Origin of the sequence: Rhodanobacter caeni, from assembly GCF_039523575.1 — a bacterium.
Classification (GTDB): Bacteria; Pseudomonadota; Gammaproteobacteria; order Xanthomonadales; family Rhodanobacteraceae; genus Rhodanobacter; species Rhodanobacter caeni.
The window spans coordinates 1-57,671 of the sequence record NZ_BAAAFO010000003.1 but is presented as its reverse complement, the minus strand read 5'-3'; the positions used below and the strand labels follow the sequence as shown (position 1 = coordinate 57,671).

The window sequence follows — 57,671 nt, the reverse complement described above, 5'->3', positions numbered from 1 at the left end:
GGCGGCGGCTGCCCTATCACCACGCCTTGTGGCACGTTTTCGTGCTGGCCGGCAGCGTGCTGCATTTTCTGGCCGTGGTGCTGTACGTGATCCCGGACCCGGCCGCCTGACCCGAATCAGCCGAACAGCAGGGCCAGCCCGAACAGGCCCACCATCACGAACGAAATCACCAGCTTGACGAGCGTGCCGAACAGCAGCCCGAGCCAGGTGCCGACACCCACGTGCGTGGCGCGCAATACGCTGTTGCCCGAGGCCAGTTCGCCGATCAGGGCGCCGGCGAACGGGCCGATCAGCAACCCCGGTATACCGAAAAACATGCCGACGACCGTGCCCAGCGCCGCGCCCCACAACGCCCGCCGACTGGCGCCGACGCGCTTGGCGCCCAGCGTGCCGGCGACGAAGTCGACCGCGATGCCGGCCACGCCGAGCGCGCCGATGCCCAGCAGCCACCACACGCCAAGGTGCCGATAACCGTCGACCGCCGCCGCCAGCCAGATGCCGCCGAACACCATCGGAATACCCGGCAGCACCGGGAGGATCGAGCCGAGCAATCCACCGATGATCAGTGCGGCGGCCAGAACGTACAACGCCATTTCCATCGAAGATCCCCTTGCCAGGTGATGCCCTGCGGCTGCCGCGTTCACCGTCGATGAGCGATCATGGTTCGATGCGCGTGCCGCCGAGGTCAGCTTGAACATTCCCGAGCCCACTGTACTGAAGGCCGATGAACTGGGTCGTATCGAGATCGCGATGCACGACGGCGTGCCGGTGATCCGCCGCGACGTTCGCTCCGCCCGCTGGTGGGCGCGACCGCTGGCGCGTCGCGCGGCGGCGCGGGAAGCGCGGGCGCTGCGGCGGCTTGCCGGCATGGCGGGCGTGCCGCGATTGCTGGGCTGGGACGGAGCAGAGCTGCTGCGCAGTTACCTTGCCGGCGCGCCGATGCAGCAGGCGCGCCCCGCAGGTCGTGACTATTACCGCCAGGCGCTGCGGTTGCTGGCGCGAATGCACCGCCTTGGCGTGGTGCACAACGACCTGGCAAAGGAGCCGAACTGGCTGGTGTGCGAGGACGGCAGCCCCGCGCTGATGGATTTCCAGATCGCATGGACGCGCGGCCGCCGCGGCGCGCTTTATCGCATCCTGGCGCGGGAGGACCTGCGTCACCTGCTCAAGCACAAGCGCACGTATTGCCCGCAGGCACTGAGCGCGCGCCAACGCGCGATCCTGGACACGCCCGCGCCGCATTCGCGGCTGTGGCGCGCCACCGGCAAGCGCCTGTACAAACTGATTGCGCGGCGTCTTTTCGGCTATTGGGACAACGAGGGAAAAGGCCGCGTGCGCGATTGATCGGCCCCGCCGTCACCGTGCGCCACGGTCGCCTGGCGGCTCATTTTTCGACGAAGGCACGCTCGATCACGTAGTCGCCCGGTTCGCGCGTGCGCGGCGACGCCTGGAAGCCGCGGCCGTCCAGCAAGGTGGCCAGATCCTCCAGCATCGCCGGGCTGCCGCAGAGCATCACGCGGTCGGTGTCTGGGTTCAGCGGGGGCAGGCCGGTGACGCGGCTCATCACGCCGTCGACAATCGCATCGGTGATGCGGCCGCGGTTGGTGAAGGCTTCGCGGGTGACGGTGGGGTAGTAGATCAGCTTCTCGCGGATGAGTTCGCCCAGGTACTCGTGCTGCGGCAGCTCCCGCTCGAGGTATTCGGCGTAGGCGAGATCGCTGACCCGGCGCACGCCGTGTGCCAGCACCACGCGGTCGAAGCGCTCGTAGGTTTCGGGGTCGCGGATCAGGCTGAGGAACGGCGCCAGGCCGGTGCCCGTCCCCAACAGATAGAGATGCTTGCCCGGCTTGAGGTCGTTCAGCACCAGCGTGCCGGTGGGCTTGCGGCTGACGATCACCGGGTCGCCCGGCTGCAGATGCTGCAGGCGCGAGGTGAGCGGGCCGTTGGGCACCTTGATGCTGAAGAATTCCAGGTGCTCTTCATAGTTGGCGCTGGCGATCGAATACGCGCGCAGCAGCGGGCGGCCTTCCACTTCCAGCCCCATCATCACGAAGTGGCCGCTGTCGAAGCGAAAACCGGGGTCGCGCGTGGTGCGGAAACTGAAAAGCGTGTCGTTCCAGTGGTGCACGTCGATCACGTGCTCGGTCGCCATTGCCACCATGATCTTTACCGTCAGTCGATGAACAGGAATGCCATACGGCCGGCGTCCGGTGCATGCCGGATGACAAACTCGCGTGGGGAGGGCGGGCATGGCCGCGGTGCCTGACGAGTGCTGCGCAGCCGCGCAACCGTGACGGCGCATTATGCCACGCCGCTGGCCGCCACCACGATCCGGCCGCCGCGGCAGGATGCGGCGAAAGGCCGCCGCGGCCGCCTTGCGACGCACGCCGACCACGACCGTGCGTTCATGCCAGGTAAACAAGGGAAATCGGGAAAGTGAGACTCGGTGTGCCGCGCGGTATCATGTCGCGTTGGCCCGCAATGCTCGCGTCATTGGCGAGCGTGGCGTCTTTTTCCGATGGACATCAGAACGGGAAGTTATGCATGCGGAAACTTGAAGAAGCCAGGATCGCCATTGTCGGGCTCGGCTACGTGGGCCTGCCGTTGGCGGTGGAGTTCGGCAAGCACTACGAGACGACGGGTTTCGATATCAATGCGGCGCGGGTGGACGCGCTGCGCGCGGGGCACGACGCCACCCTGGAGGTCGAGCCGGAGCTGCTGGCGGCGGCAACGCACCTGCGGTTCAGCGCACAACTGGACGATCTGCGCGACTGCAACGTCTACATCGTCACCGTGCCCACGCCGATCGATTCGGCCAAGCGCCCCGACCTCACGCCGCTGGTCAAGGCCAGCGAAACGCTGGGCAAGGTGCTCAAGCGCGGCGATATCGTGGTGTACGAATCCACCGTGTATCCGGGCTGCACCGAGGAAGTGTGCGTACCGATCCTGGCCAGGGTTTCCGGCCTGGTCTTCAACCAGGATTTTTTCGCCGGCTACAGCCCCGAGCGCATCAATCCGGGCGACAAGGAACATCGCGTGACCAGCATCCTCAAGGTCACCTCGGGGTCGACGCCGGAAGTGGCCGATTTCGTCGACCGGCTGTACGGCTCGATCATCACCGCCGGCACGCACAAGGCCAGCTGCATCAAGGTGGCCGAAGCGGCCAAGGTAATCGAGAACACCCAGCGCGATCTCAATATCGCGCTGGTGAACGACCTGGCGATCCTGTTCAACAAGCTGGGCATCGACACGCTTGAGGTGCTGCAGGCGGCCGGTACCAAGTGGAACTTCCTGCCGTTCCGGCCGGGCCTGGTCGGCGGACACTGCATCAGCGTGGACCCGTACTACCTCACCCACAAGGCGCAGGAAGTGGGGCATCACCCCGACGTCATCCTGGCCGGCCGCCGCACCAACGACAGCATGGGTCCGTACATCGCCAACGAAGTGATGCGGCTAATGGTGTGCAAGGGGATCAACCCGGTGGGCGCGCGCGTCCTGCTGCTGGGATTGGCATTCAAGGAGAACTGCCCGGATCTGCGCAATACGCGCGTGGTGGACATCGTGCATGCCCTGCGCGGCTACAACGCCGAGGTCGATGTGTACGATCCCTGGGTCAGCGCCGACGAGGCGGAGCACGAATACGGCATCCGGCCGGTATCCGGGCCCACGCACGGCACCTACGATGCGGTCGTGGTGGCGGTGGGCCACCAGCAGTTTGTCGCGCTGGGTGAAGCGGGCATCCGAGCGTTCGGCAAGGCCGACATGGTGCTTTACGACGTCAAATACGTACTGCCACGCGAAGCCGTGGACGGGAGACTGTGATGACCACGATCGACGCCGGGCTGCCGGCCACATTGCAGGCACGGGTACGCGCCGAAACCGCTCCCTGGCTGGTGACCGGCGCGGCCGGCTTCATCGGTTCGAACCTGGTCGAGACACTGCTGCGGCTGGGCCAGCGCGTGGTTGGCCTGGACAACTTCGCCACCGGCCACCAGCGCAATCTGGATGAGGTGCAGCGGCTCGTGGGTGCGGAGGCGTGGTCGCGTTTCCGCTTCATCAAGGGCGATATCCGCCGCCCCGAGGATTGCCAGGCGGCCTGCGCGGGCGTGCGCCACGTGCTGCACCAGGCGGCGCTGGGTTCGGTGCCCCGCTCGATCGAGGACCCGGTGGACACCCACTCGGCCAACGTCACCGGCTTCCTCAACATGCTGGTGGCGGCGCGCGACGCGGGCGTGGCCAGTTTCACCTACGCGGCCTCCAGCTCGACCTACGGTGACGAGCCGACGATGCCCAAGGTCGAGGACCGGATCGGCCGACCGCTGTCGCCCTACGCGGCGACCAAGCTGTTCAACGAGCTCTATGCCGAGGTCTTCGCGCGCTGCTATGGCTTCAAGGCGATCGGGCTGCGCTATTTCAACGTTTTCGGCCGCCGCCAGGACCCCGAGGGCGCGTATGCGGCGGTGATCCCGCAGTGGCTGGCGGCGATGATCCGCGGCGACGACGTGTTCATCAATGGCGATGGCGAGACCACGCGCGATTTCTGCTACGTCGGCAACGCGGTGCAGGCCAACCTGCTGGCGGCGCTGGTGGCCGATCCCGATTGCGAGCCGGTGTTCAACGTGGCCGTCGGCCAGCGCGCCACCCTCAACGAGCTTTACGAGAGCCTGGCGACGCAGCTGGCCGGGCAGGGTGTCAACTACGACAAGCGGCCCGTCTATCGCGACTTCCGCGCCGGCGACGTGCGCCACTCGCTGGCCGATATCGGCCGCGCGCACACCCACCTGGGCTACACGCCCACCCATACGCTGCAGCAGGGGCTGGGCGAAGCCATGCCGTGGTACGTGGAGTTCATTACCCGCCAGACCGTGACCGCCTGAGCTCCCCGCGCAGCCCGAACCTGCGCCACTGTCGTGGTGCGCTGCGAAACCATCCCCTCGTGCCGGCGCCGCGGGGATGGCCGATCGCGCCCCAGACGTCGCGCCGCGACCGCCTCCGCGGCGCCGCTGTGGCGCGACAGCCGTGCGGTTTTCAGGAACCCTATGCCCATGTCCGCCGCTAGCCCACATCCCCGTCCGCGCCCGCCCGATGCCGCCGACTGGCGCGTCAGCGTGGCGCCGATGATGGACTGGACCGACCGCCACTGCCGCTATTTCCACCGCCTGCTGTCGCCGCGGGCGCGTTTGTATACGGAGATGGTGACCAGTGCGGCGTTGGTGCGTGGCGGGCAGTTGCGCCTGCTCGAGCACAGCCAGCAGGAGCATCCGCTGGCATTGCAGCTGGGCGGCAGCGATCCGCGCGAGCTGGCCCAGGCGGCGCGGCTGGGCGCCGATGCCGGTTATGACGAGATCAACCTCAATGTCGGCTGCCCGTCGGATCGCGTGCAGTCGGGGCGTTTCGGCGCCTGCCTGATGCGCGAGCCGGCGCTGGTGGGCGATTGCGTGCGGGCGATGCAGCAGGAGGTCGACATCCCGGTCACGGTGAAATGCCGCATCGGCGTGGACGACCAGGATGACTACGCCGACCTGCAGCACTTCACCGAAACCATGCTGGAGGCGGGCGTCGGCGTGCTGGCGGTGCATGCGCGCAAGGCCTGGTTGCAGGGGCTGTCGCCGAAGGAGAACCGCGATATCCCGCCGCTGGACTATGAGCGGGTCTACCGGTTGAAGCGTGAATTTCCCCAGCTGATCGTCGTCATCAACGGCGGCATCGTCACGCTGGAGCAGGTGCAGGCGCATCTGCGCCAGGTGGATGGCGTGATGCTGGGCCGGGCCGCGTACCACGACCCCTACCTGCTGGCGCAGATCGAGGCGGCGCTTTACGGCCAGCCGCTGCCGCGGCGCCGCGACGTGCTGGAGCACATGCGGCCCTACATAGAGGCGGAGCTGGCGCGCGGAACCGCGTTGAAGCATGTCAGCCGGCACCTGCTGGGGCTTTACCAGGGCGAACCGGGCGCGCGGGGTTTTCGGCGGGTCATCAGCGAGAACGCGCACCGGCCCGGAGCCGGCTGGAACGTGCTGGAACAGGCCGCATCGCAGGTCAGCTGATGGCTGGCGTCCGCGCGCCCGGCCGGGTGCTATTCAGCCCCTGTTACCTAGGCTGCACAATTGGGCAGGTAACGTTTGGGCGATTGCAGATGAAGATGGGCAGGAACGTGGCGCTGGTGGCGCTGCTGGTTTGGGCTTACGCGGCCGTGGCCGAGCCTCCGGCGACCCCGGCGGTGACGCTGGACCAGGCGGTGAGGCAGGTGCAGAGCGATACCGGCGGCAAGGTGCTCTCGGCCGAGCCGCATCGCCTCGGCCGTCGCCTGGAGTACCGCATCAAGGTGCTCACGCCGGAAGGACATGTGCGCGTGGTCGCGGTATCGTCGGAAACGGGAAAAACACCGGGCTCGACCCGGTCAACCAGAAGTTCCTCCGGCAAGCCCGGAGGCAGCAAGGAGAAACACTGATGCGCATCCTGTTGGTGGAGGACGAGGCGCCATTGCGCGAGACGCTGGCGGCGCGCCTGAAGCGGGACGGTTTTGCGGTTGACGCGGCGCAGGACGGCGAGGAAGGCATCTACCTGGGGCGGGAGGTGCCGTTCGACCTGGCGATCATCGACCTGGGCCTGCCCAAGATGTCGGGCATGGATCTGGTCAAGGCGCTGCGCGAGCACGGCCAGCGTTATCCCATCCTGATCCTCACCGCGCGGGGCAGCTGGCAGGACAAGGTCGAGGGGCTGAAACACGGCGCCGACGACTACCTGGTCAAGCCGTTCCACGTCGAGGAACTGCTGGCGCGCATCAATGCGCTGGTGCGTCGCGCCAGCGGCTGGTCCAAGCCGGTGCTGGCCTGCGGCGTGATCAAGCTGGACACCACCGCGCAGACGGTGTCGGTCGAGGGCAAGCTGGTCGACCTGACCAGCTACGAGTACAAGGTGCTGGAGTACCTGATGCTGCACGCGGGCGAGCTGGTGTCCAAGGCCGACCTAACCGAGCACATCTACCAGCAGGATTTCGATCGCGACTCGAACGTGCTGGAAGTGTTCATCGGCCGCCTGCGCCGCAAGCTGGACCCGGAAGGCACCCTCAAACCCATCGAGACGGTACGTGGACGCGGATATCGCTTTGCCATCCCGCGCACCGACGGCGACGACGAATAACCCGGTGCCGCCGCGCCGCCCGCTGTCGCTGGCGGCGCGCGCGGCGATCGCCACCGGCTTTGCGCTGGCGGCGTTCCTGGGCATCGTCGGGCTGACCCTGTCGCAGGCCCAGTACCGGGCCGCGCGCAGCAGCCTGCAGGATCGGCTGCAGAATTTCGTGATCGCCTACCTGGCCGGCACCGAGGTGACCCGGTACGGCAAGGTGTTGCCGCCCGATTCGCCGCCCGATCCCAACTTCATGCGACCGGGCTCCGGGCTGTACGCGATGGCGCTGGGGGAGCGCGGCTACCACTGGGAGTCCTCGTCGGCGATCGGCCGCGATTTCCATTTCCTGAAGCCGCTGGAGCCGGGCGAAAGCCAGTTCGTGGGGCCGGTGGATACGCGCATGGGGCGGCTCTACTACTACGCCTACGGCGTGGCGTTCGACAGTTCGGACAACCGCTCGGTCAAGCTCACCTTCATGGTGGCGCAGACCGAGGATCAGTTCGAAGGCGAAAACGCGGTGTACCGGCGCACCCTGGTGATGTGGCTGGCGATCCTGGGCGTGATGCTGATCGTGCTGCAGATGCTGCTGCTGCGCTGGAGCCTCACCCCGCTGCGCAAGGTGGCCAACGACATGAGCCGCGTCGAGCGCGGCGACAGCGAGCACCTGGACAGCCAGTACCCGCTGGAGCTCATCGGCCTCACCGATCGCATCAATGCCTTCATCGACAACGAGCGCGAGCAGCGCACGCGCTACCGCCACACGCTCGCCGACCTGGCGCACAGCCTGAAGACGCCGCTGGCGGTGATCCGTTCGCAGCTGGAGACCGCCGGCGAGGAGGCGCAGCGCCGCAGTGCCGTGCTCGACCAGGTGCGAAGGATGGACGAACTGGTGGCCTACCAGCTGTCCCGTGCGGCCACCTCCGGCCGGCAGACGTTCGCCAGTGCGGTGCCCATCGCCGGCCATGCGGAGGATCTGGTGCAGAGCCTGGAAAAGGTCTATGCCGCCAAGAATGTCCTGTGCGAATTCGATATCGACGAGGGCGCCGTCTTCTACGGCGAGCAGGGCGACCTGCTGGAGTTGCTCGGCAACCTGCTGGAAAACGCATTCAAGTGGGCGAACCACCACGTCCTGCTGGTGGTGAAATCGCAGTCGCAGCCCGGTCGCCTGCGTCCGAACCTGTGGCTGAGCGTGGAAGACGACGGCCCCGGGATCGACGAGGACAAGATCGACAAGGTCCTACAGCGCGGCGTCCGCGGCGACGAGAGAGTGCAGGGCCACGGCATCGGGCTGTCCATCGTGCAGGACATCGTGCGGGCGTATCGCGGCGAGCTGGGGGTGGACCGTTCGCCCGAATTCGGCGGCGCCCGGTTCTGCGTGAAATTGACCCACGCCTGAGCGCGGGCGCGGCTATCGACCTACTGGATCGAGCCCGGCAGCAGCGATTGCCAACCCAGGTGCGAACGGCGGTTGGATGTCGGCGGCGTGGCCGAGCCCCCGCCCGAGCGGTTGCTGCGCGTATCCGTGCGATTTGCGTCGCCGGCGGCTTCGTCCGTCGTCGGGCATTCGCGCGCAGGGCAGGCGCCATCCGTGTCCGCGACGATGCGGCTCGCGCGGTCCGGCGACATGTGGGCGCTGGCGGCCGGATCGGCCTGATCGGCGTGCACGGTCAGCGTGGCGCTGACGCCCGCCAAGCCGACCACACAGCCAATGAACCAATGTTTTACATTCATGGCGACTCAAATCCTTGATCCGCATGCGAAGGTCCGGGATCGTGTCAGAAATGTCCGGACAGTGCCAGTGCCTTGAATAACATGGTTTTAACAATAGGATCTGCCGCTTCCCGGGCTGTCCCGCTACTATTCGCGGAATGTCCTTTTTCCTCTCCGTTCCGCGCCGACTCCACCGCCGCCGCGCCGCCACCGGCGGCGGTCGCTGATGGCGGTCGAGGCATTGCTGCCGCTGCTGGCCAGCGGGGAAACGGTGTCGGGCGTGGAACTGGCGGCACGCCTGGGCCTGACCCGTGCGGCCATCTGGAAGCAGATCGAGACGCTGCGCGCGCTCGGCCTGCCGGTGGCGTCGGGCGGCGCCGGCTACAGGCTGCCCTGGCCGCTGCAGTTGCTGGAGCCGGCGCGGATTCGCGCCGCCCTGGATGCCGCTCACGTCACTGCCCTGGGCGGGCTCGAGGTGCACTGGCAGCTCGATTCCACCTCCAGCGAGTTGCAGCGCCGCGGCGCCAGCGCCGCCGACCTCAGCATGGTGCTGGCCGAGACCCAGAGCGCGGGGCGCGGCCGTCGCGGGCGCCCGTGGCTGTCGCCGCCAGGGCTCAACATCCATCTGTCCTGCCTGAAGCGTTTCGATGCCGGTTTCGCCGCCCTGACCGGTCTTTCCCTGGCCATCGGCGTGATGGTGCTGCGTGCGCTGGAGCACCTGGGCATCGCGGGCGCCGGCCTGAAATGGCCCAACGACGTGCTTGCCGCCGAGGGCAAGCTGGCCGGCGTGCTGGTGGAACTGAGCGGTGAATACCAGGGGCCGTGCGCGGCGGTGATCGGGGTGGGCCTCAACGTGCGTCTGACGCCGCAACTGCGCGAGCAGGCGGGGCAGCCGGTGGGCGATCTGGCGACCCTGGCCGGTGGCGTGGCCCCGGATCGCAATCGCGTGGCCGCCGCGCTGGTCGGCGCCCTGATCGACGGCCTGCGGACATTCGAGCGCGACGGCTTCGCCGCCTTCGCCGCGGATTACGCCCGCTACGACCTTTTGCGCGGACAGCCGCTCACCGTCAGCGGTGCGCAGGGGGAATTCGACGGCATCGGCGACGGCGTGGACAGCCGCGGCGCCCTGCGGGTGCGCCTGCCGGACGGCGGGCGGCGCACGGTCGACAGCGCCGACGTCTCGGTGCGTCGCGCATGAAACTGCTGCTGGATCTGGGCAATACCCGCCTGAAGTGGGCGTTGACCTCGGATCGCTGGCTGGCGCACGGCGCGGTGGGCTGGAACGAGAACCTCGACGCGGCGTTGGCCGAGGCACTGGCGCCGTGGCCGCGTCCCGAGCTCGTGCTGGCGGCCTCGGTGGTGGACACCGACCGCGAAGCCCTGGTCGCCGCGATCGTCACGCAGTTGTGCGCGCGGTCGGTCGACTGGCGACGCTCGCCGGTCGCCGCCTGCGGCGTGCGCAACGCGTATGCCGAGCCGCAGCGCCTGGGCGTGGACCGGTTCCTGGCGATGGTCGCGGCGCTTGCGCATGGTGGCGGGCCACACGTGCTGGTCGGCGTGGGGACGGCCTTGACCCTCGATGCGCTGGCGACCGACGGTCGTCATTTGGGCGGCCTGATCGCACCCGGACCGATGCTGATGCAGCAATCCCTGCTCAACGCGACCGCGCAGGTGCGGATGGACGGTGCGGGGAGCATCCAGGAGCGCGCCGACAACACCACCGATGCGGTCGTGTCCGGTTGCTGGCTGGCGGCGGTGGCGCTGATCGAGCGCTTCGTGGCACAGGCGGCCGATGAACTCGGCGCGCATCCCACGCTGTGTCTCAGCGGCGGCGACGCCGCGCAATTGGCCCCCCTGCTGTCGCTGCCGGCGCACGTCACCCACAATGCGGTATTGCGTGGTCTGGCGTTGTGGGCCGAGTCAGGCGAGTAGCATCCGGTGGATGCGTTCGGCACGGGTACGGGGGCTCGATGTTTCTGCGGTTGATGTTTGTCCTGCTGATCGCGCTCAACATTGCGGTGGGCGCGTGGCTGTTGCTGGGGCAGCCCTATTCGCGCGCCGGCATGGCGACCGATCCGGGCGTGCCCGCATTGCGCCTGCTGTCCGAACTGCCCGAGCCGGCCGCGTCGGCCGCGCCCGGTCCATTGCCGGCGCCGCCGCCCGCTTCCGTCGCCAAGCCGGTGGCCGCGGCGAAAGTCGAAACCCCGGCACCGGCGCCATCCTGCGTGGCGCTGGGCCCGTTCACCACGCCGGAAGACCTGCGCCGGGCACGCGAGGCCCTGTCGGGCCAGGCCCGGCGCATGCGCTCGCGGCAGGAGCAGGTCAACCAGTCGCATGGCTGGTGGGTCTACCTGCCCGCCATGGCCACCCGCGCCCAGGCGCTGGCGCGGGCGCGCGAGCTGGCCGAGCATCACATCGACGACTATTTCGTGGTCAGCTCCGGCGAGCAGCCCAATACCATCTCGCTGGGCCTGTTCAAGGATCAGGGCAATGCGCGCAAGCGCCGTGCCGAAGTGATCGCCGCCGGTTTCCCGGCCCAGGTGACCGAGCGCGTCGAAACCGTGCCCGAGTACTGGCTCGACCTGGTCGTGCCCGGCGACGCGGGCACCCGCTGGCGCAGCCGCGTGCCCCGCGGCGTGGAGCCCCGCCGCATTTCCTGCTTCTGAACCCCTGCATGGCCCGGAATACCCCTGCCTGCTAGAATCCGCCGCCAGTGCGCCGGCATAGCTCAGTTGGTAGAGCAACTGATTTGTAATCAGTAGGTCGCGGGTTCGACTCCTGCTGCCGGCACCATGTTCACAGCGCGTCTTGCCGATCGCGGCAGGCGCTCCGTCACCAAACCATGCAGGCCGAGCCGCTAGACTGGCTCCTTGATCCCGTCATCAAGAGACCGCTGGCATGAGCTGCAAGAACCTCTCCCTGATCGGTGTGCCGACCGACATCGGCGCCGGGCATCGTGGTGCGTCGATGGGTCCGGAGGCGCTGCGGGTGGCACAGATCGCGGAGAAGTTGGCGAAGCTGGGATTGCAGGTGGCCGATCGCGGCAACCTGCAGGGGCCGTTCAATCCGTGGCTGCCGCCGGTGGATGGCTACCGCCACCTGGCCGAAGTGGTCGCGTGGAATATGGTCGTCCATACGGCTATTCACGATGAGCTGGCGCAGGGTCGGTTGCCGATCATGCTGGGCGGCGATCATTGCCTGGGCATCGGCTCGATCAGCGCCGTGGCGCGCCATTGCCGCGAGCAGGGCAAGTCGTTGCGGGTGCTGTGGCTCGATGCGCACACCGACTTCAACACCGCCCAGGCGACGCCGTCGGGCAATATCCACGGCATGCCGGTCGCCTGTTTGTGCGGCTACGGTCCGGACGTGCTTACCGGCATTGGCGGCACCACGCCCGCGGTGACGCCCGACGTGTTTCGCCAGATCGGCATCCGCTCGGTCGACGAGGGCGAGAAGAAGCTGGTGCGCGAGGCACGCGTGGCTATCCACGACATGCGCCAGATCGACGAGATCGGCATGCGCCGGGTGATGGAGCAGGCGCTGGAGGGCATCAATGCAGACACCCACCTGCACGTGAGCTTCGACGTCGATTTCCTCGACCCCAGCATCGCTCCCGGCGTGGGCACCACTGTGCGCGGCGGCCCCAATTACCGCGAGGCGCAGTTGTGCATGGAAATGATTGCCGACACCGGCGCGCTGGCGTCGCTGGACATCGTCGAGTTGAATCCCGCCTACGACAAGCGCAACCAGACGGCGAAAGTGGCGGTGGATCTGGTGGAGTCGATGTTCGGCAAATCCACCCTGCTGCGCGATTGAGGGTATGTCGTAAACTGGCGTTTTAGCTGCGCAGCACGGCATGAACACACGAGTCCTCACCGGCATCACCACCACCGGCACCCCGCACCTGGGCAACTATGTGGGGGCGATCCGCCCGGCCATCGCGGCCAGCCGCGAGCCGGGCGTGGATGCGTTTTTCTTCATGGCCGACTACCACGCGCTGATCAAGAGCGGCGACGCGGCGCGCATCGAGCGCTCGCGGCTGGAGATCGCCGCGACCTGGCTGGCGGCGGGGCTGGACCCGGAAAAGGCCACGTTTTACCGCCAGTCGGACATCCCCGAGATCCCCGAGCTCACCTGGTTTCTGACCTGCATCACCAGCAAGGGCATGCTCAACCGCGCGCATGCGTACAAGGCGGCGGTGGATCGCAATGCGGAAAGCGGCGAGGACGCCGACGCGGGCATCACCGCCGGGCTGTACATGTACCCGGTATTGATGGCGGCCGACATCCTGGCGTTCGACGCCAACCAGGTGCCGGTGGGGCGCGACCAGATCCAGCACATCGAGATGGCGCGCGACATCGCGCAGCGTTTCAATCATCTGCACGGCGGCGAGTTCTTCGTATTGCCGCAGGTGCAGATCGATGAGCAGGTGGCCACGTTGCCCGGCCTGGACGGCCGCAAGATGTCCAAGAGCTACGACAACACCATTCCGCTGTTCGCCGGCGGCAGGAAGGCGCTGCGCGACACGATCATGCGCATCGTCACCGACTCGCGCGCACCGGGCGAGCCGAAGGATGCGGACGGCAGCGCCTTGTTCACCCTGTTCCGCGCGTTCGCCAGCGAGACCGAAACGGCCGCTTACCGCCAGGCGCTGGAACAAGGCCTGGGCTGGGGCGAGGCCAAGCAGATCCTGTACGAGCGCATCGAGGCCGACGTGGCGCCGATGCGCGAGCGCTACGAGGCGCTGATGGCCGACCCGGCCGGGATCGAGGCGATCCTGCTGCGCGGCGCGGCCAAGGCGCGCGCCATCGCCACACCCAAGCTTGCCGCATTGCGCCAGGCCCTGGGCTTGCGCTCGGGTGCGGTATCGGCCCCATCGGGTGCGGTGAAGAAAGTGGCCGGGGCAGGCAAGGCGCCGCGCTTCGCCAGCTTCCGCGATGCCGATGGCAAGTTCCGCTTTCGCCTGTTCTCGGCCGAGGGCGAGCAGTTGCTGCTGTCGATCGCGTTCGACGATCCGAAGGCGGCTGGCGCCATGCAGAAACGTATCGGCAGCCTGGGTGCCACCGGCGCCGTGCTGCGGATGAAGGAGCGGGGCATGACGCTGGACGTGGATGGCGAGGCGGTGGCCGAAACCCCCGATTACGCCGACGAACCGGCCCGCGACGACGCGCTGCGGCGCTTGCGCGAGGCGCTTGGAGAACTTGCCGCCAAGGCATGACATGCCGCGTTGCGCGGTGGAGTATCTGATCGATGCGTTATCTGGCTTTGATGCTGCTTGCACCTCCCTTGCTGATCCTGTGCTGGGGTTATTGGGCATATCCGAAAAGCCTGCCGCGATCGGTCGGCCGGCGCACGTTCGATGTGGCGGCCTTGCTGCTGGCGCTGCTCACCGCAGTGCAGTGCGCCCTGCTCGGGTTCGATCGCGTGGCGTTGCCTGAAGTCGACCAATTCGGCCGCGCCAGCGGCGCCATCTGGCAACAGGTGCTGCCCGCGTTGTACGGCTACGGCGCCTTCGCCGCCGTGCTGGCGCTGGCGATGGTGTGCCGCCACCTGTGCTGGGGCCGCCGTCGCTGATCCCTCCGCCGTGGCTGCTGGCGATGTCACGGCCGTCGTCGTTGCGCATGACTTGTGGCCGTCGAGACAGTCAAACGCTTTGGGCATGCTGGGCATCTACCGGTGGCTCTCCCGGTACCTCGCCGCCCAGCGCACACCCAACGTTTTTTCCGGAATCGCGACATGCGTCTTGCATGCCTGTTCACCCTTGTCCTTTGCGCCATGGCCGCTCCCGCCCTGGCCGTCGATATCGATGGGCGCATCGATGCGGCCGAATGGCAGGGCGCGAGGCACATCACCGATTTCCGCAAGGTGCAGCCGCTGACCGGTGAACCCGCCTCGTTGCGCACCGAAGCGTGGCTGCTGGCCACGCCCGAAGGCCTGGCGGTGGCGTTCCGCTGCGACCAGCCGCCGGGCGTGCCGCGCACGCCGCAGCGCGTGCAGCGCGACTTCGAGGACCAGGTGGACCGGGTCAACCTGATGGTCGACTTCGACGGCACCGGCCGCACCGGCTACAACTTCGTGGTCAGCTCCACCGGCGGCATCAACGACGCCGTCATCACCAACGAGAGCAACTTCAGCAAGGACTGGGACAGCACCTGGCAGCACGCCGTCAGCGAGGACGCCGCGGGCTGGACGGTGGAGATGCTGATTCCGTGGTACATCGCGCCGATGCATGCCAGTCGCGACGGCAAGCGCACGCTGGGCATCTATCTCGATCGCGTCACCGGCTCCAGCGGCGAGCGCGACGCCTGGCCGGCGGCCAGCTTCAAGCGGCCGCGCTTCCTGTCCGAGTTCGAGCGCGTGGAGGTGCCGGCGTACAGCCAGTCGCTGCTGGCGGTGACGCCGTACGTGTCCGGCCTGTACGACAACGTGCGCGGTCGCCGCCACTTCCAGGAAGGCGCCGACATCCTGTGGAAGCCCAGCGGGCAGTTCCAGCTCACCGCGGCGTTGAACCCGGATTTCGGCCAGGTGGAAAGCGACGACCTGGTGGTGAATTTTGGCGCCACCGAAACCTACGTCAGCGACAAGCGGCCGTTCTTCACCGAGAACCAGGGCATCTTCGATTTCAGCCTGCTGGACGACAATAGCCAGCTGATCTACACCCGCCGCGTGGGCGCACTGGCCGACGATGGCCACGGCGCGGCCGACATCAACGCGGCCATCAAGCTCAACGGCAGCGTGGGCGGCACCAGCTACGGCGTGATCGCGGCGGACGAGGATGGCGAGGCCGGCCGCTTCTTCGGCGCCGCGCGCGTCACCCACGATTTCGGCGTGCAGAGCCTGGGCGCCATGCTGACCCGCGTCGATCGTCCCTGGCTGGACCGGCATGCCACCGTGGTCGGTGTCGACCATCACTGGCAACCCACGGCAAAGCTCACCGTGGCCACCAACGCGGTGGCCAGCGACATCCTGCAGCACGGCACGCATACCCGCGGCAGCGGCGGCACCGTGCTGGCCGACTACGAGATGGCCGACGGCTGGCGCCAGCAATGGCTGGGCATGCATTTCGGCGACCGGCTTGAGGTCAACGACTTCGGCTACCTGGAGCGCAACAACTTCAATTACGCCCACTGGGAACTGCGCAAGCGCAACACCAGCCTGTCGCCGGATTCGGCGTACAGCTCACACGACTGGCATTTTCGGATCGACGCGCTGGACAACGACCATGGCTTGCGCCTGCGCCGCCAGCTGCGCGTCAGCCGCTCCAGCAACCTGCGCAACGGCGCCAACGAAGATGTGCAGCTGAACCTCAACAGCGCCGCCTGGGACGACTTGCTGACGCGCGGGCATGGCGCGGTGTTCCTGCCGCCGTCGCTGGCGCTGGCCTACGACCGCAGCAGCCCGCGCCACGGCGACTGGGCGTTCGAGCTGGATGCGGAAATGTACAGCGGCGGGCTCAGCGGCAACCGCCGCCTCGGCTACGACGTCAAGTTCATCCCCACCTATTTCATCAGCGACGCGTTCAGCATCTATGCCGGGCCGTATTACGAGCACACGCCGGACTGGCTGGTGTGGCAGCGCGACAACCTGATCGGCAGCTTCGACCAGCACACGCTGCAGCTCAACGCGGGTTTCGACTGGAGCATCGACGATCGCCAGGAGCTGCGCCTGAAACTGCAGGCGATCGGCCTGGATGCGCGGCTGCGCGATGCGTATCGGGTGGGTGGCGACGGTCGCGCCGTGGCCAGCGCGGACGACGTCGACGATTTCAGCGTGCGCAACCTGGGCTTGCAGATCCGCTATCGCTACGAACTGGCGCCGCTGTCCTACCTGTACGCGGTCTACGGTCGCGGCGGTTACGCGCTGGACGAGGATTACCCGTACCGCACCGGCGGCGTGTTCGGCAACACGTTCTCGCTGCGCGACGACGAGCAACTGCTGGTGAAGCTGAGTTATCGCTTCGATATCTGATGCCCTCGCGGCCGGCGCGGCCACGCATGATGGCGCGTCGGCACGGCTGCGCTACGCTCGGGACGAACGGCTGGGGCAAGGCCCAGCCTCCTTGGGGAAGCTCTGATTTTGCTCGTCATCCCAGCGAAAGCTGGGATCCAGCGACTCCAAGTTATTATGTGTAAAGACACTGGATTCCTGCTTTTGCAGGAATGACGAGCAAAAAGCGGGTTGATCAGACCTTCCTTAGGAAGCGACGATGGAAAGTGTGGCGCTGCAAAAATACCTGTTGCGGTTGTTCGGGCAGCACGGCGTGGAGCTGGAGCCGGACGAGGACGGCTGGCTGGTCACCGACGGCGATTTCCCGGCCATCCGAGCCGAGTGGCATGAAGGCGCGGCGGGCGAACCCGGTCGGCTGGACGTGGACGTGGTGCCAGGCGAGGAGCGTCGCATCGAGGCGAGTTTTGCCGGGTTCGGCAGCGGCGACAGCGGCTGCCGCGACGCGCTGCACGCGTTCGAGAACGAGGCGCTGCACGTGCTGCTGGCCGCCTGCTGGTACGTCACCGACGACCGCCGCCTGCAGATCGCCGCCTGGGAGATCGGCGTGCGCACGTGGGACGTGTTCATCGGCCCGTTCGGCTTGCGCGGCGTGGACATCACCGACCTGGACGCGCTGGACCAGGTGCCGGCCGCGCTGGAAACGGCGCTGCGCAACGAGGCGCTGAAACCCGAGCTGCACTGGATGCGGCTGGTGTATCGCCATGCGGCTGATGGCGAAGTGCGCTGCGAGGCATCGCTCGACAACGAGCCATGGCCCGCGGGCACGCGGGCGCTTGCCGGCATCGCCTGGCCGCCGCATGGCGATTACCGTGTGCGCGGTCTTGTCGTGCTGGACGTGCGCGATTACTGATTACGGGATTCGGGAGAGCAATCCAGCAATCCGGCGGAGGCCAGCGCTTGCGCCGACATCGGCTTTGCGAAATAAAAGCCCTGCAGTTCGTCGCAGCCCATGTCGACCAGGATGGCGCGTTGCTCGGGCGTCTCCACGCCTTCGGCCACCACGCGCAATCCCAGCGCATGCGCCAGTTGCACCACGGCCGACACCACGGCGCGCGCGTCGGCGCTGTCGGCCAGGTCGCGCACAAAACCGTGATCGATCTTCAGCTGCTGTACGCGCAGCTTGCGCAGATAGGCCAGGCTGGAATAGCCGGTGCCGAAATCGTCGATGGACAGCTCCACACCCAGTTCGCCCAGCTGCTGCAGCGTGCGCTCGGTCGCTTCGGTGTCTTCCATCGCCACCGTCTCGGTGATCTCGCAGATCAGCTGCCGCGCCGCCACGCCATGCCGCTGCAGCGCCTGGCGCAGGCGCTCGATCAGATCGGGCAGGCGCAGCTGGTGCGCGGAGAGGTTGATGGCCACGCACAAGGTGATGCCCTCGCGCGCCCAGGCGGCGAGCTGGCGGCAGGCCTGCTCGATCACCCAGTCGCCGATGGCGATGATCAGCCCGAAACGCTCCGCGATCGGTATGAATACGCCAGGGCTCACCGCGCCCAGCTGCGGGTGCGTCCAGCGCAGCAGCGCCTCCAGCCCCAGCGTGCGGCCGCTCTGGCTGTCGATTTTCGGCTGATAGTGCAGCGCCAGCTCGCCGCGCTCGGCGGCGCCGCGCAGGGCCTGCTGCAACTCCATCTGCCGGCGTGCATCGACATGCATCTGCGGTTCGAACACCGTATAGGTGGAACCGCCCGCGCGCTTGGCCGCATACATGGCCGCGTCGGCGCTGGTCATCAGCACGTCGCGATGGCCGTGGTCGGGGTACACCACCACGCCGATCGAGCACGACAGCGTGACCTGTCGCGAGCTCAGCTGGTAGGGCTGCGCCAACGCCTGCAGCACTCGGGCGGCCGTGGCCCTGGCGTCGGGGACACCGCCGATGTCTTCGGCCAGCAGCACGAATTCGTCGCCGCCCACGCGCGCCGGCATGTCGTTGTTGCGCGAAATGGCACGCAGGCGCGCGGCAACCTGGCACAAAACCGCATCGCCTTCGCCATGGCCGTAGCTGTCGTTGATCGGCTTGAAACCGTCCAGGTCGATGAACAGCACCGCCAACCGCGCAGGGTCCGGCGATTTCCGGTCGGCGCGGTCCAGTGCGCGGGCCAGTCGCTCTTCGAACAGCGCGCGATTGGCCAGGTCGGTCAGCGGATCCATGAAGGCCAGTCGCTGCAGCTCGGCGTTGGCGTCCTGCAATTGCGCGTTCACCGACTGCAGCGAGCTGGCCAGGCGCGAGGCCTTGGCGTGCAGGCGCGCGTCGAGCAGGGAGGTGAACAAGGTCAGCGAAAGCAGGATCACCGAGGCCAGCACCACCATGGTGTCCAGGCTGCGCCCGGCCAGGCCGTCCACGCTGAGGCAGATCGCATCGGCGGGAAAATGCGCCGCTGCCATCCCGGTGTAGTGCATGCCGCCGATCGCCAGTCCCATCACCAGCGCGGCCACCACCTGCGCGCCACGGGCGCGCAGGCCATGCAGCTTTCGCATGCCGAAAAAGATCAGCAGCGCGCTGGCCGAGGCGACGCAGGCGATCGCGATCGACAGCGCCACCAGCCAGGGTTGCCAGATCACCGGCAGCGACAGCTGCAACGCCGCCATGCCGATGTAGTGCATCGCGCAGATGCCACCGCCCATCGCCAGCGACCCGGCGGTCAGCGAGGCCGGGCGCAGGGTATCGCGCGCGGCCAGGCGCAGCGCCACGATCGACACGACCACCGCCGCAATCCACGACAGCAAGGTCGTCAGCGGGTCGTAGCCGACTTCGATCGGCAAATGCATCGCCAGCATGCCCACGAAGTGCATCGACCAGATGCCCGAGCCCAGCACCAGCGCGCCACCTACCGTCCACAGGATGCTGGAACGGGAATCCGTGTTGCGCACGCGCCGCGCCAGGTCGAGCGCGACGTATGACGCATAGGCCGCCACCAGCATCGACAACGCCACCACGCCCAGGTCGTAGTGCTGATTCATGAAAGCGGTGGGCATGCTGGGCTGGGTGCTCGTCGGGACAGCGGGGATGCGTGGCTGTCCGTGCGGCACGCGGGGCGGGAAAAACCCCTATCGGCCGGCGCTGGTTTGACTTGAGCATCGTCGCCCGCGGTGGCCCACGGTGGCGCGGGTGAAAACGGAACGCCCCGGCATGGCCGGGGCGTTCTCAAGGGGTGGACCGGTCGGCCTCAGTTCGGCAAGGCCAGGTCGTCCAGCAAGGCCTTGAGGAACCGCGCGGCTTCGCCGCCGGTGGCGGCGCGGTGGTCGAAGGTGAGGCTGATCGGCAGGCGGCGGTGCACCTCGATGCCGCCGATCACCGCCACTACGTCATGGCTGAGCTTGCCGGCGCCCACGATGGCGACAGTGGGCGGCACCACCACGGGGGTGGCGTAGCGGCCGGCAAACATGCCGAAGTTGCTGAGGCTGATGGTGTAGCCCGAGAGCTCCGACGGCGGGATCGAGCGATCCTCCACCTGCGCGCGCAGGCGCTTGATCGCGGCGCGCACGCCGGCCGCGTCCAGCACGTCCGCATTGCGCAGCGCGGGCACGAACAGGCCGTCGTCGGTATCCACCGCGATGCCGATGTCCACCTGCGGGTGCAGGGTGCGGCTGAGGTTCTTGCCGTCGAACCAGGCATTGAGCGCCGGAACCTCCTTGCAGGCGGCCACGATGGCGCGGATCAGCCGCGCGGTGATGTCCTGCTTGCCGATCCAGGCATGCAGGTCGGCGTCGTCCACCAGGGTGGTGGGCACGACCTGGGCGTGGGCCTCGGCCATTACGCGGGCCATGTTGCGGCGTACGCCCTTCAGTTGCTCGGGCTGGCCGCTGGCCTGCTGCGAGGGCGACGCGGTGCGCACGGGCTTGCCGGCGAGCGAGACGGCGGTTCTCCCCTCTCCCGCTTGCGGGAGAGAGCGGCGCGCAGCGCCGGGAGAGGGTTCGGGCGAAGCGGCCTGCCTTGTTGCGGCCGTACCGTCTCCCCCGGCCCCTCTCCCGCTCGCGGGAGAGGGGAGCGGAGCCGAGCCGTTGGCGGCCGCTTCCTTCACATCCTTCAGCGTGACCACGCCATCGGCGCCACTGGGCTGCACGCGGCCGAGGTCGACCTTCAGCTTTTTCGCCAGCGCCCGCACGGCCGGCACGGCCTTCACGCCGCCCACCGAGGCGGCCTGCTCCACGTGCACGCTGTTGCCGCTGACCATGGCGCCGACCACGGTGCCCTCATCCTCGCGGTCCACGCCTTTCACCGCAACTTCGCCGCCTTCGTCGGAGGCCACCACTTTGCGGCGGTCATCCGGCGCGGGACTGCCCACGCTCTTGCGCGGGCCGTGGTGATGGCCGGTGGATTCGGCCTCGGCGCGCTGCTTGGCGTTCGGATCGGGCTCGAACTCGGCCAGTGCGGCACCGGTCTCGATCACGTCGCCGGGGGCGCCGTGCAATTTGGTGACCTTGCCGGTGTACGGCGAGGGCACGTCCACGATCGCCTTGGCGGTTTCCATCGAACACAGCGGCGCATCCAGCTTGATGCTGTCGCCCACTTTCACGTGCCACTCGACCACGGTGGCATCGGGCAGGCCTTCGCCGAGGTCGGGCAGGTAGAACGTCTTGAGATCAGCCATTTGATTTCATCCGGGAATGGGGAATCGGGAATGGGGAATCGGAACAGCTAGGGTAGGGAGCGCGCGCTTTGGCTGTAACCATTCCCCATTCCCCATTCCCGATTCCCGGCGGCAAGCGTCAGCTTGCCGCCAATGTACGCTTCACCGCCGCAACGATGCGTTCCACGCTGGGCATGTATTTCATTTCCAGGCGGAACAGCGGGATGTGGGTGTCGAAGCCGGTGACGCGCTCGACCGGGGCCAGCAGGTCGTAGAAGCATTCCTCGGCCAGGCGGGCGGCGATCTCGGCGCCGAAGCCGGCGGTTTTCGGCGCTTCGTGCACGATCACGCAGCGGCCGGTCTTCTGCACCGATTCGGCAATGGTGTCGAAATCCAGCGGGGTCAGCGTGGCCACGTCGATCACCTCGGCGCTGATCCCTTCGGCGGCCAGTTCGTCGGCGGTTTCCAGGCATTCCTTCACCTGCGAGCCCCAGGTCACCAGGGTGACGTCGGTGCCGTCGCGCAGCACGAAACACACGTCCAGCGGCAAGGCCTCGCCGTCGTCGGGCACCTCCTCCTTGTACTGGCGGTAGATGCGCTTGGGCTCGAAGAAGATCACCGGATCGGGATCGCGGATCGCCGCCAGCAGCAGGCCGTAGGCGCGCGCGGGCGAGGAGGGCAGCACCACGCGCAGGCCCGGTACGTTGGTGAACAGGTGCTCGTTGGCCTCGGAGTGATGCTCCGGCGCGCGGATGCCGCCGCCCCATGGCGCGCGGAATACCGCCGGCACCGTGATGCGGCCGCGGGTGCGGCTGCGCATGCGCGCGGCGTGGCAGGCGATGTGTTCCATCATCGGATAGATGAAGCCCTCGAACTGCGCCTCGGCCACCGCCTTCATGCCCTGGGCGGCCAGGCCGACGGTGACGCCGGCGATGGTGGCCTCGTCCAGCGGCGTGTCCAGCACGCGCAGTTCGCCGAATTTTTGCTGCAGGCCCTGGGTGGCGCGGAACACGCCGCCGTTGACGCCCACGTCCTCGCCCAGCACCACCACGCTGTCGTCGTGCGCCATCTCGTAGGCCAGCGCCTGGGTCACCGCTTCAACCAGTGTGATCTGCGCCATGTCAGTGCCCCTTCTGTTCGAGCGAGAGGGCGTAGTCGCGCTGCCTGGCCAGGTCGGCCGGCACCTCGGCGAAGATGTAGTCGAACATCGCCGTCACCGGCTGGGTCCGGGTTTCCAGATACGCATTCACTTCGTTGTCCATCCACTCATCGCATTCGGCTTTCCAGGCTTCTTCCTTCGCGTCGTCCCACACGCCTTTGGCGGTCAGCCAGTTGCGCAGGCGTTTCATCGGATCCTTGGTCCAGGCTTCCTTCACCTCGTCCTCGCCGCGGTAGCGGCGGGCGTCGTCGGCGGTGGTGTGGTCGCCGAGGCGATAGGTGACCAGCTCGACCACGCTGGCGCCTTCGCCGTTGCGGGCGCGATCGAGCGCATCGCCCATCGCCTTGCGCACGGCGATGATGTCGTTGCCGTCGACCTGGATGCAGTCGAGGCCGGCGGCGATGCCTTTCTGCGCCAGCGTCCCGGCGCCGGACTGGATCCGCCGCGGCACCGAGATCGCCCACTGGTTGTTCACGATCACCGCCACCAGCGGCAGGTTCTGCGCGCCGGCGATGTTGATGGCACCGTAGAAATCGCCCTTGGACGAACCGCCATCACCCACCGTGCACACCGCCACGCGCGGCTCCTTGCGGATCTTGAACGCCAGCGCGGAGCCGGCCGCGTGCAGGCACTGGGTGGCGATCGGCACGCTCCACGCGAAGTCGTGACGGGCCGGTTCCTTCTGGTAGTCATTGCCGCGCTCGTCGCCGCCCCAGTACATGTAGACCTCGCGCGGCTGCACGCCCCGGTACAGCTGCGCGCCGTATTCCCGATAGCTCAGGGTCAGCACGTCTTCCGGCTTCATCGCGCTGCCGACACCGACATGCGCCGCTTCATGGCCAAGGCAACTGGCGTAGGTGCCCAGCTTGCCGGTGCGCTGCAGCGCCACCGACTTGGCGTCGAACACGCGGGTGGACAGCATGGTCTTGTACAGCCCGACCATGTGCTCCAGGTCGTTGGCGAAGGCGGGCAGGTCGTCCCGGATCTGGTTGCCCTCGGCATCAAGGTATTGCAGGTATTCAATTTCGAACTTGGCGGCGATGGTCACGACTCGCTCCGGGTGGGGAATCTGGGGAAACAGGGGCGGTGAATGGCGCCGCGGATGGGCACAGATCGTCACGGCGCACAAAACCGACCCGACAAGACCGCGCTTGATAACAGGCCGATTCGTGGGGCGGCAAGGTACAGCGCAACATCGGTCACCCCGTGAAAACCGTGCAAGTCTCTGTTGTGCGGGCGTTTTCTGGCGCTTCCTCAGGGCGCGGAACGGACATTGTAATTGCCCGCCCGCATCGATACGTCTGCCATAGGTCAAGACCGCACCGGCGGCCAGCCGTTACCATGGCCGCTTTGTGGCGCACGGAACCGGCATGAGCGACAACCAGCGCGAGCTTGAGGCGGACATCCAGACCGATCTGCAGGGGCGGATGACGTACGGCGGCTACCTACACATCGACACGCTGTTGTCGGCGCAGCGGCCGTTGAGCGACCCGCCCTACCACGACGAGATGCTGTTCATCGTGCAGCATCACGTGGCCGAGCTGTGGATGAAGCTGATGATCCACGAGATGAAGGCAGCGGTGGAGCATCTGCGCCACGACCAGATCGATGCCTGCCTCAAGGTGCTGGCCCGCGTGAAGCAGATCCAGCGCCAGCTGTTCGAGCAGTGGGCCGTGCTCGAAACGCTGACCCCGTCGGAGTACCTGGAGTTTCGCCACGCGCTGGGGCCGTCATCGGGTTTCCAGTCGCTGCAGTACCGGCAGATCGAATTCCTGCTGGGCAACAAGCAGCCGGCGATGCTGGCCGTGTTCGCGCACGATCCCGCGGCACAGGCCGCGCTGCGCGAAATCCTGGAGGCGCCCAGCCTGTACGACGAATTCCTGCGCTACCTGTCGCGCCGCGGCCACGCCGTGCCGGCGGAACTGCTGCAGCGCGACTGGAGCCAGCCGTACCAGCGCAACGAAGCACTGTTGCCGGCGATCAAGCGCATCTACGAAAACCGCACCGATTTCTGGCCTGAATACCACATGTGCGAGCAACTGGTGGACATGGAAGAAAGCTTCCAGCTGTGGCGCTTCCGCCATATGAAGACAGTGGAACGCATCATCGGCCACCGCCGTGGCACCGGCGGTTCGTCCGGCGTGGGTTTCCTGAAGAAGGCGCTGGATCTGGAGTTCTTCCCCGAGCTGCTGGACGTGCGCACGATCCTGGGAAGTTGACGAGGCTCCGCTGATCCCCGAGGTGCGGCTCCGCCGCCGGGGTATTCCACCGCGCCACCATCACGATCCGCGTGAGCGGATCAGACCCAGGCGCACAGAGTTGGCGCTTGGGTTGCGCATGGTCACGACTGACCACCCCGTCAATATGTGACGCCTACAGTCACAAGCTGCCGAATTCGCCCGGCGACGCGCGGCGCAAAGCGCAGGGGCCGCCTTGCGCACGATCACTTTCCTGGCTGGTCTTCACGTCGGCATCGCAGTCCATCTGTACCGTGGCGCGACGGCCGCGCGGTGCGTCGTGCGACGTTCAAGGTGTGTCGCAGGAACGCGCGTGGGGAGCCGGGGGATGATCCGTCGATGCATGCACGTGAAGGGATTGTGGAGACGGTCGTTTCCACGCCGGCACGGCTCGTGCTTTGCACGTAACGCTTTGGATATATATGAACCCGGTCACACTTCGTGATATCGTGGCCGTTCACTTGCGGTGGGGTGGGCTGGCGGAAGGATCACGTCAGCAAGGGAGGTGTAACATGAATCGACTGTTCCGACAAGGAGCGGTGCGCTGGCAGCTGCTGCTTGTTCTGGTTGAATTCCTGCTGTTGGTGAGCTGCATCTACACTGCCGCAATGATGCGTTTCGGGGGGCCTGGCCACCAGGCCCCGTACGAGGAAGTGCTGCCGTGGCGGGGGCCGCTGGTGGCGCTGGTGCTGATTCTCGCGATGGCTTCGCTCGGCCTGTACCAGGTTCACCTGCGGGCCGGCTGGCTGGGGCGGTTGAGCCGGCAGGGCGTTGCGTTCGTGCTTGGCGGGGTCACGCTGACGGTGCTCTATTACGCGGTGCCTCCCGCCTATCTTGGCCGCGGAGTGCTGGGTATCGCGCTGCTGCTGGGCTATCTCTGCGTCGCCTTGTGGCGGGTGCTGTTTCTCGGGTTCGTTGATGCCGACCTGTTCAAGCGGCGTGTGCTCGTACTCGGGGCAGGTGACCGCGTGGCGGAAATGATCCGCATGATGCGGCGCAAGTCGGACCAGCGCGGGTTCAAGATCCTCGGTTGCGTGCCCATCGGTGCCGACCCGATCTCCGTCCCGGCACCGATGGTGGCGCATCCCGATGAAGCCCTGTACGAGTGGGCCATCGAGCAGGGCGTGGACGAGATCGTCGTGGGCCCGGACGACCGCCGCGGTACCCTGCCGGTCGCCGCGCTCCTCGAATGCAAGCGGCGCGGCATCGCTGTCACCGAGCTTGCCGAGTTCTTCGAACGCGAGGCCGGCAAGATCAAGATGGATCTCACCAGCCCGTCGTGGCTGGTGTTCTCCGACGGCTTCAACATATCCACCACGCGCCGGGTGACCAAGCGCAGCTTCGACGTGGCCGTGGCGTTGTGCGTGCTGCTCCTGACGTGGCCGCTGATGCTGCTGACGATGCTCGCGATCCGGCTGGAATCGGGTCCCGGCGCGCCGATCATCTACCGCCAGGAGCGCGTCGGCGAGAACGGCAGGCTGTTCCAGGTGCTGAAGTTCCGCAGCATGCGCACCGATGCCGAGCGCGATGGCGTGGCGCGCTGGGCCAGCAAGCACGACACGCGCGTGACGCGGGTGGGCCGGTTCATCCGCAAGGTGCGCCTGGACGAACTTCCGCAGTTGTGGAACGTGCTTCGTGGCGACATGAGCATCATCGGCCCGCGCCCCGAGCGGCCCCAGTTCGTGGACGACTTCAACATACGCATCGGCTACTACTGGCTGCGCCACTGCGTGAAGCCCGGGCTGACCGGGTGGGCGCAGTTGCGCTACAACTACGGCTCCTCGCTGGAGGACGCCGAGGAAAAGCTGAAGTTCGACCTGTTCTATGTGAAAAACCAGAATCTGGTGTTCGATCTGACCATTCTCGTCCAGACGGTGGAAGTGGTGTTGTTCGGACGCGGCGCCCGTTGAATTGAGGAGAAGAGCAAGTGAAACCGCTATCGCGAGGATTCGTTTTCTGGTCGATGGTCATGGCCGTCTCGGCACTGGTGGCTGGCTGCAGCACCGCGCCGGTGGCGAGCGACGTGAGCACCGCGCCAGCGCCGGTCGAGCGCTACATCATCGGCGCCGGTGACTCGCTGGAAATCTTCGTGCGCGACAATCCCACGCTCACCACCACCGTGCCGGTGCGTCCCGACGGCCGCATCTCGATCCCGCTGGTGTCCTCGATGGTGGCGGCGGGCAAGACGCCTGAACAGCTGGCGGACGACCTCGAGAAGGATCTCGCCCACTACATCCGCGACCCGCTGGTGACCGTGATCGTCAAGAGTTTCGTCGGCGCCTACAGCCAGCAGGTGCGCGTGGTCGGGCAGGCGGCCACGCCCAAGTCGGTTCCCTACCGCAGCGGCATGAGCGTTCTTGACGTGATGATCGAGGTGGGTGGCCTGACCAAGTTCGCCGCCGGCAACAACGCCAAGATCATCCGCCATGCCGCCGACGGTTCGGAGCAGAGCATTCCCGTGCGCCTTGGTGCGCTGATGGATGGCGATATCAAGGACAACGTGATCATGCGGCCGGGCGACATCCTGATCATTCCCCAGTCCCTGTTCTAGGCAGCGGCGTTACACGACCACGGCCGGCGCCTTCGGGAAGACAAGTGATGCAGACCGACTCATTCGATTTACAAGAGCTGTTCCAGTACGTGCTGCGCGAGGCGCGCGCCGCCTGGCGTTATCGCTGGCGCGCGCTGATCCTGGCGTGGTGCGTGATGGTGGCCGGTGCGTTGCTGGTTTTCAGCCTGCCGAACAAGTACGAGAGCAGCGCGCAGGTCTATGCGGACACCGATGCCCTGACCAACCCGCTGTTGCGCGGTGTCGCGATGCAGCCGGATGTGCGTGCGCGGTTGCAGGTGGTCACCCATACCTTGCTCTCGCGTCCGAATCTGGAGACCGTGGCGGACAAGACCGGCTTGTCCGTGCGCGCGTCGACACCGGCCGAAAGGGACGAGCTGCTGCTCAAGCTTGGCAATACCGTGCGGATCAAGGACGCCGGTACCACCAACCTGTACAACATCACGTACAGCGACCACGACCGCGAGATGTCGCAGAAGGTCGTGCAGGCGTTCGTGCAGATACTGATGAACGATACGGTCGGCGCCAATACCGCCGCCACCGCGACGGCGCAGAAATTCCTTGAACAGCAGGTTCAGGACTACGGCAAGCGCCTGAGCGAGGCCGAGACCAAGCTGGCGGATTTCCAGAAGGCCAACCTGGGCTACATCCCCAGCCAGGGCGGCAGTACCTATTTCACGCGATTGCAGGCTGCCGAGACGCAGTTGCAGAACCTGCAGGCGCAATACGACACGGCCGCAGCCGGCCGCGCCACGACACAGCAACAGATGCGCGCGATGGCCATGGGCTCCGCTTCCGCGGGCATCGATCCGCGCACGCAGGAGATCGACAGCCAGATCGCCACGTACCAGCAGAAACTCAGCACGCTGTTGCTCAGCTATACGGAGGCATACCCCGACGTCGCGGCGACGCGCCGGATGATCGCGCAGCTCAAGGCGCAGCGCGCCGAGCTCAAAAAGAACGCCGGTGGCGAATCGATGATGGGGGTGGTCTCGGACAACCCGGTGTACCAGGAAATGCAGAAATCCATGTACACCACCCAGGTCAACCTGCAGACGCTGGCCACCCAGATCGCGCTGCAGAAGCAACAGATCGCCGAACTGAAGGGTGCCGCCGACAAGATCACCGACGTGCAGGCGACGTTGCAGCAACTGACGCGCAATTACGACGTCACCAAGAAGCAATACGATCAACTGCTCGAGCGCCTGAACACCGCCCAGTTGTCGCAGGACGCCACGCAAAGCGGCAACAACCTGAAGTTCCGCGTGATCAGCCCGCCGCTGGTGCCGCTGCTGCCGTCGGGCCCGCATCGCGGGTTGCTGCTGGTGCTGGTGTTCGGTTTTGCGGTGGCCGTGGGCCTGGGCTTCGCCTACCTGCTGCACAAGGTGACGCCGGTCTTCGTGACCCCGGCCGACCTGCAGGATTTTGGCGACTACCCCGTTCTCGGTTCGCTGGGCCTCATCGTGAGCCCCTCGCGGCGCCGCGAGCGCCGTCGCGAGGCGATCGGGTTTCTTGCCGGGGCCAGCATGTTGCCGATGATCCTGCTGCTGGCGTTTGCCTTTGACGGCAACCTTGCCCGCCTGGTGCAGCACTTCTTCGTGATGGGTGTCGCATGAGCATCGTCGAGAAAGCCGCCGAGAAACTCAAGGCCCTGCCGCCCGAAGCGCAGGCGCCCAAGCTGGCCGCGCACGAGGAATCGGAAACCCATCCCGCCGCGGCTGTACCGGCATCGACGCGCGCCGCGTCCACCGTCGAGCGTTTGCAGGAGCGCGCGCGCACGACAGAGCAGTCGGTCGAAGTCGTGCCACCGTGGCATATCGATCGGGTGGCGCTGAAGCGAATGGGTCTTGTTCCCGCCGATGCCGCGGCCGAGCGGCGCCTGGCGGACGAATTGCGCGGGGTCAAGCGGCCGCTGCTTGCCAATGCCACCGACAAGGGCGCGGCCCCGATCGCCCATGCCAAACGCATCATGGTAACCAGCGCGGAACCTTCCGAGGGCAAGACCTTCACCGCCGTGAACCTCGCCCTGAGCCTGGCGCGCGAAGCGGATTTCGAAGTGCTGCTGGTGGATGGCGACATACCCAAGTCCGACATTACCCGCGTGTTCGGGCTCGGCGGACAGCCAGGCTTGATGGATGTATTGGCCGACGAAAAGCTCGCACCGAGTGACGTCGTCATACAGACCGATGTACCGAACCTGCTGGTGGTGCCCGCGGGGCAGCAAAACCCGCTGGCCGCGGAACTGTTCCGCAGCCGCCGCATGGAGCACGTGTTCGAGGAATTTGGCGGGCGCCATCGGCGCCGCCTGCTGGTGTTCGACTCCTCGCCCTTGCTTGCCACACCCGAGTCGCAGGTATTGGCATCCCACATGGGCCAGGTGGTCATGGTGGTGGCGGCCGGCCGTACCGGCAGGCAGGCGGTCGCGAGCGCGCTGGAAAAGGTCAGCGACCTGCCCTACGTCGGCCTGGTCCTCAACAAGAGCTCCCTTCCCGCTGCGATGGGCTATTACGGCAGCCAGAGCCATTATCTGAAGGCACTCAAGGGAGGCGCCTGAGATGCGCGCGCGGGTGACCTCCGCCGTGCTGTCCTCGCTGGTGCTGGGCGGCTGGCTGACCACGGCGACAGCGCAGAACATTGGCATCGATGTGCCCAGTGAATCGGATGTCGTCCCCGACCAGCAGGCGGCCGAAACCGAAGAGTTGCCGGTAGGCACCATTCCGCAGCCGAGTCCGGCCCGGCCCGGCATGGTCGCGGGCGTCACGCTGGGCGAGCTGTATACCGACAACCTGACGCTGGCCGCCGACGGCCAGGCGAAGCAGTCCAGCTGGATCACCCAGGTGCAGCCGTTCTTCCGCGGCGCGCGAAGCGGCCCGCGTTTCTCGGGCGTGCTCGATTACGAGTTGACGGGATACGTATACGCCGGCCGCTCGCGTTCCAACCAGGTGGCGCAGGATCTCGATGCCCGCGGAACGTTCGCGCTCGTCCCGCAGCATCTGTTCGTCGACGGCACGGCGTCGTATGGACGCGAGGTCATCAACAACGAGTTGTCGTCGGGTTCCGGCACGTTTTTTCTGGACAACAACCGCGCCAACGTGGCCACCGGTTCGGTCAGCCCCTACTGGATACAGGATTTCGGCAAGGGCGGGCTGCTGCTGCTGCGCTACACCTGGGGCAAGGTCATGTACGACGACCACGGCATCTCCGGACAGAGCCCGGGCGTGTTGAACGGCATCACCGACAGCACCAGCCATGGTGTCCAGTTCAGCCTGGTCAGCCCGGACTACCAGACCTGGGGCTGGAACGTCGGCTATTCCGACCAACGCATCGAGCCCAACGTGGGCCCCGGCATCGACTATGCCGTGGCCAAGCTGGGCACCTCGTGGCAGGTCAGCAGCAACGTGAAATTGCTGGCCGAGGGCGGCAAGGAAAGTCGCTACCTGCCCGAGGGCGGGTCGAAAAAGCTCGGCGCCACGTTCTGGAATGCCGGCTTCGAATGGTCGAACGCCCGAACCCACCTGAAAATGCTCGCCGGCCACCGGTTCTATGGGCGCAGCTACGAATTGTCCTGGTCGCGCACCGCAGCGCTGCTGACGACGTCCGTGAGCTACGTCGAGCAACCCACCGATCTCAACCAGCAACTGCTGGGGAGAAATCCAGGGCAGGACATTTCCGCACCGATCACCGTGCCCGGCGTCGATATCGGGTCACTGCGAAACCGCCAGGTCTACCTGATGAAGCGGGCCACGGCTTCGGCGCTCTACACGATGCCGTCGAGCAGCCTGCGACTGGCCGTGTACGACGAGCGGCGCACCTATCTCACGCAGGACAATCGTCAGGAAAAGGTCGCCGATGCGCAGCTTTCCTGGCAGGTCGACGTCGGGGCGTTCACCACGTTGACGCCCATGTTCGGGTGGCAGCGGCGTCAATTTCAGAGCGGCCAGACAAGCTACAATCATTATTCGCAACTGGCACTCGTGCATCAGCTGAATCCGAAGGATTTCGCCAGCTTGCGGTTGCGCAGAGACTCTCGAAACGTCTATTCCGAAGTGCCGGGCGCACATGGCTATCAGGCGAACGTGGTCTTCGTGCAGTGGACCCACCTGTTCTGAGACCCGTATGTATCAGGCGTTCTACAAGCTCCACAACAAACCGTTCCAGTTGACCCCGGACCCAGCCATGCTGTTTCCGAGCAAGGGTCACAAGCGGGCGATGTCGTACCTGCTCTACGGGTTGGAGCAGGGCGAAGGCTTCGTGATGATCACCGGTGCCGTGGGCACCGGAAAGACGCTGCTGATCCAGAAGCTGTTCGAGGAGCTGGCCCATCGCAACATCGCCATGGCGGGCATCGCCTCGGCCAACCTCGATGGCGAGGACATCCTGCCGGCGGTGGCGTCGGCATTCCAGCTGCCCTACGAGGGCCGCGGCAAGGAAGCGCTGCTGCAGGACGTGAAACGTCACCTGATCAGCCTGCGCGAGCGCCATTCGCATGCCTTGCTGGTGGTGGACGAGGCGCAGACGCTGACCTCGGCGGCGCTGGAGATGCTGCGCATCCTGTCCAACCTCGAGGTCGGCGGGCGCGCGCTGTTGCAGGTCTTCCTGATCGGCCAGGCCGAACTGCAACGCACCATCGTCGACAACCGCATGGAGCAGTTGCGCCAGCGCATCATCGCCTCGCACAAGCTCGAACCGATGGGCGCCGACGAATGCCGCGAATACATTCTGCATCGCCTGCGCGCCGTGGGCTGGGACAACGATCCCGAACTGGCGCCCGAGGTATTCGCGCGCGTCCACCAGGCCGGCCGCGGCATCCCGCGCAAGGTCAATCTCATCATGGACCGGCTGCTGCTGCACGGCTATCTGGAAGAACTGCACCATCTGGACCAGGCGGCGATCAAGGTCGTGCTGGACGAGATTCGCGAAGAGATGGCCGACGTGCCACAGACGCTTGAAGCGCCGATGGCAGCTCCGCGGCGGGAGGCGCCGCAACCGGAGCGGCAGGCCGAGCTCGTGGAGCTGGACCTCAGGCAACGCAACAACATCATGTTGCAGTTGATCCATGAAAACATCCAGCTCAGGAAGTCGATGAGCGCCATGCCGGTGCCGGCGGCGGGCGCCGATGAGCCGCCGACGGCCGGCAAGGCGCGGCAATGGCGTTTCCGGAGGAAGGGCAAGTGAACGCCGTGGCGCAACCGGCCGCGATCGTCAATGCCATGACGGTGGACGTGGAGGATTATTTCCAGGTCTCCGCATTCGAGCAGTGCATCCGTCGCGAAGATTGGCCGCAATGGCCCGTGCGCGTGGAGAACAACACCCGACGCGTGCTCGAGCTGTTCGCGCACAAGGGCGTGCATGCCACCTTTTTCGTGCTGGGCTGGGTGGCCGAGCGCTTCCCCGCGCTGGTGCGCGACATCAGCGCCGCCGGTCACGAGGTGGCCAGCCATGGCTATGGCCACGAGCGCGTGACCACGCTGAGCCGCGAGGAATTCCGTCACAGCATTGTCCATTCCAAGCAACTGCTCGAAGACCTGACCGGCACCGCGGTGCTCGGTTACCGGGCGCCCAGCTATTCGATCGGGCCTGGCACGCTGTGGGCGCACGACGCGTTGCGCGAGGCCGGCTACCGCTACAGCTCCAGCATCGTGCCGCTGCATCACGACTTGTACGGGATGCCGACCGCGCCCCGCTTCGCGTTTGTCAGCGAAGCATCCGGCATGCTGGAAATTCCGGTGACCACGGCGCGACGCTGGGGCCGCAACTGGCCCTGCGGCGGCGGCGGCTATTTCCGACTGCTGCCCTATGCGCTGTTCAAGCGCGGGTTGCATCGGGTCAATCGCCACGAGCAGTCGCCGGGCGTGTTCTATTTCCATCCCTGGGAGATCGACCCGGGCCAGCCGCGCGTGCCCGGCGTGTCGCGCAAGAACCGGGTGCGCCACTATTTGAACCTGACGCGCACGGTGCCCCGGCTTGAGCAGTTGATGCGCGATTTCCGTTTCGATCGCATGGATCGCGTGTTTCTTGCCGACGGGCAGGGCGACTATCCCGTGGTGGCGCTGCAGCCCGGCGAACAGCGCGCGAACTGAGGGGACACAGGACATGCTGGATCACACGGACGAAAATCGTCCTGACGACACTTGCGCCATCAAACGGCTGCAACGCAACGATGCGCAGCGATGGGATGCCTTCGTCGAGACCGCGCCCGACGCCACGTTTTTCCATCGCGCCGCGTGGCGCGACATCATCGAGCAGGAGCTCGGTCATCGCTGCCATTACCTGTACGCCGAGCGCAACGGCACGATTACCGGCGTGCTGCCGCTTGCCGAAGTGCGCAGCCGGTTGTTCGGCCATTCGCTGATCTCCACGCCGCTTTGCGTGTACGGCGGTGTCGTGGCAGGCGATGCGGAAAGTGAGGCGCAGCTCACCCGGGCCGCCGCCGCGCTGGCGAACGAGTTGCGCGTCGGCTACCTGGAATTGCGCGACCGTGAATTGCGCCATGCAGACTGGCCGGTCAAGGATCTCTACGTCAGCTTCCGCAAGCCGATCGACCCGGACCACGAAAAAAACCTGAAGGCGATCCCGCGCAAGCAGCGCGCCATGGTTCGCAAGGGCATCTCGCTGGGTCTTGAAGCGACGCACGGCGGCACGGTCGATGACTTCTACCGCATCTATGCCGAGAGCGTGCGCAATCTCGGCACGCCGGTGCTGTCACGCAAGTATTACCAGCGCCTGCAGCAGACCTTTGGCGAGGCTTGCGAAATCACCGTCGTCAGTCACCAGGGCCAGCCCGTGGCCGCGGTGATGAGCTTTTATTTCCGCGACGAGGTGCATCCCTATTACGGTGGCAGCGTGGCGCGCGGACGCGAGCTGGCCGCCAACGATTTCATGTACTGGTCGGTGATGCAGCGCGCCGTGGACCGCGGCGCACGCCTGTTCGACTTCGGCCGCAGCAAGCGCGATACCGGCTCCTACCATTTCAAGAAGCACTGGGGTTTCGAGCCGCAACCGTTGCCCTACGCCTACCACCTGGTGCGCGCCACCGACGTGCCCAACCTCAGCCCCACCAACAGCAAGTACCGCTTGTTCATCAAGGCCTGGCAGCGCCTGCCGCTGCCGGTCAGTTGCGCGTTGGGCCCGTGGCTGGCCAAGGACCTGGGCTAGCGCATGCGCTCGGTCCTTTTTCTCTGCCATCGGTTGCCCTGGCCGCCAAGCAAGGGCGACAAGATCCGCTCGTATCACGTGTTGCGGCGCCTGGCGCAGCACTATCGCGTGTACCTGGGCGCGTTCGTGGACGACGCAGCCGACTGGCCATATCAGGCCGCCGTGCAGGAGCTCTGCGCGGAGGTCTGCATACGGCCGCTGACGCCCTGGCAGACGCGGCGCCGTGCGCTGGTGTCGCTGGCGCGTGGCGAGCCGCTCACGGTCGGGGTTTATCGCGACGGCGTGCTGCGGCGCTGGGTGGAAGACCTGCTCGCGCGGCGCAAGGTGGATCTGGCCGTGTGCTATTCCTCCGGCGTCGCGCCGCTCGTGATGGCGCATCCGCAATTGCCGCGGGTGATGGATTTCGTCGACGTGGATTCCGACAAGTGGCGCCAGTACGCGCAGGCGCACCGTGGCCTGAAGCGCCTGATCTATGGCCGCGAAGCGGATCGGCTGGGGCAGTTCGAGCGGGACGTTGCCGCGCGGTTCGATGCCAGCGTGCTGGTGTCCGAATCCGAGGCGGCCTTCTTCCGGCAGCAGGTGCCCGAGGCCGGCGCCAGGATCCATGGCATCCCCAACGGCGTCGACGGCGATTATTGGGACCCCGCCCGGGCGAGTGCCAGCCCTTACCGCGAGGGCGAGCGCGCCGTGGTGTTTGTCGGCGCGATGGATTACCGCGCCAACGTGCACGCCGCCCAGTGGTTTGCGCGCGAGGTGTGGCCACAGGTGTTGGCGCAATGCCCCGCTGCGCGCTTCTACATCGTAGGCAGCAACCCCACCGCGGCCATCCATGCGCTGGGCGAAATGGCGGGTATCACCGTAACCGGGCGCGTGGAGGACGTGCGACCGTGGGTGGCGCATGCGCATGCGGTGGCCGCCCCGTTGCGCATCGCCAGGGGCATCCAGAACAAGGTGCTGGAGGCGCTGGCAATGGAAAAAGTGCTGCTGGCGACGCCTGAGGCGTGGGAGGGCATCGAGGATTTCGACGGTCGCCGTGGCTGTGTCAGCGGCTCGCCCGCGGTGATGGCCGCCGAGGCCGTGCGCTGGTTGCAGGCTCCGCAGATCGCACGCGTGCCGCAGGCACGCGCGATGGTGTTGTCGCGCTTCGACTGGGCGCGCAACCTGGATACCTATGAGGCGGTTCTGCGCAACGCACAGGGCGATGCAGGCGCCGCCGGGGTCCGTGGCGAGGCGCCGGGGGCAGGGCCGTGACGCCGGCGCCGACCCGGCTCGCCGGCATGTCGCCGCGTGTCTCCGGCTGGACGCTGGCCGGGGTGGCGTTCGGCGTCGCCGTTCTCCTGTTGCTGGCGTGCTACTGGTCGACGGTGATGTCGCTGTTGTGGGTGTGGGAGCATGACGGCACCTACCAGTATGCGTTCCTGATCCCGCCCCTCAGCCTCTGGATCGCGTTTGAACTGCGCCATGAGGTGCGCGCGCTGCCGCCCACGCCAAGCGCCTGGGGTGTGCTGGCCGTCGCCGGCCTGGTCTTCGTCTGGTACGTCGGCCACCTGCTCGATATCAACCTGCCGCAGCATTTTGCGCTGGTGGCGCTGTTTCCCGCGCTGGTGCTGGCCTGCTGGGGTTGGCGGGCGTTGTGGGTACTGGCGTTTCCGCTGGGCTACCTGGTGGTGTTCGCCGTGCCCTGGGGCGATGGCCTGGTCGGCCCGCTGCAGGACATCACCGCCCACTTTGCGGTGCGGGCCCTGGACCTGACCGGGACGCCCGTGTTGCTCAACGGCAGGGAAATCACCACGCCCGCGGCGGTGTGGATGGTGGCGGACGCCTGCAGCGGGGTGAAGTTCTTCATTGCCTGCGGCGCACTGGGTTGCCTGTATGCGTACCTGATGTTCCAGCGCTGGCGCAAACGGGTGGTGTTCGTGGCGCTGGCCGCCGTGGTGCCGATCATCGCGAACGGGCTGCGTGTGTATTTCACGATACTGATCGGCGACACCTGGGGCCTGCACTACGCCACCGGTCTCGATCACCTGATTTTCGGCTGGCAGTTTTTCGGCACGGTGCTGGTGCTGCTTCTGTTGGGCGGCTGGTTTTTCCGCGACCGCCCGGTGCGTCGCGAGCGACAGCCGGCAAGCACCCTGGCGCCGGCTCGCGCGCGCCTCGCGGTCTGGCCGGTGGTGCTGGTGTTGCTGGTGGCAGGTCCGGTCATCGCCAGCCAGCTCTCATCCGCGGTGCCCGTACCGCAGTTGCACGTGGTGGCGCCAACCGTGCCCGGCTGGAGCGGCCCGCTTGCCGCGACGGATGGCTGGCGGCCGGCGTTCACGGGCGCGGCCGGAGAGGCGAAGGCAGCCTATCGCGCCGACGGCAATGGCGAGCTGGTCGATCTTTTCCATGCCGTCTACACCGGCAAACCGCGTCGCGGACATACCTTGATCACGTTCGAGAACCGGCTGTACGACCCGGCACAGTCGCATGTGCTGAGCAGCGCCGGCCGAACCGTCGAAATGGTCGACGGGCGCAGCGTGACGGCCGGCGAGTTGCGGCTGAGCGACGGCGCGGATGCACGACTCGTGTGGCACTGGTACTGCGTGGGCAGCCGCTGCACCCGCTCGGCGACGCTGACGAAATTGCTGCAGGCGTGGGACGTGCTGCGCGGAAAATCCTCGCCATCGTCGGTGTGGGCGTTGTCCACCACGGTCGGGCATGGCGGCGCCGAGCAGGCGCGCGCACGCTTGCGTGCCTTCATCGGGGCACTCCCCGTGAACGAATCGGTGGACTTGCCTGGCACACGTGACGCAGGCGTTGCCGGGGGGCGGCCGTGAACGACAAACCCCTGATCGTGCACGTGCTGTACCGGCTGGATACCGGCGGGATGGAGCGCATCATCGTGTCGTTGATCAACGCGACCACCGACATCTACCGGCATGCGGTGATCACGCTGTGCGGGTTCGGCGCGCTGCGCGCCGAGATCGACCATTCGGTGACGGCCTGCCTTTCGCTGGACAAGAAGCCGGGCAAGGACTGGGCCTCTCATGTACGCCTGTGGCGGGCGCTGCGTCGGCTGAAGCCCGACCTGGTGCAGACCTACAACATCGGCACGCTGGATCTGGCACCCATGGTGAAGCTGGCTGGCGTGCGCCGCCTGGTGCATGCCGAGCACGGTCGCGACGCGGCCGATCCCAACGGCGACAACGTCAGGTATCGACGGCTGCGGAGCTGGATGGCGCCGTTCATCGACCGCTTTGTCGCGGTGTCCGACGACCTGCAGCACTGGCTCATTGAACGCGCGGGAATCGAGCCGTCGAAGGTGGCATCCATCGCCAACGGCATCGACGTGGCCGCGTTCGAGGTGCCTCGCACCGAGCCACGCACGCGCCCGTTGCTGGCCGATTTCGCCCCTGCGGGCAGCGTACTGCTCGGCCATGTGGCGCGGCTGGACAAGGTCAAGGACCAGGCCAGCCTGTTGCAGGCCTTCGCCTTGCTGCACAAGCACACCGCACAGCCGTGTCGCCTGGTCATCGTCGGCGAAGGATCGCAACGGGCGGCCTTGGAACAGCAGATCGATCAGCTGGACCTGGGCGACACGGTGCGTTTGCTCGGCAATCGCCATGACGTGCCGGCGCTGCTGGCCGAGTGCGATGTATTTGTCCTGTCGTCCATCGCCGAAGGCATGCCGGTCACCCTGATGGAAGCGATGGCTGCCGGCCTGCCGGTGGTCGCCACCGACGTCGGTGGCGTCGCCTCGGTCGTCGACGACGGCGTTACCGGCACGCTGGTGCCGGCCAGTGACGCCCGCGCGCTGGCGGACGCGCTGGAAGCCTACGTGGCGGACGCCGCCTTGCGCCGCGCGCATGGTGTAGCCGGGTGCGCCCGGGCCGCGGGACACTTCAGCCTGGACGCCATGGTCGCCGGCTATGTGGCGCTCTACGACGCGCTGTTGGCCGGGCGGGCGGGCGCGGTGCCATTGCGGTCGAGGTCCGGCATGGCTGGACAGAGGGAGCATTGAATGTGCGGTCTGGCAGGAATCGTGTTGTCGCACCCGGGCCGACCGGATGAGGGAACGTTGCTGGCGATGCGCGATGCCCAGCGACACCGTGGCCCGGACCAGGCCGGTGTCTTCGTGGCCGATGGCGTGGGGCTGGGCCATCGTCGCCTGTCCATCATCGACCTGGCCCACGGCCGGCAGCCGATGGTGGATGAAGCGGCCGGGCTGGCGCTGATCTACAACGGCGAGCTGTACAACTTCCCCTCGCTCAAGACCGAACTGGAAGCGCTGGGCGTGGTGTTCACAAGCCACAGCGACACCGAAGTATTGCTGCGCGCCTGGCAGCAGTGGGGCGAGGATTGCCTGTCGCGCCTGGTCGGCATGTTCGCCTTCGCGGTCTGGGATGTGCGCGCGCAGCGCATCTTCATGGCGCGCGACCAGATCGGCATCAAGCCACTGCACTACGGTTTTACCGGCGCCGGCGACCTGGTGTTCGCCTCCGAGCTCAAGGGCGTGCTGGCGCATCCGCAGGTGGACCGCACGCTCGATCCACAGGCACTGGAAGATTACCTGGCGCTGGGCTACGTGCCGGACCCAAAGAGCATCTATCGCAGCGTGCGCAAGCTGCCGCCCGGCCATTGGCTGTCCTGGCGTGCGGGAGAAGCCCAGCCGACAGTCCGCCAGTATTGGGATGTTTCATTCGACCGCACGTCGGACGAAACGGCAGACGGCGCCATCGCCAAGCTGCGTGCCTTGCTCGACGACGCCGTAAAGAGCCAGATGGTGTCTGACGTGCCGCTGGGTGCGTTCCTGTCCGGCGGCGTCGATTCCAGCGCGGTGGTCGCCAGCATGAGCCGCGCCTCGGCGCAGCCCGTGCGCACCTGTTCCATCGGTTTCGATCACGACGGTTTCGACGAAACCGTCTATGCCCGGCAGGTCGCCCAGCATCTGCATACCCAGCATTTCGAGCGCCGCGTGGGTTCCGACGACTACGCGCTGCTCGATACCCTGGCCGCCATCCATGACGAGCCGTTCTCCGACAGCTCGGCGCTGCCGACCTACCGCGTCTGCGAACTGGCCCGCACCCAGGTGACGGTGGCGCTGTCGGGCGACGGCGGCGACGAGAACTTCGCCGGTTACCGGCGTTATCGCATGCATGCCTGGGAAAGCAGTCTGCGTGCGCGCCTGCCGCTGGGCTTGCGCAAACCCTTGTTCGGCCTGCTGGGCAAGCTCTATCCCAAGGCCGACTGGGCACCGCGTCCGTTGCGCGCAAAAACCACGTTGCAGGCGCTCGCCCGCGACGACGTGGAGGCGTACTTCCACACCGTCAGCACCACCTCCGCGGCGATGCGGCAACGTCTCTACAGCACGCGCTTCAAGCAGGAATTGAAGGGCTACAGCGCGCTTGAAGTGTTCCGCGCGCATGCAGAGAAAGCGCCCACCCGGCACCCGTTGTCGCTGGCGCAATACCTGGACATGAAGACCTGGTTGCCTGGCGACATCCTGACCAAGGTGGATCGCGCCAGCATGGCGCACAGCCTGGAGGTGCGCGTACCGCTGCTCGATCATCGGCTGGTCGACTGGGCCTCGACCCTGCCACCGGCGTTGAAGCTGAAAGGCGGCACGGGCAAGTACATCCTCAAGAAAGCGCTCGAAGCCGATCTTCCGCACGACGTGCTGTACCGGACGAAGATGGGTTTCAGCGTGCCGCTGGCCGCATGGTTGCGTGGCCCGCTCGCGCAGCGCGTGCGCGAGGCCCTGCTCGGTGGCGCGGTGGCCAGGAGCGGTTATTTCGAACCGTCGGTGCTCGAGCAGTTGCTGCGCGAGCATGCATCCGGCCGCGCCGACCACAGTGCCACGCTGTGGAAATTGCTGATGCTGGATGCGTTCCTGCGCCATACCCAGCAAGGCATCAGCGATAAAGCGAAGGTCGACGCATGATGGTCGAATCGACCCACCCGGCTGACGCCACCTCGGCCCCAGCGACAGCTGCATTGAACGCCGGCGTCGCCCCGATCAATGGGCCCGGTGCGCGATTCGATGCATCGGCCGGGCGCACCATCCACCTGCTGGTTTTCACCAGCCTGTATCCCAACGCGGCACAGCCGGGCCACGGCGTCTTCGTCGAGGAGCGGCTTCGCCACCTCGTGGCATCGGGGCGGATCACGGCGACCGTCGTGGCGCCGGTGCCGTGGTTTCCGTTTCGCCATCGGTTTTTCGGAGCGTATGCCACGTTCGCCGCGGTACCGAAACAGGAAACGCGCCATGGCATCCGCATCCTGCATCCGCGCTATCCCGTCATTCCCAAGCTGGGCATGAACGTGACGCCGTTCCTCATGTATCGGGCCGTGTTGCCCCTGCTGCGCAAGCTGGTGGCGGAGCCGGGCTTCGATCTGATCGATGCGCATTATTTCTATCCCGACGGCGTGGTGGCCGCGCGGCTTGGCGAGGCCCTCGACAAACCGGTGGTCATCAGCGCGCGCGGCAGCGACGTCACCTGGATACCGCGCTTCCGCCGGGCCCGTCGCCGCATCCAGCGGGCCGCGCAAAGCGCTGCCGCGCTCATCACCGTGTCGCAGGCGTTGAAGGACAGCCTCGTCGACCTGGACGTGGACAGCGCCAGGATCACGGTGCTGCGCAACGGCGTCGATCTGCAGCGCTTCGCCCCGCGCGACCGTATGGCCCTGCGCGAAAAGCTCGGCGTGCAGGGGCCGGTCTGGCTGACGGTGAGCCACCTGGTCGAACTGAAAGGCATACACATCGTCATCGAGGCCCTCGCCCTGGTGCCTGACGTGACGCTGCTGATTGCGGGCAAGGGGCCGCAAGAGCATGAACTGCGCCAGCTGGCCGATCGGCTTGGACTGGCCGCGCGGGTGCGCTTCCTGGGCGCGATTCCCCACGCGCAGTTGTGCGGTTACTACAACGTTGCCGACGCCATGGTGCTGGCCTCGAGCCGCGAGGGCATGCCCAATGTCGTGCTGGAATCCATCGCTTGCGGAACGCCGGTGCTGGCGACGGCCGTGGGCGGCGTGCCCGAGCTGATCACCACTCCGCAGGCAGGCGAGCTGATCCGCGAACGGCGCCCGGAAGCGTTGGCATTGGCATGGAACACGTTGCACGCGCGCCAGCCGGATCGGAAGGCGACGCGGCAACATGGCGAAACACTTGGATGGCGTCCCGTGGTCGACGCACAGAACGCGCTCTACGCCCGCGTGCTGTCGGCTGCAGTTCGCCCGACGTCGGGATCGAGCACATGAACGACATTTCAACCGTCACGCGACAACCCGCATCCGCCACCATGCCCCATGGCCGGCCGTTGCGCATCCTGCACGTACTCGACCATTCGCTGCCACTGCACAGCGGATACACCTTCCGTACGTTGGCCATCCTCAACCAGCAGCGTGCGCTGGGGTGGGAGACGTTCCAGTTGACCGGGCCCAAACAGGGCAGTGGCCAGCAGCGCGAGGAGGCCGTCGATGGCTGGATGTTCCATCGCACCCCTCCCGCCACGGGCCTGGCGGCAAGGCTGCCGGTGGTGGAGTTTCGCGCGCTGATGGCGGCGCTGCAGAAACGCATCGCCGAGGTGGTGCAAGAGGTGCGCCCCGACATCATCCATGCGCACTCGCCGGTGCTCAATGCATTTCCCGCGCTGGCGGTGGGCCGCGCCACCGGCATCCCGGTGGTCTACGAAGTCCGTGCCTTCTGGGAGGATGCGGCGGTCGATCAAGGTACGGCGCGCGAGTGGGGTGTGCGCTACCGGCTCACCCGCGCCATGGAAACGCGGGCACTGCGCCAGGCGAATGCCGTGACCACGATCTGCGAAGGTCTGCGCGGCGACATGCTGGAACGCGGCATTCCGGCTGAGAAGATCACCGTGATCCCCAACGCCGTGGATTTGTCGCGCTTCCGCTTCACCGCCGACGCCGATAACGGGATCGTGCAGAAATATGGCCTGACCCGCGGGGCCACGCTGGGGTTCGCCGGCTCGTTCTATGCGTACGAGGGGCTCGATCTCCTGTTGCGCGCGATGCCAGCCGTACTTAAGGCGGTGCCGCAGGCGCGACTGATGCTGCTGGGTGGCGGCCCGCAGGAAGCGGCGCTGAAGGCACTGGCTGCCGAGCTTCATCTCGAGGGCGCCGTGCATTTCACCGGTCGCGTGCCGCAGAGCGAAATGACCCGCTATTACAGCGCCATGGACGTGATGGTCTATCCACGCACGTCGATGCGGCTTACGGATCTGGTAACCCCGCTGAAGCCGCTGGAGGCGATGGCGATGGGCAAGCTGGTGGTGGCCTCGGATGTCGGTGGCCACCGCGAGTTGATCCGCGACGGCCACAACGGCCACCTGTTTTCGGCCGGGTCGCATGAAGCCTTGGCGCGCTGCCTGGTTGAGCTGCTGCAGGTGCCGAAAAGCTGGGGGGAGATCATCAGCAACGGCCGCGCGTACGTCGAGAGCGAACGCAATTGGGAGACCAGCGTGGGCCGTTATCCGGCCGTGTATGCGGGCGCCATTGCCCGGCATCGCCCAGGCGCGGGGGACATTCGATGACGGCACGGACACCTGCGGTGGTGCTTGGCGCCGGGCTGAATGGCCTGGGCGTCGCGCGTAGTCTTGCTCGGGAAAAGGTACCGGTCTGGCTACTCGATACTGACGAACGGCGATGTGAGATGCGTACCAACGCAGCCACGGCCATGAAAGTGCGATCGTTGCAAGGCCAGACATTGATAGAGGACATCGTCGAGCTTGCGGCGACACGCTTCGCAGGCAGCCGCCCCGTCCTGTTCCTGACTCAGGAAGAGACCGTCAAAACCATCTCCCGCCATCGCGAGCAACTGGACGCTCTTTACCGTCTCACGCTTCCGCCGGAGCCGGTCGTGGAGGCCTTGCTGCACAAAGAGGGTTTCCAGCGGCTCGCCGAAAAGCTCGGCAGCCCCATTCCGCCGATGGTGCATGTCCGATCTCTCGCCGACTTGCCCGCGATCGAGAATCTGCGATTTCCGGTAGTGGTCAAGCCCGGTGAGCGGAACGCGGATTACGGCCATCAATTCAAAAAGGCCTATCGCGTGGAAAACTTGCCCGATGCCCAGAAGCTGATTCGCACGATCCTGCCGGTGATGCCTGATATCGTGGTGCAGGAATGGATCGAAGGACCGGACTCGACGATCTACTTCTGTCTGCAATACCTGCACCCGGATGGGCACGTCGCCGCCTCTTTCACCGGACGCAAGATTCGCTCATGGCCACCCCAGGTAGGGGGTACCGCCAGTTGTGTGGCCGCTGCCGAGTTCCACGACGAGCTTTCGGCGATAACCGCGCAATTCATGCATGCCGCCGGTGTCGTTGGCATGGCCAGCATGGAATACAAACGCGACGTGCGCAGCGGGGAGTTTCGCATGGTGGAACCCACCATCGGGCGCACCGACTACCAGGAGGAGGTGGCGACCTTGAATGGCACCAACGTGCCATACGCTGCTTGGTGTTCCGAGGTCGGTTTGCCACTTCCACGCGCGAACGGCGGCCAAAAACCGGTGGTTTGGCGCGTGCAATCGGAAGATTCCCAGTCCGCGGCGGCGCAGGGCCATTCGGGTGCCGAAGCCTATCCCGCCGGATACCAGATAGCCGACGCCTTGTGGCGCTGGAGCGATCCGGTGCCTGGCCTGGCACAAAGCATGGGTCGCGTCCAGCGCGCGTTGTATAACCGAACTTTGAAGCTGTTGCGTGGATCGTCGGCAGCAGGGAGCAAGTAATGAAGGGGCTAAGCAGGTTCTTTTTCGGGCGCAAACTACCGGTCGCCGTCGATGCAGAGCGCGGCCTGCAGGCTGCCGCCGAATGGCTCATCCGCGCCCAGGATGCTGCGGGCGATGGCGGTGTCAGCGCTTACTACGACGCGGCGAAACGCCGCTGGGCGGGCGCCTATCCGGAAACCACCGGCTACATCATCCCGACGTTCTTCCGTTATGCAGAGGCCTCGGGCAAAGCGGAATATTACGAGCGGGCCGTACGCATGGCCGCCTGGGAATCGGACATCCAGTTGCCCGATGGAGGTGTACGTGCCGGCACCATGGATGCCCCACAGGTCGTTCCGACGATATTCAACACGGGGCAGGTCCTGTTCGGCTGGCTGGCCGCATGGCAACACACACAGGACGCGCGTTTCCGCGAATCAGCCGTGCGCGCTGCCGACTGGCTCGTCGCGGCACAGGATCCTGACGGGGTGTGGCGACGCTTCGCGTCACCATTCGCCACGCATACCGTGAATACCTACAACACCCGCGTGGCTTTCGCGCTTGCCAAGGCAGGAACGGAGCTGCATGAACCGCGATACCTGGAAGCCGCGGTCCGAAACGTGCAGTGGGCACTCACGCAGATGCACGAAAACGGTTGGCTTGAGAACAACGATCTGGAGGACAACGATCGGCCGCTCACGCACACCATAGCCTACGCGATCCGCGGCATCCTGGAGGTCGGGCTGTTGGCCGACAGCAGCCATTTCGTCGAGGTGGCCGGTCGGATGGCTCACGCGGTGGCGAAAAGTCAGCGCGGCGATGGTGCATTGCCCGGACGACTGGATTCAGGGTGGCGTGCGGCGGCCCGCTGGAGCTGTGTTACCGGCAACGCGCAAATGGCCATCATCTGGCACCGATTGGCGACACAGGCCGCGGACCGCTTTGGCCTGGACGCGGCCGATCGGGCGATACGTTTCAATCTTTCCATTCAGGATCTCACCGCGGCGGACATGGGTGTGCGTGGTGGCATGCCCGGCTCACACCCTCGATCGGGCGGCTACATGAGGCACCGCTACCCCAACTGGGCTGCCAAATTTTTCATGGACGCGATTCTCTTGCAGCAGGAAGCGAACTAGCGCCATGCGCGACATCGCTCTTACCCTGCTGATTTTCGGAATGATTCCGTACATCCTGACGCGCCCCTATTGGGGCTTGTTGGTGTGGTCGTGGCTCGGGTACATGAATCCGCACAGGCTATGCTTCGGATTCGCCATCACCTTTCCATGGGTTCAGCTGGTGGCGATTGCCACGCTTGCCAGCTTGGTCTTCAGCAAGGAGAGCAAACGCGTGCCGCGCTCCCCCTTGAGCGTGACGTTGCTGCTCTTTTTGCTGTGGACGGGGCTCAGTACGCTTTTCGCCGTCATGCCGGATTCGGCGTGGACGAAGTGGCAGGAGTTCGCGAAAGTGCTGATCATGGTGTTCGTGACCCTGGTCATGGTTAACACTCGCGAGCGCATGCATTGGCTTGTGTGGATGATCGTCTGTTCACTGGGTTTCTACGGGCTCAAGGGTGGCCTGTTCACGCTGCTGCGCGGTGGCTCCAACCATGTGCTGGGCCCGCCGGGTACGTTCATCAGCGATAACAACGCATTGGCACTTGCCTTGTGCATGACCTTGCCGTTCATGCGCTATCTCCAACTGCACTCCTCGCACAGGATCGTGAGAATCGGTTTGGGTGTCGCGATGGCTCTGACCGGAGTGGCAGTGCTGGGCACCTATTCACGCGGGGGACTGATAGGCCTCGCGATCGTTGGTGTAGCACTGTTGTTGAAAAGCCGACACAAGATCACGGTCATTCTTTCCTTGGCCGTCATCGGCGCCACAGCTATCCATTTCATGCCCCCGGAATGGTCGGCGCGCATGCATACCCTGCAAGACGCCAAAAAGACCGACTCAGGCGAAACGCGTATCCAATCGTGGAAGTTTGCTACCAATGTGGCGCTGCATCGCCCGTTGATCGGTGGTGGCTTCGACGTTTATCAGAGCGAATCAATGTGGTCCGCCTATGCGCCCTCCGGGTCGATCCAGCGCGCCGTGCATAGCATCTATTTCCGGGCGCTGGGTGAGCAGGGGTTCGTTGGGTTGCTCCTGTTTCTGGCGTTGTTGTTCATCAGCTGGCGCAATTGCGCCCGCGTACGCAAGCTGACCCGGCGCAATCCCGACCAGAGTTGGGCGTTTGATCTGGCTTCGATGCTGCAGGCCAGCCTGTTGGCTTTCATGGTATCCGGCGCCTTTCTACCCATGTCGTATTTCGACCTTGCCTATCAGTTGATGGCCTTGTCGGCTGTTCTGGCGGCGTGTGTATCGAAGGAGGGAGTCAGCGCGGATTCTGTGCGGGGCCGCTTTCCGCACGTCGGACGACGCAAGTCGGCGGCTCTAGTCCGGCGGAGCGACCTGACCCATGGATAAGTCCGTGTTGATGGTTGCTTTCCATTTCCCTCCTGCCGCCATGAGCAGTGGACATCTGCGCACGCTCGGTTTCGTGCGTCACCTCCCGGATCACGGTTGGAACCCGATTGTCTTGACCGCGCAAGACTTCGCGTATCCTCGAACGGCGCCAGTCGCTGCTGGGGTCATCCCGGGAAATTGCGCGGTTCATCGGGCGTTTGCTCTGGATGTTAGCCGCCACCTTGCGTTTGGCGGCAAATATCCGGGTTTCATGGCCACTCCGGACCGCTGGGCAACGTGGTGGGTCGCGGCGGTTGTTTCGGGCTTGCGATTGATAAGGCGTCACCGGGTACGAGCCATCTGGTCCACCTATCCGATCATGACCGCGCATTGCATCGCTCACACATTGAGTCGTCTGACCGGGCTACCCTGGATCGCGGATTTTCGTGACCCTGTCTCGACGTCGGTCGAGCCAGGGAATCCGTGGTCATTTGCATCGCAGCACCGCTGGGAGCGACGCGTGTGTCGCGATGCTGCAAAAGTTGTGCTGACGACACCGGGCGCGCGACGCAACTACGCGGCGGCTTATCCGCAGGCGGATGCCCACGAACGATTCGTGCTCATCGAAAACGGTTACGAGGAATCCACCTTCGGCGACTTGCCTTTTCCCGGCTCTCCAATGAATCGGCCGTTGATCCTTGTCCACAGCGGCCTGCTCTATGCCGATGGTCGCAACCCGATTCCGTTTTTCGAGGCCCTTGCACGCCTCGCCAACGCCGGTGCCTTGACACCGGCTGACCTCCAGATTGTGTTGCGTGCCAGTGGGTCTGATACGGCTTACGCCGGCGATATCCAGCGTCTGGGGGTGGAAAGCTTCGTGAGATTCGAGCCGCCGGTTTCCAACAGGGAGGCTTTGGAGGAGCAGTCGCGCGCCGATGCACTGCTACTGTTTCAGGGGGCGCGCTTCAATCAGCAGATTCCGGCCAAGATGTATGAATATCTGCGCATTGGCCGCCCGATCCTGGCGCTCGTGGACAGCAAGGGAGATACCGCCGAAGTGCTCCGCAAGACAGGCGGAGCAAGGATAATGCCGATGGACGATGCAAATGGCATCGCAGCGCAGTTGCCAGGCTTCATCCGGGACGTGAGGGCCGGCAACGAACCGGGCGCCCATCCAGGAATGGTCGCCGGGTATGCAAGGAGCCAAGGCGCTGCAACACTCGCAGGTCTTCTTGATCAATTCACCACAAAGCCCTGATCGCGGGCGCGGCAACGGTATGCGATCGCCAGAATTTCTCTACTGAATCACCCCAAGGCACACCGATGAACTGGAATCCCGACGAGCATTACAAGAACCGCCAGGTTGCCAACGAATATGATCGGAGGCGCTTTTCCAGCATGGCCGGACGAATATTCAATTATCTCGAGAAGCGGAAGGTCACACGATGCTTTGCGTCGGTCCCCAAGGACAGCAGGATCGCCGACGCACCATGTGGCACCGGCCGTCTGGCCGAGCCGTTGCTTCAGGCGGGCTATCGAGTGCATGGTCTGGACATTTCCGGTGAAATGCTCGATGTGGCGCGGCGGCGTCTTGATCGCTTTGGCGACCGTTTCACGTGCGAAGTCAGGGATGTCAAGACCACGAGGCCTTCCGAGCCGCAATTCGATGCTGCACTTTGCGCGAGGGTATTGATGCACTTTCCGCTTGAGCAGCAGATCGAATTTCTGTCCGGAGTGGCGTCTGTGAGCCGCAGTACCGTGGTGATCAACCACAGCCTGGATTCGGCGTACCAACGCCTGCGTCGGCAAATCAAGCGATGGCTGGGCCATCAACCTTCAGTGAACCACCCCATCACCAATGCCCAGATCAAGCACCTGTTGCGTCAATCGGGATTGCGCCAGGTGCGTCGCTACCGGCTTTTCTCCTTGGTAAGCGAGGCGGTCTACATTGTCGCCGAGCCATTGAGGATTTCGGCAGCAACGCGCGACGGCAGGATTGCTTCGAAGTGACAGTCAATGACGGCAGGCCGAGAAGGAGCCTGCGCAAGGCGTTGTCGTTGTCTTTGATCCAGACGATTGTCAGTCTGGTTTTCACTTTCGGCAGTGTCATCATCGTCAGCCACCTGCTGACCCCGGTCGAAATCGGCATTTACTCCGTAGCAGCCGGTCTGGTGGCACTGGTGCAGATGTTGCGGGATTTCGGGGTTAGCGAGTTCCTCATCCAGGAGGATGTACTCGACGAGTCGAAAATCCGCACCGTGTTCACGATAAACCTGGCAATCGCTTGGACCCTGGCGCTATTGCTCATCGGGTTCAGCGGAGCCGCGGGCAGGTTCTACGGTGACCCAGGCGTGACCGATGTATTGCGGGTAGTGAGCCTCGTCTTCGTGCTCTTGCCGTTTGGGGTGATCAGCCAGACGCTGATGAAGCGCGATCTCGAATTCGGGAGACTGCTCAAGATACGCCTGGGGGAAAACATCGCTCGCAGTTGCTCTACGGTGGGACTGGCCTACGCTGGGTTCAGCTACATGAGCATGGCCTGGTCATCTGTCATCGGCATTCTGGTCATGGTGACCGGCTGTGTCGTGTGGGGCTGGCAATACCGTGTCGGCGGATTGAGTCTGGTGCACTGGAGGCGGGTCTTCCACTTCGGATCGAACCGCACCATCGCGGACATTGCGCGCCAGGTCGGCGATCAATCGGCAAACCTTGTGGTCGGACGCATGTTGGGCATGGCCGCCACGGGCATGTATTCACGAGGCTACGGCATCGTGAATATGTACAACGCCAACGTTTTGGGCGCGATCGGCAACGTGGCTTTTCCCGCGTTCGCGCGTGAGCACAGGGAGACTGGCGCTGCACCACAACTCTTCCTGAAATCGCTGGTCTACCTGACCGGCATAACCTGGCCCTTCTTCGCTGCGGGAATAATCCTGGCTTTCCCGATCATCCGTATCCTGTTTGGCCACCAATGGGATGCTGCCGTGCCATTGATGCGGTGGCTGTGCGCTGCCGCGATTGTTGGTACGTTGACCTACCAATGCAATTCCTTCCTGGTGGCACTGGGTCACGTTCGTACCGTGACACGCATCGAGGTGCAGTACCAGCTTGCGCGCGTTGGCATTACGATCGCGGCCGCATTCCACAGCCTTGAGGCAGTGGCGGCAGCACAGATTCTCGTGTACGTGGTTGCAACTGCGCTCTATTACCGCGAGTTGCAGCGCTTCGACGTGCTGGCGTTCAATCGGTGCGTGAAGGCGTTGGTGCCGAGCGTTCTGGTCAGTGTCGCAACCTGCGTCGTCCCTGCCATTGTGGCGTTCTGGCCAGGCTTGCTTGACAGGTATCTGGTGATGGGATTCGCCGGGGCGATAGCGGGCGGCAGTGCCGGATGGCTGATCTGTGTGCGCCTTGTACGCCATCCTTTGCTGCATGAATTGCATCGAATGGGTTCGCGTTTCGGTCCCCGCACCAGCCGCATCATTTTCGGATAGCTCCATGGAGACGCCGCAGACCGTCGCCGTCGTTAATAGCCACGTGCGGTGCCCGCTTTGTCAAAGGGCGGGTAAATGGGTTGCGATCGCCCGGCCTGATCGCCGCCAGAACTCGACCGTGTATCAGTTGCGTTGCCAAGCGTGTGGCAATCGCGTCGCCGCGAAAGTCAGCGGTGGAAAGCAATATCGGGCAGATCATTGCGCGGAGCTGAAGAACGAGTACACGACACTGTGTCACTTGCATGGTGCGTATACGCGGCACGAGGACATGGGAGTCCTGAAGCCGCTTGGCTTCATCGAAGCGGCCGGACACGGCATTCTGGTCACGCAGTGGTTCGCTGGGTCGGACCTGGCGCGTGCCGCGCGACAACTGGATGCCGCAGCGCTCGCTCGCGCGTTTCGCCTGGCTGGAGAATGGTTGCTTCAATTGCACGATGCGGACGATGAGCCGCGGCCCTGCGTGGATTTGGGCGTCACCCAGAAAATTGATCACCTGTCGAAAACCTATGGCGACGTTTTGCGTTGCTCGGCGCGGGCGCAAAAAGCGCTTGAATTGCTGGCGACGTCAGGGATCAAACTTGCAACCTGGAAGACGCGGGCGGTCCGGATTCACGGTGACTTCAAGCCGCAAAACATGCTCTACGACCACAGCTCTTGCGTAGGGCTCGACATCCACTGGGGAATCATTGGGGCCGCCACGTATGACCTTGCGCCGTTCCTCAACCACCTCTGGATGGCAATTGGCGGAAATCATGGTGCGGCAGCCCTTAGGCGATATCAGGTGGCGGAGGAGGCGTTTTTGCGCGGATATGGCGCGACAGGCCTCCTGGAGGGGTTGCGTTGGGTCCAGTTGTACTTTGCATTGTGCCAGCTCGGAAGCTATCGCCAACGCGGACGGCTTAGTGTCGTCTACGCGAATTGGCAAATCATGCCCCTGGTAAGACGGCTGGAAAATCAGTTGCGGGAATCGAGCTGATCTTCCTTCGCGACCCTTTTGGTCATCGCGCCACCATCGACAAGGGAACAGAACATGCGCAACGCGCTATTTGTGGCAATCGAGGGCGCAGATGCAAAAGGTGTCGCCCGTGCGGAGGCATCGTTGCAGCGCCAGGGTTTCGCCGAGGCATCCAGTTTCAACTTTAACGGCGACAGGTTGCGCACGTGGACGTTTCCTGGACAAGATCAAGTGGCTCCGATCGAAGTGCGCACACCAACTTGTTTCGGGGTTTGCGTCGGGCCGCTATGGTACCGGGGCGTGTTCGGCAACGCCGCTTTGAAGATATTGCTGGAGGAATGTGAAGCGGGTGGGCGCCCGGAGGAGGCGCTTTTGCGGGGCAACTTCGCGCTCTTTCTGTACACGACCAACCAGTGTTTGCTGCTCAACGACCCGATGGGGTTCGTACGGCTGCATGCCAGCGCCGACGGATGCTTCTTCAGCACGAGCTGGCTGGCGGCCTGCGCGTACCTTTCCCGCGTCGAGATCGATGCGGGTTCGGCGATCGAGTACGTCTTGTTGGGAGCGGCCCATTCGCGTCATTCTGTTGCGCGGGGGGTCGATCTGCTGCCGGTTGGCCAAGCTTGGGATCTCAAGCAGCGTCGCATGTGGGCGCGCTTTCCGGATGGCGTGGTTTCCGACCAACCTGCGTTTGCTTCGTTGGACGAAGCTGTTCATGCCATCTCCAGCCATTTGCGGGTGATTTCCACCGAAGTGGTTTCGGCATTTCCCAACGCGGTCAATGCAGCGCTGTCGGGGGGCTTTGATTCCCGCCTGATCGTTGCGGGGCTCTTGGCGGCCGGCATTCAACCGCGGCTGTTCGTTTACGGTGATCCCGATAGTGCGGACGTTGCCATCGCGAAGATCGTGGCAGCGGCGACGGGCCTCTCTCTCGATGCGATCGACAAACGTGTGCTGGATCGAGGTCGGCCCGAGTGCACCACGGAATCATTGGAGCAGAGCGCGCTGTTCTTCGACGGTTTGCCCAGCGACGGTATCGGCGATCCAGGCGCCGACCGCCAGACGAGGCTTCAGCAAACCGCAGACGGCAGCATCGCGCTGAACGGCGGTGGTGGCGAGATCTACCGCAATTTTTTCCATTTGCCAGACCGTGATTTTTCCCCCCTGGACATTGTCCGGACGTTCTATCGCGGATTCAGTACCGGTGTTTTCCGTGAGCCCGACGGACTGGATAAATACGAAGAGAGACTGGCCGCGTCCATTCGCGACATCGCGACACATGCTGGGGGTGATGGAAAACGCCTCACGCGCAGGCAGGTCGAGTTGCTGTATCCGTTTTTTCGCTGTCATTTCTGGATGGGATTGAACAACAGCGTCGGAGTACGCCACGGATACTACGCTACTCCACTGGTGGATCTGGAAGCCGTTAGCATGGCATTGCGAGTGCCATTGCGTTGGAAAAATGCGGGCATTCTGCAAAGCCGCCTGATCACGGCGCTGCATCCGTTGATCGCTGCACAGGATTCGGCTTATGGCTTCCCGTTCAATGTCGGACCGGGCTGGATGGCGCGATTAGCCGAATGGATGACTTGCGCGCGCCCGGTGTCGCTGCGTCCGCTGATCAACGCTACGCGCCGAAAGCTGCGGAATGTCGAGGTGGCTCCTGCGCTATTGCAGCGGTACCGCACGATTTTGCCTGGAGAGTGGCAGATGGATCCACTGCTCGATCTTGCCCGACTGCCGGATGCGACGGCACTGGGGCGCGCACTGGCTGTCGAAGTCGTCTGGCGGAGGCTATTGCAGGGTGGTGGGCAGGTGTGATGTCACCGCATGCATATGGGTTTTCCTGCCCCGAACCCCTCTCCAATACAGAACCTGATTAGCGTCGAACCTCAGTTCGAAATCTCTCTCCCTGCGACAGCGTGAGCAGAAGCTGCGCCCATGATGGCAGCGAGGGCACGAGTCATGGCGATGAACTGGGTGCAGTTTCAGGAAGGGTTGTCGATGAAGGAGTTCATGGCGAGGTACGGCACCGAGGCGAAGTGCCGGCGTGCGCTGTACCACGCGCGCTGGCCCAAGGGCTTTCGCTGCCCGGCCTGCGCGGATCGTCGCCGTTCGACCTTTCGGCGCGACGGCCAAACCTACTACCAGTGTCGAGCCTGCGGCCATCAGACCACGTTGCAGAGCGGCACCCTGCTGCAAGCCACGAAGCTGCCGCTGACGACGTGGTTCCTAGGTAGCACGATACGCTGAAGGTCAAACCACTGGCTCGGGATGTTTCAAACCAACCTCATGTTCAATGTGCGGAGGAACGCGGCAGGATCGCGAAGTTGGGATAATTGTTGTAACCGTTCTTCGGAGGTTCGGGTTGGATGCTGCGCGACTGGAAAATTGCCCATGCCTCATGCGCTTTGGGTAGCCCGCTGTCAGCTGCTGCGGCCAGCCCCACCTGAAGATTCGCCGGAAATCCCGTGGGTGAGTATGCGTAGCCGGGCATCTGCCCTGCCTTCCACGGTTGTTTCTGTTGCTTAGCCATTTCCGCCACCATCGCTGCCGAGTTGCACTCCAGACCCACCAGATCGGGATATGTCGCGGCGTATACCGCTTTGTAGTCAGGCAACCAATTGCCTGCAGCGTCTTTCACCACGAACGTGTAGCCGGATGCGAGCAGCCAGCAAAAGCCGTGGGTGGGATCCGATTGCCATCCGGTCATGATTTCGATGTTCATCTTGGACAGCCAGGCACGAAGTTCCGCCGCTTTCGGAAATCCGAGTTCCGCCGCATGCCCCGCCGACCAGGTAAAGAAGTCATGCATCCATGGCGCAATTGCTTTTTCCCCCGTGAGCTTGCCGGAGGCATCCTTCACCGGGTAGGTGGCGCCGCTGTCCATTAGGTGCAATGGGTTGCTGCTTTCGCTCGTCACGTATCGTGTATACCAATCCTCAAGTGAGTTGCGCACGGTCGCGTTGAATTCGGCCTTCAGCGGATAGGTATCGGGCAGCAACCACGCGGCATCGGCCATCTGGCGCAACACCCATGCCTTGCCGCGCACCTGGCTGTAGCTTTTGTCGATCAATCCGCGGGAAAAATCCCGATACAGGGGGTTCGATGTAAGCTGGTTTCGCGAGGCCGCGAATGCCAATTCCGACATGTAGTAGTACGAACCGGTCACCATATACGGAACATAAGACTCGGCTGGCTGGTGCGCGTTGTCCCACAGCGTCGGACTGCCGGTGCCATACCATCCAGGTGAACATCCTTTGACCACGGTGTTGTTCACGCAATTGGGTAGCAAATCGCGGCGATAGGCCGCGATCTGCGCCTGGTTGGAAGCGGATCCGGTCATCGCTCTGCCAGCCACGGCATTGGCGTAGGTCCAGGCGGCGGTGGTGACGTTGGGGTGTTCCTGGATGCTTACCGGCCAGCCGGTCGCGGCGTCCCTGTAGTGGATATCGTATGCGCCCAGCGCGTCGGTGTTGGCAAGCATCCAGTTGTAGGCGCGCACATCCGGGTCGATGATGTAAACGCTGGTCCAGCGCGGAAGTGGACCTATTGCTTGCTGTGCGCCGGTCATGTGCATCTTTTGCGTCTGGTCGCAATGATCCAGTGGAGCGCAGGACTGACGCAGGCTGTCCAGGAATTGCGCGTCCGGTTGCAGCGGCATGTAGCGTGAAACCGCCTTGCTCGCTTGAATGTAACCGGTGTCTTGCTGCAAATACACTTTGGGTTCGAGGTCGTTCCACCACAATGTCTTGTGCCAACGGGTATATGCGTATTGCGTCAGCGCAGAGGTGGTGTACGTAGCACTTCCTGAGGTCAGTGTCGCCGTATATTGCGGTTGCGCCTGCGGCGCATAGGCTGACGTATTTTCAACGATGACGTCGGTCAATACGTTTTGTATGTCGCCAGTGCTGCTTTGCGCATAAGCGCGTACGGAAAAGTAGATTTTCAGGTTTGGGTCTTTGGTTCCGTCGGCTTTCGCCACGGGTCCATTGACCACCCACTCGCTGACCAGTGGGCCGGCCAACCAAACCGTGCATTGCTTGTTCCAGGATTTGCACGCGCCGGAACGGGCAGCTTCCAGCAACAGGGCGCGGGCATCGGCTGTGTAATCCTCGCCGTTGATATGGAGCAGGACTTTCGCGTTGTAATCCGTCGCCAGCAGTTGTTGCAACCCGACACGGACGGACTGTTTCGCCGCGGATGCGTCAGTAGCGGAAAGCTCGAGGGCCCGCTTGGCGTTGCCTGGCAACGAGGCGACGTTAGCCGTGAGTACGGCATGGCGCAGACTACCATCCCCATAGGTGGCCTTCGCGTCCACCTGCAGCTCAACGGGTTCGCCACGTATGGCCGCGGCGATGGTGCTGCCACGTGGCACGTCGCCGCTCTTGAACACCTGGCCAAAAGTGACGGGTACGCGCTCTTGCGTTTTCGCGTCCTGGCTGACCACGTAATCAGTCACGATCCTTCCCGCAAGGGCCGTTGCGGGAGTGAGCAGCAGCGCGCTGCCTGAAAAAGCCCACCATGCCGTTGTCAGGATCTGGTTCATGGAAATCCCTCGTCGCTGCTGCGCGCTCGTCAGTAAACCCCCTTAAGGTTCGCGTTTGCAAGCCAAAACCGGCCCCAATGGGCGGGACGCTATGCGACGCGAAGTGTCTCCGATACTTTCGGGTTGTAGGAGTTATGCCTTAGTCTGTCGCGCTTGCCGGACAGTGCCGCGATGTCCCTGGGCTGCCGGATTCTGGTCAAGCCGCGAGTGTAATGATGGTTTTACTACTGCAGATTGTGGTCCTTTCCCTGTTGACCGGGGCTGTTGCGTTGTGCGCGCTATATTTTCCGTACCCGTCGCCGCTCATACGTCGATGGCTGCCGCCGCGCAAACGCTGGCCGGAGTCGCAAATCCGGATGTGGCTGAAACGGGGTGAGTATCAGCGCGCGTTCCTGCGCCATTTCTACAGTGACCCTGAGCGCATCGCCCCTCCGGGCAACAGCATGGTGGCGCCGGCCGATGGGCTGGTCACCAGCGCCGACGTCCACGGCGATGTGCGCTACCTGGTCATCGCGCTGAGCTTCTGGGACATGCATGTGCAGCGTAGTCCGCTGGGTGGAACGGTCCTCGGTGTGGAGGGGCTCGGAGACGAGTTCATGGACGGCGAGGGACGGGGATTTGCGTTTTTGCGGGAAAAGTCTTGCCCCGTCCAGAAACGCCTGGTGATCGCGACGGATGCCGGAACGATCGCCGTACGCCTTATTACCAGCATCGCCGCGCGACGCATCGAAACCTGGGTAAAGGCGGGGGAAGTCATTGAGCGGGGCCAGCGGATCGGCAGGATATTGCTGGGCAGTACTGTGGTGTTGGAGCTGCCCGCCACGATCAAGCTTCTAGTCAAAACGGGTGATCGAGTCTGGGCGGGGGAAACCCTTGTTGCGGAAGGTGGGGTGGGTCGTGAATGATTTTTTCTGGAGTTCAGGCCACCTGGGTTGGGGCGTTTTTGCGATTGTGGTGTTCAGCGGCTTGTGGCTTCTGCTGGCCGACGTGATCTGGCGCTTGAGGAACATCAAGATCAGACGGCTCGCGGCGATCATGGCGATGGGGTGGCTTATCGGCAACTTGCTGATTGTGCTCGGATTTGGCTACCTGTAGCTCCGGGGCGAAGCGGTGCTGGAAAGCACATCACGTCTTGGGCCTCCATCCATCGGATCGGTCGGTGAGGTGCCTGTTTCGCGTCTGTCACGGGGCCGCTGGTCGATGTGCCGCTACGCTGGTCGGCAGGCGCAGACCATGCATCACGCCGGCCGCCCGTTGGCGGAACCGACTGGCTGTTGCAGCCAAAGTGCGATGTGCCGTTGCACTTGTTCTTGGCGAGCGCGCTCGGTGGAAACCCGGTCCTGCCGCTGATCCGGGTGACGCTGGTCGCCCTTGGTTTGGCAGCGCTTTTATTCGCTGATCGATTTGCCCGAGCGTCGGCAGACACTGACCAACGGGCGCTTGTTGTTCACGTTATAGGACGAACCGGGAATAGCGTGACAGTCCCGACGCAAATCGACGGTTGCGATTGGGCGGATGAAAGCCAAACGGAGCGACTTTGCGGTCGTTGTGGCAGCGACAGTGGGCGCTTGCGGCGCGGATGTGCCGACGGCGGCGGAAGGTGTGCTCGTCGCAACACGGACATGCGATGTGGCAGGGCGCAACGTTCCAAGGGGTGAAAATGTTTCTGACACGTTGCGCATGACGCGGAAGAATGGGTCAAGACCAATCTGCTTCAACACGATGTTCGCCGATGATCTGGTGGGTTTGGAAGCATCCACCGGTTGAGCCGACGTGTTCGGTGCGGGCGTGGCAGAAGTGGAGGGTGGATTTGTCGCCCTCGGCGGTATCGGGTTTTCGATAGGTGATTGATCCACGTATATCGTGGACGCCGAACGTGGCAGCAGGGCGAAGTTGGGGAAGTTGTTGTATGCGCTTGCTCCGGAGGGTTTGACGCTACGGGAGTCGAACAGCTCCCAGGCAGCCTGGGCATGGGGCAAACCGCTGTCGGCAGCG

The 57,671-nt window shown here is 65.1% G+C and carries 50 protein-coding genes, 1 tRNA gene and 1 pseudogene (1 of these 52 running past the window's edge); 43 read left to right on the top strand and 9 right to left on the bottom strand.

What is annotated here, in order from left to right:
* Nucleotides 1-110 carry the final stretch of a PAQR family membrane homeostasis protein TrhA gene (gene trhA, locus ABD017_RS08950; protein ID WP_343882348.1) on the top strand. The gene continues 562 nt to the left of window position 1, outside the view, so only the last 110 of its 672 coding nucleotides appear in the window; the start codon falls outside the window, past its left edge; its stop codon occupies nucleotides 108-110.
* 6 nt (nucleotides 111-116) lie between these two features.
* Here the strand turns inward: trhA and ABD017_RS08945 are convergent, their stop codons facing one another.
* Nucleotides 117-599: a DUF456 domain-containing protein gene (locus ABD017_RS08945; RefSeq protein ID WP_343882346.1), complete on the bottom strand. Its 483-nt coding sequence runs from the start codon at nucleotides 597-599 to the stop codon at nucleotides 117-119.
* 151 nt (nucleotides 600-750) lie between these two features.
* Here ABD017_RS08945 and ABD017_RS08940 point away from each other — a divergent pair, with 151 nt between their 5' ends.
* Complete coding sequence (locus tag ABD017_RS08940) at nucleotides 751-1,344, top strand: RIO1 family regulatory kinase/ATPase domain-containing protein (protein ID WP_425543729.1); 594 nt, start codon at nucleotides 751-753, stop codon at nucleotides 1,342-1,344.
* Nucleotides 1,345-1,384: 40 nt separating this feature from the next.
* Here ABD017_RS08940 and ABD017_RS08935 read toward each other — a convergent pair whose 3' ends face one another.
* On the bottom strand, nucleotides 1,385-2,164 hold the full coding sequence (locus ABD017_RS08935) for a ferredoxin--NADP reductase (protein WP_425543728.1): 780 nt from the start codon (nucleotides 2,162-2,164) through the stop codon (nucleotides 1,385-1,387).
* A gap of 380 nt (nucleotides 2,165-2,544) precedes the next feature.
* Between ABD017_RS08935 and tviB the strand changes: the two genes are divergently transcribed.
* The 6 genes from tviB (at nucleotide 2,545) to ABD017_RS08905 (ending at nucleotide 8,521) form a co-directional block, all read left to right on the top strand.
* Nucleotides 2,545-3,822: a Vi polysaccharide biosynthesis UDP-N-acetylglucosamine C-6 dehydrogenase TviB gene (gene tviB, locus ABD017_RS08930; protein WP_343882340.1), complete on the top strand. Its 1,278-nt coding sequence runs from the start codon at nucleotides 2,545-2,547 to the stop codon at nucleotides 3,820-3,822.
* Entirely contained in the window at nucleotides 3,822-4,877 is a 1,056-nt protein-coding gene (locus ABD017_RS08925; RefSeq protein ID WP_343882339.1) for an SDR family oxidoreductase, read from the top strand. The genes tviB and ABD017_RS08925 overlap by 1 nt, the downstream gene beginning before the upstream one ends.
* Nucleotides 4,878-5,117: 240 nt before the next feature.
* Nucleotides 5,118-6,044, top strand: coding sequence for a tRNA dihydrouridine(20/20a) synthase DusA (dusA, locus tag ABD017_RS08920; protein WP_425543727.1), 927 nt, complete (start codon nucleotides 5,118-5,120; stop codon nucleotides 6,042-6,044).
* 89 nt (nucleotides 6,045-6,133) lie between these two features.
* Entirely contained in the window at nucleotides 6,134-6,448 is a 315-nt protein-coding gene (locus ABD017_RS08915) for a PepSY domain-containing protein (RefSeq protein ID WP_343882335.1), read from the top strand.
* The gene (locus tag ABD017_RS08910) at nucleotides 6,448-7,140 is read left to right on the top strand and encodes a response regulator transcription factor (RefSeq protein ID WP_343882333.1); all 693 of its coding nucleotides are present in this window, start codon (nucleotides 6,448-6,450) and stop codon (nucleotides 7,138-7,140) included. Before ABD017_RS08915 ends, ABD017_RS08910 begins: the two co-directional genes overlap by 1 nt.
* A 4-nt stretch (nucleotides 7,141-7,144) precedes the next feature.
* On the top strand, nucleotides 7,145-8,521 hold the full coding sequence (locus ABD017_RS08905; protein WP_343882331.1) for an ATP-binding protein: 1,377 nt from the start codon (nucleotides 7,145-7,147) through the stop codon (nucleotides 8,519-8,521).
* Nucleotides 8,522-8,541: 20 nt separating this feature from the next.
* Here the strand turns inward: ABD017_RS08905 and ABD017_RS08900 are convergent, their stop codons facing one another.
* Nucleotides 8,542-8,856, bottom strand: a complete 315-nt coding sequence (locus ABD017_RS08900) for a hypothetical protein (RefSeq protein WP_343882328.1) — start codon at nucleotides 8,854-8,856, stop codon at nucleotides 8,542-8,544.
* 205 nt (nucleotides 8,857-9,061) lie between these two features.
* Here ABD017_RS08900 and ABD017_RS08895 point away from each other — a divergent pair, with 205 nt between their 5' ends.
* The 9 genes from ABD017_RS08895 to ABD017_RS08855 all read left to right on the top strand — a co-directional run bounded on the left by ABD017_RS08895 (nucleotide 9,062) and on the right by ABD017_RS08855 (nucleotide 17,692).
* Nucleotides 9,062-10,033: a biotin--[acetyl-CoA-carboxylase] ligase gene (locus ABD017_RS08895; protein ID WP_343882326.1), complete on the top strand. Its 972-nt coding sequence runs from the start codon at nucleotides 9,062-9,064 to the stop codon at nucleotides 10,031-10,033.
* Nucleotides 10,030-10,767, top strand: a complete 738-nt coding sequence (locus ABD017_RS08890; RefSeq protein WP_343882324.1) for a type III pantothenate kinase — start codon at nucleotides 10,030-10,032, stop codon at nucleotides 10,765-10,767. The genes ABD017_RS08895 and ABD017_RS08890 overlap by 4 nt, the downstream gene beginning before the upstream one ends.
* A gap of 38 nt (nucleotides 10,768-10,805) precedes the next feature.
* Nucleotides 10,806-11,501 carry an SPOR domain-containing protein gene (locus ABD017_RS08885; RefSeq protein ID WP_343882322.1) on the top strand — a complete coding sequence of 232 codons (696 nt, stop codon included), beginning with the start codon at nucleotides 10,806-10,808 and terminating at the stop codon, nucleotides 11,499-11,501.
* A gap of 51 nt (nucleotides 11,502-11,552) precedes the next feature.
* A tRNA-Thr gene (locus ABD017_RS08880) sits at nucleotides 11,553-11,628 on the top strand.
* A 105-nt stretch (nucleotides 11,629-11,733) separates the two neighbouring features.
* Nucleotides 11,734-12,651: an arginase gene (rocF, locus tag ABD017_RS08875; RefSeq protein ID WP_343882320.1), complete on the top strand. Its 918-nt coding sequence runs from the start codon at nucleotides 11,734-11,736 to the stop codon at nucleotides 12,649-12,651.
* Nucleotides 12,652-12,691: 40 nt separating this feature from the next.
* Complete coding sequence (locus tag ABD017_RS08870; RefSeq protein ID WP_343882318.1) at nucleotides 12,692-14,053, top strand: tryptophan--tRNA ligase; 1,362 nt, start codon at nucleotides 12,692-12,694, stop codon at nucleotides 14,051-14,053.
* Between the two features lie 32 nt (nucleotides 14,054-14,085).
* Nucleotides 14,086-14,409, top strand: coding sequence for a hypothetical protein (locus tag ABD017_RS08865; RefSeq protein ID WP_343882316.1), 324 nt, complete (start codon nucleotides 14,086-14,088; stop codon nucleotides 14,407-14,409).
* A gap of 162 nt (nucleotides 14,410-14,571) precedes the next feature.
* On the top strand, nucleotides 14,572-16,803 hold the full coding sequence (locus ABD017_RS08860) for a DUF5916 domain-containing protein (RefSeq protein WP_343882314.1): 2,232 nt from the start codon (nucleotides 14,572-14,574) through the stop codon (nucleotides 16,801-16,803).
* A 238-nt stretch (nucleotides 16,804-17,041) separates the two neighbouring features.
* Entirely contained in the window at nucleotides 17,042-17,692 is a 651-nt protein-coding gene (locus ABD017_RS08855; RefSeq protein ID WP_343882312.1) for a DUF6348 family protein, read from the top strand.
* Here ABD017_RS08855 and ABD017_RS08850 read toward each other — a convergent pair.
* From ABD017_RS08850 to pdhA, 4 genes are all read right to left on the bottom strand, one after another.
* Nucleotides 17,686-19,812, bottom strand: coding sequence for a putative bifunctional diguanylate cyclase/phosphodiesterase (locus ABD017_RS08850; protein WP_343882310.1), 2,127 nt, complete (start codon nucleotides 19,810-19,812; stop codon nucleotides 17,686-17,688). The genes ABD017_RS08855 and ABD017_RS08850 overlap by 7 nt on opposite strands.
* Nucleotides 19,813-20,003: 191 nt before the next feature.
* Nucleotides 20,004-21,428 carry a dihydrolipoamide acetyltransferase family protein gene (locus tag ABD017_RS08845; RefSeq protein ID WP_343882308.1) on the bottom strand — a complete coding sequence of 475 codons (1,425 nt, stop codon included), beginning with the start codon at nucleotides 21,426-21,428 and terminating at the stop codon, nucleotides 20,004-20,006.
* Nucleotides 21,429-21,546: 118 nt separating this feature from the next.
* A complete protein-coding gene (locus ABD017_RS08840) occupies nucleotides 21,547-22,527 on the bottom strand; it encodes an alpha-ketoacid dehydrogenase subunit beta (RefSeq protein WP_343882306.1) in 981 nt (326 codons plus the stop codon).
* 1 nt (nucleotide 22,528) lies between these two features.
* The gene (pdhA, locus tag ABD017_RS08835; RefSeq protein ID WP_343882304.1) at nucleotides 22,529-23,614 is read right to left on the bottom strand and encodes a pyruvate dehydrogenase (acetyl-transferring) E1 component subunit alpha; all 1,086 of its coding nucleotides are present in this window, start codon (nucleotides 23,612-23,614) and stop codon (nucleotides 22,529-22,531) included.
* Nucleotides 23,615-23,936: 322 nt separating this feature from the next.
* Here pdhA and ABD017_RS08830 point away from each other — a divergent pair, with 322 nt between their 5' ends.
* From ABD017_RS08830 to ABD017_RS08715, 24 genes and pseudogenes are all read left to right on the top strand, one after another.
* Nucleotides 23,937-24,785, top strand: a complete 849-nt coding sequence (locus ABD017_RS08830) for a tryptophan 2,3-dioxygenase (protein ID WP_343882302.1) — start codon at nucleotides 23,937-23,939, stop codon at nucleotides 24,783-24,785.
* A gap of 530 nt (nucleotides 24,786-25,315) precedes the next feature.
* Nucleotides 25,316-26,713, top strand: a complete 1,398-nt coding sequence (locus tag ABD017_RS08825) for a TIGR03013 family XrtA/PEP-CTERM system glycosyltransferase (RefSeq protein WP_343882300.1) — start codon at nucleotides 25,316-25,318, stop codon at nucleotides 26,711-26,713.
* Nucleotides 26,714-26,730: 17 nt separating this feature from the next.
* Nucleotides 26,731-27,354, top strand: coding sequence for an XrtA/PEP-CTERM system exopolysaccharide export protein (locus ABD017_RS08820; RefSeq protein ID WP_343882298.1), 624 nt, complete (start codon nucleotides 26,731-26,733; stop codon nucleotides 27,352-27,354).
* Between the two features lie 47 nt (nucleotides 27,355-27,401).
* Complete coding sequence (locus ABD017_RS08815; RefSeq protein ID WP_343882296.1) at nucleotides 27,402-28,988, top strand: XrtA system polysaccharide chain length determinant; 1,587 nt, start codon at nucleotides 27,402-27,404, stop codon at nucleotides 28,986-28,988.
* Nucleotides 28,985-29,926 carry a P-loop NTPase family protein gene (locus tag ABD017_RS08810; RefSeq protein WP_343882294.1) on the top strand — a complete coding sequence of 314 codons (942 nt, stop codon included), beginning with the start codon at nucleotides 28,985-28,987 and terminating at the stop codon, nucleotides 29,924-29,926. The genes ABD017_RS08815 and ABD017_RS08810 overlap by 4 nt, the downstream gene beginning before the upstream one ends.
* 1 nt (nucleotide 29,927) lies before the next feature.
* A complete protein-coding gene (locus ABD017_RS08805; RefSeq protein WP_343882292.1) occupies nucleotides 29,928-31,481 on the top strand; it encodes a TIGR03016 family PEP-CTERM system-associated outer membrane protein in 1,554 nt (517 codons plus the stop codon).
* A 67-nt stretch (nucleotides 31,482-31,548) separates the two neighbouring features.
* Entirely contained in the window at nucleotides 31,549-32,547 is a 999-nt protein-coding gene (locus ABD017_RS08800) for an AAA family ATPase (protein WP_343882290.1), read from the top strand.
* Nucleotides 32,544-33,452, top strand: coding sequence for an XrtA system polysaccharide deacetylase (locus ABD017_RS08795; protein WP_343882288.1), 909 nt, complete (start codon nucleotides 32,544-32,546; stop codon nucleotides 33,450-33,452). The genes ABD017_RS08800 and ABD017_RS08795 overlap by 4 nt, the downstream gene beginning before the upstream one ends.
* A gap of 13 nt (nucleotides 33,453-33,465) precedes the next feature.
* Nucleotides 33,466-34,527 carry a FemAB family XrtA/PEP-CTERM system-associated protein gene (locus tag ABD017_RS08790; RefSeq protein WP_343882286.1) on the top strand — a complete coding sequence of 354 codons (1,062 nt, stop codon included), beginning with the start codon at nucleotides 33,466-33,468 and terminating at the stop codon, nucleotides 34,525-34,527.
* Nucleotides 34,528-34,530: 3 nt separating this feature from the next.
* The gene (locus ABD017_RS08785; protein WP_343882284.1) at nucleotides 34,531-35,778 is read left to right on the top strand and encodes a TIGR03087 family PEP-CTERM/XrtA system glycosyltransferase; all 1,248 of its coding nucleotides are present in this window, start codon (nucleotides 34,531-34,533) and stop codon (nucleotides 35,776-35,778) included.
* 26 nt (nucleotides 35,779-35,804) lie between these two features.
* Nucleotides 35,805-37,343: an exosortase A gene (gene xrtA / locus ABD017_RS08780; protein ID WP_343882282.1), complete on the top strand. Its 1,539-nt coding sequence runs from the start codon at nucleotides 35,805-35,807 to the stop codon at nucleotides 37,341-37,343.
* On the top strand, nucleotides 37,340-38,527 hold the full coding sequence (locus tag ABD017_RS08775; RefSeq protein ID WP_343882280.1) for a TIGR03088 family PEP-CTERM/XrtA system glycosyltransferase: 1,188 nt from the start codon (nucleotides 37,340-37,342) through the stop codon (nucleotides 38,525-38,527). Before xrtA ends, ABD017_RS08775 begins: the two co-directional genes overlap by 4 nt.
* A complete protein-coding gene (locus ABD017_RS08770; protein WP_343882278.1) occupies nucleotides 38,528-40,447 on the top strand; it encodes an XrtA/PEP-CTERM system amidotransferase in 1,920 nt (639 codons plus the stop codon).
* A complete protein-coding gene (locus ABD017_RS08765) occupies nucleotides 40,444-41,763 on the top strand; it encodes a glycosyltransferase family 4 protein (protein WP_343882276.1) in 1,320 nt (439 codons plus the stop codon). The genes ABD017_RS08770 and ABD017_RS08765 overlap by 4 nt, the downstream gene beginning before the upstream one ends.
* On the top strand, nucleotides 41,760-43,055 hold the full coding sequence (locus ABD017_RS08760) for a TIGR04063 family PEP-CTERM/XrtA system glycosyltransferase (protein ID WP_343882274.1): 1,296 nt from the start codon (nucleotides 41,760-41,762) through the stop codon (nucleotides 43,053-43,055). Before ABD017_RS08765 ends, ABD017_RS08760 begins: the two co-directional genes overlap by 4 nt.
* Nucleotides 43,052-44,254, top strand: coding sequence for a carboxylate--amine ligase (locus ABD017_RS08755; RefSeq protein ID WP_343882271.1), 1,203 nt, complete (start codon nucleotides 43,052-43,054; stop codon nucleotides 44,252-44,254). The genes ABD017_RS08760 and ABD017_RS08755 overlap by 4 nt, the downstream gene beginning before the upstream one ends.
* Nucleotides 44,254-45,369, top strand: coding sequence for a hypothetical protein (locus ABD017_RS08750; RefSeq protein WP_343882268.1), 1,116 nt, complete (start codon nucleotides 44,254-44,256; stop codon nucleotides 45,367-45,369). Before ABD017_RS08755 ends, ABD017_RS08750 begins: the two co-directional genes overlap by 1 nt.
* Nucleotides 45,370-45,373: 4 nt before the next feature.
* The gene (locus ABD017_RS08745; protein ID WP_343882265.1) at nucleotides 45,374-46,702 is read left to right on the top strand and encodes a putative O-glycosylation ligase, exosortase A system-associated; all 1,329 of its coding nucleotides are present in this window, start codon (nucleotides 45,374-45,376) and stop codon (nucleotides 46,700-46,702) included.
* Nucleotides 46,695-47,939, top strand: coding sequence for a glycosyltransferase (locus tag ABD017_RS08740; RefSeq protein ID WP_343882263.1), 1,245 nt, complete (start codon nucleotides 46,695-46,697; stop codon nucleotides 47,937-47,939). The genes ABD017_RS08745 and ABD017_RS08740 overlap by 8 nt, the downstream gene beginning before the upstream one ends.
* Nucleotides 47,940-48,004: 65 nt before the next feature.
* A complete protein-coding gene (locus tag ABD017_RS08735; RefSeq protein ID WP_343882260.1) occupies nucleotides 48,005-48,691 on the top strand; it encodes a class I SAM-dependent methyltransferase in 687 nt (228 codons plus the stop codon).
* Nucleotides 48,688-50,172 (top strand): lipopolysaccharide biosynthesis protein, encoded by a 1,485-nt coding sequence (locus ABD017_RS08730; RefSeq protein WP_343882258.1) that lies wholly within the window; start codon nucleotides 48,688-48,690, stop codon nucleotides 50,170-50,172. Before ABD017_RS08735 ends, ABD017_RS08730 begins: the two co-directional genes overlap by 4 nt.
* Before the next feature lie 4 nt (nucleotides 50,173-50,176).
* Nucleotides 50,177-51,148, top strand: coding sequence for a phosphotransferase family protein (locus ABD017_RS08725; protein WP_343882255.1), 972 nt, complete (start codon nucleotides 50,177-50,179; stop codon nucleotides 51,146-51,148).
* A gap of 54 nt (nucleotides 51,149-51,202) precedes the next feature.
* Entirely contained in the window at nucleotides 51,203-52,948 is a 1,746-nt protein-coding gene (locus ABD017_RS08720) for an asparagine synthetase B family protein (protein ID WP_343882253.1), read from the top strand.
* Nucleotides 52,949-53,092: 144 nt separating this feature from the next.
* Nucleotides 53,093-53,362: pseudogene (locus ABD017_RS08715) on the top strand (transposase); the annotation flags it as partial.
* A 61-nt stretch (nucleotides 53,363-53,423) separates the two neighbouring features.
* Here the strand turns inward: ABD017_RS08715 and ABD017_RS08710 are convergent.
* Nucleotides 53,424-55,676 (bottom strand): hypothetical protein, encoded by a 2,253-nt coding sequence (locus ABD017_RS08710; RefSeq protein WP_343882251.1) that lies wholly within the window; start codon nucleotides 55,674-55,676, stop codon nucleotides 53,424-53,426.
* Between the two features lie 215 nt (nucleotides 55,677-55,891).
* Here ABD017_RS08710 and ABD017_RS08705 point away from each other — a divergent pair, with 215 nt between their 5' ends.
* Nucleotides 55,892-56,581 (top strand): phosphatidylserine decarboxylase, encoded by a 690-nt coding sequence (locus ABD017_RS08705; protein ID WP_343882249.1) that lies wholly within the window; start codon nucleotides 55,892-55,894, stop codon nucleotides 56,579-56,581.
* Nucleotides 56,574-56,771, top strand: coding sequence for a hypothetical protein (locus tag ABD017_RS08700; protein WP_343882247.1), 198 nt, complete (start codon nucleotides 56,574-56,576; stop codon nucleotides 56,769-56,771). Before ABD017_RS08705 ends, ABD017_RS08700 begins: the two co-directional genes overlap by 8 nt.
* A gap of 293 nt (nucleotides 56,772-57,064) precedes the next feature.
* On the opposite strand, the gene ABD017_RS08695 is transcribed toward ABD017_RS08700, so the two are convergent.
* The coding region (locus ABD017_RS08695; RefSeq protein WP_343882243.1) for a hypothetical protein at nucleotides 57,065-57,671 on the bottom strand (607 nt) is incomplete at its 5' end.

Coding starts and splice junctions, on each gene's coding strand:
- rocF (WP_343882320.1), top strand. CDS start 11,734: ATGAGCTGCAAGAACCTCTCCCTGATCGGTGTGCCGACCGACATCGGC.
- ABD017_RS08890 (WP_343882324.1), top strand. CDS start 10,030: ATGAAACTGCTGCTGGATCTGGGCAATACCCGCCTGAAGTGGGCGTTG.
- ABD017_RS08725 (WP_343882255.1), top strand. CDS start 50,177: ATGGAGACGCCGCAGACCGTCGCCGTCGTTAATAGCCACGTGCGGTGC.
- ABD017_RS08745 (WP_343882265.1), top strand. CDS start 45,374: ATGCGCGACATCGCTCTTACCCTGCTGATTTTCGGAATGATTCCGTAC.
- ABD017_RS08735 (WP_343882260.1), top strand. CDS start 48,005: ATGAACTGGAATCCCGACGAGCATTACAAGAACCGCCAGGTTGCCAAC.
- ABD017_RS08810 (WP_343882294.1), top strand. CDS start 28,985: ATGAGCATCGTCGAGAAAGCCGCCGAGAAACTCAAGGCCCTGCCGCCC.
- ABD017_RS08755 (WP_343882271.1), top strand. CDS start 43,052: ATGACGGCACGGACACCTGCGGTGGTGCTTGGCGCCGGGCTGAATGGC.
- ABD017_RS08940 (WP_425543729.1), top strand. CDS start 751: ATGCACGACGGCGTGCCGGTGATCCGCCGCGACGTTCGCTCCGCCCGC.
- ABD017_RS08860 (WP_343882314.1), top strand. CDS start 14,572: ATGCGTCTTGCATGCCTGTTCACCCTTGTCCTTTGCGCCATGGCCGCT.
- dusA (WP_425543727.1), top strand. CDS start 5,118: ATGATGGACTGGACCGACCGCCACTGCCGCTATTTCCACCGCCTGCTG.
- ABD017_RS08840 (WP_343882306.1), bottom strand. CDS start 22,527: ATGGCGCAGATCACACTGGTTGAAGCGGTGACCCAGGCGCTGGCCTAC.
- ABD017_RS08825 (WP_343882300.1), top strand. CDS start 25,316: ATGAATCGACTGTTCCGACAAGGAGCGGTGCGCTGGCAGCTGCTGCTT.
- ABD017_RS08710 (WP_343882251.1), bottom strand. CDS start 55,676: ATGAACCAGATCCTGACAACGGCATGGTGGGCTTTTTCAGGCAGCGCG.
- ABD017_RS08885 (WP_343882322.1), top strand. CDS start 10,806: ATGTTTCTGCGGTTGATGTTTGTCCTGCTGATCGCGCTCAACATTGCG.
- ABD017_RS08770 (WP_343882278.1), top strand. CDS start 38,528: ATGTGCGGTCTGGCAGGAATCGTGTTGTCGCACCCGGGCCGACCGGAT.
- xrtA (WP_343882282.1), top strand. CDS start 35,805: ATGTCGCCGCGTGTCTCCGGCTGGACGCTGGCCGGGGTGGCGTTCGGC.
- ABD017_RS08720 (WP_343882253.1), top strand. CDS start 51,203: ATGCGCAACGCGCTATTTGTGGCAATCGAGGGCGCAGATGCAAAAGGT.
- ABD017_RS08915 (WP_343882335.1), top strand. CDS start 6,134: ATGAAGATGGGCAGGAACGTGGCGCTGGTGGCGCTGCTGGTTTGGGCT.
- ABD017_RS08705 (WP_343882249.1), top strand. CDS start 55,892: ATGGTTTTACTACTGCAGATTGTGGTCCTTTCCCTGTTGACCGGGGCT.
- ABD017_RS08945 (WP_343882346.1), bottom strand. CDS start 599: ATGGAAATGGCGTTGTACGTTCTGGCCGCCGCACTGATCATCGGTGGA.
- ABD017_RS08805 (WP_343882292.1), top strand. CDS start 29,928: ATGCGCGCGCGGGTGACCTCCGCCGTGCTGTCCTCGCTGGTGCTGGGC.
- ABD017_RS08750 (WP_343882268.1), top strand. CDS start 44,254: ATGAAGGGGCTAAGCAGGTTCTTTTTCGGGCGCAAACTACCGGTCGCC.
- ABD017_RS08790 (WP_343882286.1), top strand. CDS start 33,466: ATGCTGGATCACACGGACGAAAATCGTCCTGACGACACTTGCGCCATC.
- ABD017_RS08765 (WP_343882276.1), top strand. CDS start 40,444: ATGATGGTCGAATCGACCCACCCGGCTGACGCCACCTCGGCCCCAGCG.
- ABD017_RS08870 (WP_343882318.1), top strand. CDS start 12,692: ATGAACACACGAGTCCTCACCGGCATCACCACCACCGGCACCCCGCAC.
- ABD017_RS08850 (WP_343882310.1), bottom strand. CDS start 19,812: ATGCCCACCGCTTTCATGAATCAGCACTACGACCTGGGCGTGGTGGCG.
- ABD017_RS08830 (WP_343882302.1), top strand. CDS start 23,937: ATGAGCGACAACCAGCGCGAGCTTGAGGCGGACATCCAGACCGATCTG.
- ABD017_RS08760 (WP_343882274.1), top strand. CDS start 41,760: ATGAACGACATTTCAACCGTCACGCGACAACCCGCATCCGCCACCATG.
- ABD017_RS08900 (WP_343882328.1), bottom strand. CDS start 8,856: ATGAATGTAAAACATTGGTTCATTGGCTGTGTGGTCGGCTTGGCGGGC.
- ABD017_RS08855 (WP_343882312.1), top strand. CDS start 17,042: ATGGAAAGTGTGGCGCTGCAAAAATACCTGTTGCGGTTGTTCGGGCAG.
- ABD017_RS08910 (WP_343882333.1), top strand. CDS start 6,448: ATGCGCATCCTGTTGGTGGAGGACGAGGCGCCATTGCGCGAGACGCTG.
- ABD017_RS08895 (WP_343882326.1), top strand. CDS start 9,062: ATGGCGGTCGAGGCATTGCTGCCGCTGCTGGCCAGCGGGGAAACGGTG.
- ABD017_RS08865 (WP_343882316.1), top strand. CDS start 14,086: ATGCGTTATCTGGCTTTGATGCTGCTTGCACCTCCCTTGCTGATCCTG.
- ABD017_RS08815 (WP_343882296.1), top strand. CDS start 27,402: ATGCAGACCGACTCATTCGATTTACAAGAGCTGTTCCAGTACGTGCTG.
- ABD017_RS08925 (WP_343882339.1), top strand. CDS start 3,822: ATGACCACGATCGACGCCGGGCTGCCGGCCACATTGCAGGCACGGGTA.
- ABD017_RS08785 (WP_343882284.1), top strand. CDS start 34,531: ATGCGCTCGGTCCTTTTTCTCTGCCATCGGTTGCCCTGGCCGCCAAGC.
- tviB (WP_343882340.1), top strand. CDS start 2,545: ATGCGGAAACTTGAAGAAGCCAGGATCGCCATTGTCGGGCTCGGCTAC.
- ABD017_RS08800 (WP_343882290.1), top strand. CDS start 31,549: ATGCTGTTTCCGAGCAAGGGTCACAAGCGGGCGATGTCGTACCTGCTC.
- ABD017_RS08740 (WP_343882263.1), top strand. CDS start 46,695: ATGGATAAGTCCGTGTTGATGGTTGCTTTCCATTTCCCTCCTGCCGCC.
- ABD017_RS08845 (WP_343882308.1), bottom strand. CDS start 21,428: ATGGCTGATCTCAAGACGTTCTACCTGCCCGACCTCGGCGAAGGCCTG.